General features: G+C 61.8%; 47 protein-coding genes, 1 tRNA gene and 4 pseudogenes (1 of these 52 running past the window's edge). 30 read left to right on the forward strand and 22 right to left on the reverse strand.

The window, feature by feature from the left end; genetic code table 11:
• Positions 1 to 61: 61 nt before the first annotated feature.
• The 4 genes from rpoN to lptC all read right to left on the reverse strand — a co-directional run bounded on the left by rpoN (position 62) and on the right by lptC (position 3,761).
• Positions 62 to 1,516, reverse strand: a complete 1,455-nt coding sequence (rpoN, locus tag LC343_RS21110; protein WP_223479168.1) for an RNA polymerase factor sigma-54 — start codon at positions 1,514 to 1,516, stop codon at positions 62 to 64.
• A 90-nt stretch (positions 1,517 to 1,606) separates the two neighbouring features.
• Positions 1,607 to 2,383: an LPS export ABC transporter ATP-binding protein gene (gene lptB, locus LC343_RS21115; RefSeq protein WP_223479248.1), complete on the reverse strand. Its 777-nt coding sequence runs from the start codon at positions 2,381 to 2,383 to the stop codon at positions 1,607 to 1,609.
• Between the two features lie 89 nt (positions 2,384 to 2,472).
• Positions 2,473 to 3,039: an LptA/OstA family protein gene (locus LC343_RS21120; RefSeq protein WP_223479169.1), complete on the reverse strand. Its 567-nt coding sequence runs from the start codon at positions 3,037 to 3,039 to the stop codon at positions 2,473 to 2,475.
• A gap of 2 nt (positions 3,040 to 3,041) precedes the next feature.
• Positions 3,042 to 3,761, reverse strand: a complete 720-nt coding sequence (lptC, locus tag LC343_RS21125; RefSeq protein WP_223479170.1) for an LPS export ABC transporter periplasmic protein LptC — start codon at positions 3,759 to 3,761, stop codon at positions 3,042 to 3,044.
• Positions 3,762 to 3,892: 131 nt separating this feature from the next.
• Between lptC and sppA the strand changes: the two genes are divergently transcribed.
• The 10 genes from sppA to olsB all read left to right on the forward strand — a co-directional run bounded on the left by sppA (position 3,893) and on the right by olsB (position 12,834).
• A complete protein-coding gene (sppA, locus tag LC343_RS21130) occupies positions 3,893 to 4,846 on the forward strand; it encodes a signal peptide peptidase SppA (protein ID WP_223479249.1) in 954 nt (317 codons plus the stop codon).
• Positions 4,847 to 4,879: 33 nt separating this feature from the next.
• Positions 4,880 to 5,158 (forward strand): integration host factor subunit beta, encoded by a 279-nt coding sequence (locus tag LC343_RS21135; protein ID WP_223479171.1) that lies wholly within the window; start codon positions 4,880 to 4,882, stop codon positions 5,156 to 5,158.
• A gap of 54 nt (positions 5,159 to 5,212) precedes the next feature.
• The gene (locus tag LC343_RS21140) at positions 5,213 to 5,557 is read left to right on the forward strand and encodes a LapA family protein (RefSeq protein ID WP_223479172.1); all 345 of its coding nucleotides are present in this window, start codon (positions 5,213 to 5,215) and stop codon (positions 5,555 to 5,557) included.
• A gap of 10 nt (positions 5,558 to 5,567) precedes the next feature.
• The gene (gene lhpI, locus LC343_RS21145; RefSeq protein WP_223479173.1) at positions 5,568 to 6,515 is read left to right on the forward strand and encodes a bifunctional Delta(1)-pyrroline-2-carboxylate/Delta(1)-piperideine-2-carboxylate reductase; all 948 of its coding nucleotides are present in this window, start codon (positions 5,568 to 5,570) and stop codon (positions 6,513 to 6,515) included.
• A gap of 94 nt (positions 6,516 to 6,609) precedes the next feature.
• Positions 6,610 to 7,707 carry an RsmD family RNA methyltransferase gene (locus tag LC343_RS21150; RefSeq protein WP_223479174.1) on the forward strand — a complete coding sequence of 366 codons (1,098 nt, stop codon included), beginning with the start codon at positions 6,610 to 6,612 and terminating at the stop codon, positions 7,705 to 7,707.
• Positions 7,704 to 8,552, forward strand: coding sequence for a TrmH family RNA methyltransferase (locus LC343_RS21155; RefSeq protein WP_223479175.1), 849 nt, complete (start codon positions 7,704 to 7,706; stop codon positions 8,550 to 8,552). Before LC343_RS21150 ends, LC343_RS21155 begins: the two co-directional genes overlap by 4 nt.
• Complete coding sequence (gene lspA, locus LC343_RS21160; RefSeq protein ID WP_223479176.1) at positions 8,549 to 9,034, forward strand: signal peptidase II; 486 nt, start codon at positions 8,549 to 8,551, stop codon at positions 9,032 to 9,034. The genes LC343_RS21155 and lspA overlap by 4 nt, the downstream gene beginning before the upstream one ends.
• A 32-nt stretch (positions 9,035 to 9,066) precedes the next feature.
• Positions 9,067 to 10,062: an acrylyl-CoA reductase (NADPH) gene (acuI, locus tag LC343_RS21165; RefSeq protein WP_223479177.1), complete on the forward strand. Its 996-nt coding sequence runs from the start codon at positions 9,067 to 9,069 to the stop codon at positions 10,060 to 10,062.
• 89 nt (positions 10,063 to 10,151) lie between these two features.
• Entirely contained in the window at positions 10,152 to 11,816 is a 1,665-nt protein-coding gene (locus LC343_RS21170; RefSeq protein WP_223479178.1) for a response regulator, read from the forward strand.
• Positions 11,817 to 11,946: 130 nt separating this feature from the next.
• Positions 11,947 to 12,834, forward strand: coding sequence for a l-ornithine N(alpha)-acyltransferase (gene olsB, locus LC343_RS21175; RefSeq protein ID WP_223479179.1), 888 nt, complete (start codon positions 11,947 to 11,949; stop codon positions 12,832 to 12,834).
• A gap of 6 nt (positions 12,835 to 12,840) precedes the next feature.
• Here olsB and LC343_RS21180 read toward each other — a convergent pair whose 3' ends face one another.
• Positions 12,841 to 15,141 (reverse strand): NADP-dependent malic enzyme, encoded by a 2,301-nt coding sequence (locus LC343_RS21180; RefSeq protein WP_223479180.1) that lies wholly within the window; start codon positions 15,139 to 15,141, stop codon positions 12,841 to 12,843.
• A 119-nt stretch (positions 15,142 to 15,260) separates the two neighbouring features.
• Here LC343_RS21180 and mutS point away from each other — a divergent pair, with 119 nt between their 5' ends.
• The 6 genes from mutS (at position 15,261) to LC343_RS21210 (ending at position 24,857) form a co-directional block, all read left to right on the forward strand.
• Positions 15,261 to 17,954, forward strand: a complete 2,694-nt coding sequence (gene mutS, locus LC343_RS21185; protein ID WP_223479181.1) for a DNA mismatch repair protein MutS — start codon at positions 15,261 to 15,263, stop codon at positions 17,952 to 17,954.
• A 61-nt stretch (positions 17,955 to 18,015) separates the two neighbouring features.
• Positions 18,016 to 20,850 (forward strand): [protein-PII] uridylyltransferase, encoded by a 2,835-nt coding sequence (locus LC343_RS21190; protein ID WP_223479182.1) that lies wholly within the window; start codon positions 18,016 to 18,018, stop codon positions 20,848 to 20,850.
• A 3-nt stretch (positions 20,851 to 20,853) separates the two neighbouring features.
• A complete protein-coding gene (murJ, locus tag LC343_RS21195; RefSeq protein ID WP_223479183.1) occupies positions 20,854 to 22,431 on the forward strand; it encodes a murein biosynthesis integral membrane protein MurJ in 1,578 nt (525 codons plus the stop codon).
• A gap of 108 nt (positions 22,432 to 22,539) precedes the next feature.
• Positions 22,540 to 23,604, forward strand: coding sequence for a tryptophan--tRNA ligase (trpS, locus tag LC343_RS21200; protein WP_223479184.1), 1,065 nt, complete (start codon positions 22,540 to 22,542; stop codon positions 23,602 to 23,604).
• A gap of 86 nt (positions 23,605 to 23,690) precedes the next feature.
• A complete protein-coding gene (locus tag LC343_RS21205; RefSeq protein ID WP_223479185.1) occupies positions 23,691 to 24,182 on the forward strand; it encodes a universal stress protein in 492 nt (163 codons plus the stop codon).
• A 105-nt stretch (positions 24,183 to 24,287) separates the two neighbouring features.
• Entirely contained in the window at positions 24,288 to 24,857 is a 570-nt protein-coding gene (locus LC343_RS21210; protein WP_223479186.1) for a NifU family protein, read from the forward strand.
• A gap of 73 nt (positions 24,858 to 24,930) precedes the next feature.
• Here LC343_RS21210 and LC343_RS21215 read toward each other — a convergent pair whose 3' ends face one another.
• Positions 24,931 to 25,557 (reverse strand): L,D-transpeptidase, encoded by a 627-nt coding sequence (locus tag LC343_RS21215; RefSeq protein WP_223479187.1) that lies wholly within the window; start codon positions 25,555 to 25,557, stop codon positions 24,931 to 24,933.
• A 197-nt stretch (positions 25,558 to 25,754) separates the two neighbouring features.
• On the opposite strand from LC343_RS21215, the gene LC343_RS21220 reads away from it, so the two are divergent.
• A complete protein-coding gene (locus LC343_RS21220; protein ID WP_223479188.1) occupies positions 25,755 to 26,237 on the forward strand; it encodes an MmcB family DNA repair protein in 483 nt (160 codons plus the stop codon).
• 10 nt (positions 26,238 to 26,247) lie between these two features.
• On the opposite strand, the gene LC343_RS21225 is transcribed toward LC343_RS21220, so the two are convergent.
• The 7 genes from LC343_RS21225 to LC343_RS21255 form a co-directional block, all read right to left on the reverse strand.
• The gene (locus LC343_RS21225; RefSeq protein WP_223479189.1) at positions 26,248 to 26,796 is read right to left on the reverse strand and encodes an ActR/PrrA/RegA family redox response regulator transcription factor; all 549 of its coding nucleotides are present in this window, start codon (positions 26,794 to 26,796) and stop codon (positions 26,248 to 26,250) included.
• 46 nt (positions 26,797 to 26,842) lie between these two features.
• On the reverse strand, positions 26,843 to 28,150 hold the full coding sequence (locus tag LC343_RS21230; RefSeq protein WP_223479190.1) for an ActS/PrrB/RegB family redox-sensitive histidine kinase: 1,308 nt from the start codon (positions 28,148 to 28,150) through the stop codon (positions 26,843 to 26,845).
• Between the two features lie 56 nt (positions 28,151 to 28,206).
• A complete protein-coding gene (gene hrpB, locus LC343_RS21235; protein WP_223479191.1) occupies positions 28,207 to 30,678 on the reverse strand; it encodes an ATP-dependent helicase HrpB in 2,472 nt (823 codons plus the stop codon).
• A gap of 5 nt (positions 30,679 to 30,683) precedes the next feature.
• On the reverse strand, positions 30,684 to 31,331 hold the full coding sequence (locus tag LC343_RS21240; RefSeq protein WP_223479192.1) for an ATP-binding cassette domain-containing protein: 648 nt from the start codon (positions 31,329 to 31,331) through the stop codon (positions 30,684 to 30,686).
• A gap of 18 nt (positions 31,332 to 31,349) precedes the next feature.
• Positions 31,350 to 33,029 (reverse strand): ABC transporter permease, encoded by a 1,680-nt coding sequence (locus tag LC343_RS21245; RefSeq protein WP_223479193.1) that lies wholly within the window; start codon positions 33,027 to 33,029, stop codon positions 31,350 to 31,352.
• A gap of 26 nt (positions 33,030 to 33,055) precedes the next feature.
• Positions 33,056 to 34,276 carry an ABC transporter substrate-binding protein gene (locus LC343_RS21250; RefSeq protein WP_223479194.1) on the reverse strand — a complete coding sequence of 407 codons (1,221 nt, stop codon included), beginning with the start codon at positions 34,274 to 34,276 and terminating at the stop codon, positions 33,056 to 33,058.
• A 115-nt stretch (positions 34,277 to 34,391) separates the two neighbouring features.
• On the reverse strand, positions 34,392 to 34,811 hold the full coding sequence (locus LC343_RS21255; protein ID WP_223479195.1) for an Hsp20 family protein: 420 nt from the start codon (positions 34,809 to 34,811) through the stop codon (positions 34,392 to 34,394).
• 114 nt (positions 34,812 to 34,925) lie between these two features.
• Here LC343_RS21255 and LC343_RS21260 point away from each other — a divergent pair, with 114 nt between their 5' ends.
• The 3 genes from LC343_RS21260 to LC343_RS25280 all read left to right on the forward strand — a co-directional run bounded on the left by LC343_RS21260 (position 34,926) and on the right by LC343_RS25280 (position 37,704).
• Positions 34,926 to 35,867, forward strand: a complete 942-nt coding sequence (locus tag LC343_RS21260) for a nucleoside hydrolase (RefSeq protein WP_223479250.1) — start codon at positions 34,926 to 34,928, stop codon at positions 35,865 to 35,867.
• Between the two features lie 124 nt (positions 35,868 to 35,991).
• Positions 35,992 to 36,076, forward strand: a tRNA-Leu gene (locus LC343_RS21265).
• A gap of 257 nt (positions 36,077 to 36,333) precedes the next feature.
• A complete protein-coding gene (locus LC343_RS25280) occupies positions 36,334 to 37,704 on the forward strand; it encodes a tyrosine-type recombinase/integrase (protein ID WP_223479251.1) in 1,371 nt (456 codons plus the stop codon).
• A gap of 76 nt (positions 37,705 to 37,780) precedes the next feature.
• Here the strand turns inward: LC343_RS25280 and LC343_RS21275 are convergent.
• Together LC343_RS21275 and LC343_RS21280 are read right to left on the reverse strand one after the other, a co-directional pair.
• Positions 37,781 to 38,305 (reverse strand): annotated as a pseudogene (locus tag LC343_RS21275) (IS3 family transposase); the annotation flags it as partial.
• Complete coding sequence (locus LC343_RS21280) at positions 38,302 to 38,613, reverse strand: transposase (RefSeq protein WP_223479196.1); 312 nt, start codon at positions 38,611 to 38,613, stop codon at positions 38,302 to 38,304. The pseudogene LC343_RS21275 and the gene LC343_RS21280, both read right to left, overlap by 4 nt.
• Positions 38,614 to 38,662: 49 nt before the next feature.
• On the opposite strand from LC343_RS21280, the pseudogene LC343_RS21285 reads away from it, so the two are divergent.
• The 8 genes and pseudogenes from LC343_RS21285 to LC343_RS21320 all read left to right on the forward strand — a co-directional run.
• Positions 38,663 to 39,145 (forward strand): annotated as a pseudogene (locus LC343_RS21285) (IS3 family transposase); the annotation flags it as partial.
• Between the two features lie 202 nt (positions 39,146 to 39,347).
• A complete protein-coding gene (locus tag LC343_RS21290) occupies positions 39,348 to 41,408 on the forward strand; it encodes a hypothetical protein (RefSeq protein ID WP_223479197.1) in 2,061 nt (686 codons plus the stop codon).
• Between the two features lie 23 nt (positions 41,409 to 41,431).
• A complete protein-coding gene (locus LC343_RS21295; RefSeq protein WP_223479198.1) occupies positions 41,432 to 43,645 on the forward strand; it encodes a biotin/lipoyl-containing protein in 2,214 nt (737 codons plus the stop codon).
• A gap of 42 nt (positions 43,646 to 43,687) precedes the next feature.
• Positions 43,688 to 44,500 (forward strand): coiled-coil domain-containing protein, encoded by an 813-nt coding sequence (locus LC343_RS21300; protein WP_223479199.1) that lies wholly within the window; start codon positions 43,688 to 43,690, stop codon positions 44,498 to 44,500.
• A gap of 10 nt (positions 44,501 to 44,510) precedes the next feature.
• Positions 44,511 to 45,392: an apolipoprotein A1/A4/E family protein gene (locus LC343_RS21305; RefSeq protein ID WP_223479200.1), complete on the forward strand. Its 882-nt coding sequence runs from the start codon at positions 44,511 to 44,513 to the stop codon at positions 45,390 to 45,392.
• Positions 45,393 to 45,406: 14 nt separating this feature from the next.
• Entirely contained in the window at positions 45,407 to 46,333 is a 927-nt protein-coding gene (locus tag LC343_RS21310; protein ID WP_223479201.1) for a hypothetical protein, read from the forward strand.
• A 1-nt stretch (position 46,334) separates the two neighbouring features.
• Positions 46,335 to 47,186, forward strand: coding sequence for a coiled-coil domain-containing protein (locus tag LC343_RS21315; RefSeq protein WP_223479202.1), 852 nt, complete (start codon positions 46,335 to 46,337; stop codon positions 47,184 to 47,186).
• An 84-nt stretch (positions 47,187 to 47,270) separates the two neighbouring features.
• Entirely contained in the window at positions 47,271 to 48,134 is an 864-nt protein-coding gene (locus LC343_RS21320) for a hypothetical protein (protein ID WP_223479203.1), read from the forward strand.
• A gap of 143 nt (positions 48,135 to 48,277) precedes the next feature.
• On the opposite strand, the pseudogene LC343_RS21325 reads toward LC343_RS21320, so the two are convergent.
• Positions 48,278 to 48,939, reverse strand: a pseudogene (locus LC343_RS21325) (IS3 family transposase); the annotation flags it as partial.
• 58 nt (positions 48,940 to 48,997) lie between these two features.
• On the opposite strand from LC343_RS21325, the pseudogene LC343_RS21330 reads away from it, so the two are divergent.
• Positions 48,998 to 49,126 (forward strand): annotated as a pseudogene (locus LC343_RS21330) (IS3 family transposase); the annotation flags it as partial.
• A 208-nt stretch (positions 49,127 to 49,334) separates the two neighbouring features.
• Here the strand turns inward: LC343_RS21330 and LC343_RS21335 are convergent.
• From LC343_RS21335 to LC343_RS21350, 4 genes are all read right to left on the reverse strand, one after another.
• Positions 49,335 to 50,243, reverse strand: a complete 909-nt coding sequence (locus LC343_RS21335; protein ID WP_223479204.1) for an alpha/beta hydrolase — start codon at positions 50,241 to 50,243, stop codon at positions 49,335 to 49,337.
• Positions 50,244 to 50,314: 71 nt separating this feature from the next.
• Positions 50,315 to 51,670 carry an acyl-CoA dehydrogenase family protein gene (locus LC343_RS21340; protein WP_223479205.1) on the reverse strand — a complete coding sequence of 452 codons (1,356 nt, stop codon included), beginning with the start codon at positions 51,668 to 51,670 and terminating at the stop codon, positions 50,315 to 50,317.
• 535 nt (positions 51,671 to 52,205) lie between these two features.
• Positions 52,206 to 53,612: a tetratricopeptide repeat protein gene (locus tag LC343_RS21345; RefSeq protein ID WP_223479206.1), complete on the reverse strand. Its 1,407-nt coding sequence runs from the start codon at positions 53,610 to 53,612 to the stop codon at positions 52,206 to 52,208.
• Between the two features lie 20 nt (positions 53,613 to 53,632).
• Positions 53,633 to 54,874, reverse strand: a complete 1,242-nt coding sequence (locus tag LC343_RS21350; protein WP_223479207.1) for an acyl-CoA dehydrogenase — start codon at positions 54,872 to 54,874, stop codon at positions 53,633 to 53,635.
• Positions 54,875 to 55,139: 265 nt separating this feature from the next.
• Here LC343_RS21350 and gcvA point away from each other — a divergent pair, with 265 nt between their 5' ends.
• Positions 55,140 to 56,075, forward strand: coding sequence for a transcriptional regulator GcvA (gcvA, locus tag LC343_RS21355; RefSeq protein ID WP_223479208.1), 936 nt, complete (start codon positions 55,140 to 55,142; stop codon positions 56,073 to 56,075).
• An 82-nt stretch (positions 56,076 to 56,157) separates the two neighbouring features.
• On the opposite strand, the gene LC343_RS21360 is transcribed toward gcvA, so the two are convergent.
• Together LC343_RS21360 and LC343_RS21365 are read right to left on the reverse strand one after the other, a co-directional pair.
• On the reverse strand, positions 56,158 to 56,787 hold the full coding sequence (locus LC343_RS21360) for a sulfotransferase family 2 domain-containing protein (RefSeq protein ID WP_223479209.1): 630 nt from the start codon (positions 56,785 to 56,787) through the stop codon (positions 56,158 to 56,160).
• Between the two features lie 336 nt (positions 56,788 to 57,123).
• Positions 57,124 to 57,671: the 3' end of a polysaccharide pyruvyl transferase family protein gene (locus tag LC343_RS21365; RefSeq protein ID WP_223479210.1), read on the reverse strand. The gene runs 610 nt beyond the window's last position; 548 of the gene's 1,158 nt are visible here — the last part of the coding sequence; its start codon lies beyond the right edge, outside the window; its stop codon occupies positions 57,124 to 57,126.

The raw sequence follows: 57,671 nt of genomic DNA on the forward strand, positions 1-57,671 counted from the left end.
CAGGCGCGGCATTGTTGGTGGAGTTCTCATAATGATCGCCTATCCTCACGCAAAGCCGTAATCAACTTGGCAATCCCATGTCGACCCCCTCCTTCTTGAGCATGGTCACCAGCGTATCATCCGACAGGACCGCGTCCGCGGTCTCGCGGTCGATCAGCGCGCGAATGCGCTGGCGCACGGATTCGGACGAATGACCGTCCTCGCCGCCATTGCTGGCGGCGATCGCGACTGTGAAGAAGTAGCGGAATTCCAGCATGCCGCGCGGCGTCAGCATGAACTTGTTGGCGCTGACGCGGCTGACGGTGGATTCGTGCATGCCGATCGCATCGGCGACCATTTTCATCGTCATCGGCTTCAGCGCGCTGACCCCATGGACGAAGAACCCGTCCTGCTGGCGCACGATTTCGGTCGCGACCTTGAGGATGGTGGTGGCGCGCTGGTCCAGGCTGCGTTCGAGCCATGTCGCATTCTGGAGGCATTCGCTCATGAAGAGCTTTTCGTCCGGAGAAAGGCTGGAGCGGGAAACCTTCGAATAATAGTCCCGATCGACGAGCACGCGCGGCAACGCGTCGGGATTGAGTTCGATGTGCCAGCTCTGGTCGGCGCCTTCGCGGACTTCGACGTCATAGATGATCGCCTCCATGCCCGAGGAATCGTAGGCGAGACCGGGACGCGGATCGAGCGTGCGGATTTCGGCCAGCATGTCGATCAGGTCGCCCTCGTCGACGCCGCAAATGCGCGACAGCGCCTTGAAATCGCGCCGGGCGAGCAGCGGCAGATGCTCGAGCAGGGCCGCCATGGCCGGATCGAGGCGGTCCATCCGGCGCAGTTGCAGCGCCAGGCACTCGGCGAGATCGCGGGCGAAAACGCCGGGAGGATCCATCTCCTGCAACGCGCCGAGAACGGCATCGGCGTCCTCGCGCTCGCAGCCGATGCGCGCCGAAAGTTCGTCGAGATCGGTGTCAAGATAGCCGTTCGGATCGAGCGCATCGACCAGTTCGTGGGCGATGAGGCGGTCGGGGGCGGTGCGCAAGGTCATGCTGATCTGTTCGATCAGGTGATCGCGCAACGTCAAATCCCCGGCGACGATCGCCTCAAGATCGAAATCTGTGTCCGGTCGCCCGATAACATCCGATCCCGAGCGGCCGGGCATCGCGCCGGACGGCGACTGTTTGTTTTCGGCGTGTCCGGGATCATCTGGAAAAACGTTGTCGAGCGAGGTGTCGAGCTTGTCGGCAATCGCGGTCGCGCTGACCTCCAACTGATCCATCGACCAGTCCTGCGACTGCGCATTCTCCGTCTCGACGCCGTTTTCGCGCGCCGGCGCGGGCTCCAGGTCCGGGCCGGACTCGTCGTTGCGATTGCGTTCCAGCAACGGATTGATCTCGATCTGCTCCTGCACGAAGCGGTCGAGTTCAAGTTGCGTGAATTGCAACAGCCTGATCGACTGAAGAAGCTGCGGCGTCATCACCATCGACTGGCTTTGCCGCAGATTGAGTTTGGCCGATAACGCCATCCCCGATTACCTGACCTTCCAACGCGTCACTCAACTGGCCCGAAAATTGCTTATCGCGAGCCCGCTGTCAAATGCCTAATGTGAAATGCGTTAAAGGGAGAAGCTTTCGCCGAGATACAGACGCCGCACGTCCGGGTTTGCGATGATCTCGTCCGGCGTGCCCTGGGTAAGCACCTTGCCGGCATGGATGATATAGGCGCGATCGATGAGACCGAGGGTTTCACGGACGTTGTGGTCGGTAATGAGTACCCCGATCCCGCGCTGGGTCAAGTGGCGCACAAGCTCCTGAATGTCCGAGACGGCAATCGGATCGACACCTGCGAAGGGTTCGTCGAGCAGCATGAAGGCCGGGTCGGACGCCAGGGCGCGCGCGATTTCGCAACGCCGCCGCTCGCCGCCCGAAAGGGCGATGGAGGGCGCCTTGCGCAGATGCGCGATGGAGAATTCGTCAAGCAGTTCATCCAGCTTGCGCCGGCGCTCCGCGGCGCTCTTCTCGACGACCTCGAGGACGCCCATGATATTCTTCTCGACCGTCAGGCCGCGAAAGATCGAGGCTTCCTGCGGCAGGTAGCCGATGCCGAGGCGCGCCCGCTGATACATGGGCATGCCGGTGACGTCGTTGCCGTCGATCAGGATCTGGCCGGAATCGACCGGGACGAGGCCGGTCACCATGTAGAAGCAGGTCGTCTTGCCGGCGCCGTTGGGGCCGAGCAGGCCGACCGATTCGCCGGCGCGCACGCCCATCGTCGCGCCATCCACGACCCTGCGGCCGCGATAGCTCTTCGACAGACCGCGCGCGACGAGCGTGCCCAGCATGCGGTCGGATCCGGCCGGCACGTCTTCGACGTCGAGCGGCTTGTCCGACATGCCAGCGACCGATTGCACGCCGTCACCGCGGGAACGCCCCTTGGCATCGCGCCTGCGGAAAAGATCGAGCACTGACACCGGCGGCGCCCCTAGTTGCCCTGGAGCGAACGCGGCTGGAGCAGGATGGTTGGCCGGCTACCGGCGTCGCCACAACCCTGCAGGGTCGCACGGCCCGACTGCATCGCGACAGTCAGCTTGCAGCCCGTCGCGACATTGCCGCTGTCCGACAGGGTGACCTGCTTTCCGGACAGGACGAGGACCTGGCTCGCCATGTCGAACACGCCGGAATCACCGGTGGCGACCTGCGTGCCGGACTGGATGTTGACGCCGCCCGACGCCTCTAGCTTCTCGATCTGCGAGCCGCCGGCGGTCAGCGATCCGCCCGACGCGCCTGCCGCGTAATGGATGACGAGCCTGCCCGTGCGCAGGACGGTGTCGTCCTGGGCGACGCGGACATTGCCGCTGAACACGGCGCGGCCCTGGTCTTCCAGCACCTCCAGCTTGTCGCCCTCGATCTGAACGGGACGGCTGCTGTCGATGCGCAGGCCCGTGGCACTGCTGGATTGGCTCCATGCGGCATTCGGCAGGCCGAGCGATGCTGCGAGCAGCGACGCGGCCAAGACGGCTGCCCGGCGCAAGGAGGGCTTGGTTATCATGGTCATTCCCCTGTCTGTGCGCCGGCATTGCCGGACGACTGCCCAAGCCTGCCCGCAGGCTGGAACTCGTCCGGCTGTATCACAAGTTTGACGCGGCTTTCAAAGACCAAACGCTTGCCATTGTTCTCCACGGTGAGGCGGTCCGCCTCTATGGAGGCGCCCTGCGTGGTGATGCGCACGGGATCGGGCGTGGTAAGACTGCCCGAGGCGATGTCGATATCGGCGGTGTCCATTTCGACCGTCGTGCCGTCGGTCGTCACGACGGTGATCGAATCGCGCATGGTTATCCGGTTCGCTTCGGAATCGTAGGTTCCGGCATTGGCGGAGATTCGCGCGCTCACCGTATCGTCGATCGGCACGCTGGCCTGCAGGCGCTCGAGATCGATCACGTCGCTGCCGGTGAGGTCCTGGATGGCGCGTGCGGCGCTGACCGAATAGGGCCGGTTCTCCGATGTCCGTCCGTCGAGCTTGGGATTGCTCATGACGAGCTTGCCGCCGCGAATCGCCGTCGAGGCGACATCGATGCCGGCGCCCGGCGCAATCCTGGAAATCCAGATCGCACCGATCACCACGACGAGTACGACACCCCCGATGATCGGCAGGGCGCGCTTCGCCTTGCGCACGCGACCGGAATGGGACCGGGCGACGCGATAGGCGCGCTGACGCGCCGCGTTCGGCGCGACGGCCGCGTCGCGGCTTCCCGATTTCCCGTCATGATACATCAAATGATCTCGCCAAGCCGCGCATGCGCGCTTATGTTGATTCCCGGATCGGCCCAAGAAGTGGCGATCCGATGGCAAAACGCAAGCCCGCGGCCCTTTATCGCCGCCACGAGCAGATTTCCGGGAGTATCATGTCCGACCTTTCCGCCGATGACATCATCGACCGCAGGCGTTTGCGGCGAAAACTGACATTCTGGCGTGTCGCTGCGGTCATCGTCGCGATCGCCGCCCTGTTCGCCATCGCATGGTCGTCGATGCCCGACGAGCGTTTCGGGGCGAAATCGCGCCCGCATATCGCGAAAATCAGCATTGCCGGCACGATCCTGGAGGACGAGGACCTGCTCGACCTGATCGAGAAAGCCGGCGAAAGCGAAGCGGTGAAGGGCGTGATCCTGGCCGTCGATTCGCCCGGCGGCACGACGGCGGGCGGCGAAGCGATTTTCGAAGCGGTGCGCAAGCTCGCGGCGGAGAAACCGGTCGTCAGCCAGGTCGGAACGCTCGCGGCTTCCGCCGGATACATGATCGCCTCGGCCGGCGACCATATCGTCGCGCGCAAGACCTCCATCATCGGGTCGATCGGCGTTCTCGTGCAATATCCGAACTTCGCCGAGATGCTGGACAATCTCGGTATCGACGTGCGCACCATCAAGTCGAGCCCGCTGAAAGCCGAACCGGGCATGTTCGACACCCCTCCACCGGGCGCGGAGGAGATGATGCGGCGGATGGTGCTCGACAGCTATGAGTGGTTCAAAGACCTTGTAAAAGACCGCCGGGGACTAACCGAATCCGAAATCACGGCGCTTGCCGACGGGTCCGTCTTCACGGGACGCCAGGCGCTGGAGCGCAAGCTCGTGGACGGTCTCGGCGGCGAGGAAACAGCCCAGGAATGGCTGGAATCCAAGGGGGTCGCCGAGAATCTCGACATCATCGAATGGCAGAAAGGTCAGCCGGCGACCGATCTCTTCTGGGCGCGCGCCGCGATGGAATGGATCGGATTCGACTTCACAAAAAAATCTGCCGTCGATGCGATCGCCGACCGGGTACTGCTTGACGGTCTTGTCTCCGTTTGGCACGTTGGCTCGTGAATGCCGGCATGTCCACCGGACGGAGGGGCCGCCTTGATAAAATCCGAACTCGTACAGATCATCGCCAACAGGAACCCACACCTGTTCCAGCGCGACGTGGAAAATATCGTCAATGCGGTGTTCGACGAGATCACCGACAGCCTGTCGCAGGGCAATCGCGTGGAACTGCGCGGATTTGGCGCATTCTCGGTCAAGAACCGGCCGGCGCGCGAAGGCCGCAACCCGAGAACCGGGGAAAAAGTCTCCGTCGAGGAAAAATGGGTACCCTTTTTCAAGACGGGCAAGGAACTGCGCGAGCGTCTCAACAAGTAACCGAAGCGTCGCCGGGCTTGACAGTAAGCCTCGCGTGCTGGAGTTGATGGACTCATGATCCGGCGGCTGATTTCGATCTTCATCACCATTCCGCTGGCGGTCGTGCTGATTGCGCTCGCCGTCGCCAATCGCGGCTCCGCGCCGCTGCGTTTCGATGTCTTCAATCCCGACAATCCGGCCCTGACCGTGAACGCTCCGATGTTCATCTGGCTGTTCGGGGCGGTCGCCATCGGCGTGATCGCGGGCGGCATCGGCGCCTGGTTCGCCCAGGGCAAGCACCGCAAGATGGAGCGGCGCTACAAGAAGGAAGCCGACAGCCTGCGTTACGAGGTCGAAGGCCAGAAACGCCAATCCGACACCGAGACCGCGACCGGGCGGTCTCTCGTGATGTCCCGCTAACGAGCATTTCATGCATTTCATTTCCGCCGACGATCTCGACCGGCTCTATACGTTTCCCGCCGTCATCGACGCGCTGGGCGAGGCGTTCGCGGCCGGTGTGAACGCACCGCTTCGCCATCACCACACGATCGAACACGAGGGCGGCTTGGACCAGACCCTCCTGCTGATGCCGGCCTGGAGCAAGGCCGTCACGGAAGGCCATATCGGCGTCAAGATCGCGACGGTCACGCCCGACAACGGCAAACTGTCCCTGCCCGCCGTGATGGCGTCCTACATTCTCATGGACGGCAAGACCGGAGCGCCGCAGGCTCTGATCGACGGCACGCGGCTGACCTTGTGGCGCACCTCCTGCGCCTCGGGTCTCGCTGCGCGGTATCTCGCCCCGTCCTCGCCGGAGACGCTGCTGGTCGTCGGCGCGGGCGAACTGGCGCCGTTTCTGGCGCGCGCCCATGCAAGCGTGCGCGATTACAAGCGGATCGTCGTGTGGAACCGCTCCGCCGGCAATGCCGAGAAACTTGCCGCATCGCTCATCGAGGACGGGTTCGACGCCAGCGCGACAACCGATCTCGACGATGCCGTCAGCAAGGCTGACACGATCACCGCCGCGACGCTTTCCCCGGTTCCGCTGATCAAGGGCGAATTGCTGAAGCCCGGAACCCATGTCGATCTCGTCGGTGCGTTCACGCCCAAGATGCGAGAGAGCGACGATGACTGCATTCGCCGCGCTTCCGTTTTCGTCGATACGATCGAGGGCGCGAGCAAGGAGGGCGGGGACATCGTCCAGCCGCTCGCCGCCGGGGTGATGACGGTCGACGATATCCGCGCCGATCTCCACGCGCTGACCACCGGGGCGCATTCCGGCCGGGCCTCCGACGATGAGATCACGCTGTTCAAATCGACCGGCGCGGCACTGGAAGACCTCGCCGCCGCGATCCTCGCGGCGGAACTGGCGGCGTAACAGGCCCGACAAGGCGCGTGCATGGCGTTCCCGCATCTTGGAATTGCGCCACGATTGCGCCATAGACTGCGCCATTGACGCGAGAGCCCTATCCTTGGCGAAGAACGATCCGAAGAAAAAGAACAAGTCCAGGCCACGGCCCGGTTCAGCCGCGCCCGCGCAGCGCCGGGACGGCGACGGCCGCCAAGGCGGTTTCCGGCCCCGCCCGAAACACGCCCAGCCGACCGCGAAGACCGAAGCCGCGCCGCCGCGCCCGGCGAGGACGCAGCGCAGCGGCGCTGTTCCGCGCGGCGAAGCGCCGGTGATCCTGGAGACGATGCCGGATGCGGACTACGCCCTGATCGACTGCGGCGACGGCGAAAAGCTGGAGCGCTACGGCCCCTACCGCATCGTGCGCCCGGAGGCGCAGGCGATCTGGGCGAAGAAACTGCCGCGCGCGGAATGGGACAAGGCGGACGCCGTCTTCACCGGCGATACGGACGAGGAAGGGCTTGGACGCTGGCGCTTTCCGGGTCAGCAACTCGGCGAGACATGGGAAATGGCGTTCGACGGCATTCCCTATTTCGGCCGCTTCACCTCGTTTCGCCATGTCGGGGTGTTTCCCGAGCAGGCGGCGCACTGGCGCGACATGGCGGATCGGATCGCCGCAGCGGACCGGCAGCTCAAGGTGCTCAACCTGTTCGGCTATACCGGGGTGGCCTCGCTGGTCGCGGCGAAGGCCGGCGCGCATGTGACCCATGTCGATGCGTCGAAGAAGGCGATCACCTGGGCGCGCGAAAACCAGGACCTCGCCAAGCTTTCCGACCGGCCGATCCGCTGGATCTGCGAGGACGCGCTGAAATTCGTGCAGCGCGAGGCACGGCGCGGCAATTCCTACGACATCATCCTGCTCGATCCGCCCGCCTATGGGCGCGGACCGGCTGGCGAAGTCTGGCAGTTGTTCGACAATTTGCCGGAGATGCTCGACACATGCCGCGACATTCTTTCGAAAGATGCGGTGATGATGACGCTGACGGCCTATGCCATCCGCGCATCCTTCTTCGCCATGCACGAGATGATGCGCGACGTCTTCACCGGTTATGGCCGGGCGGGGCTGATCCAGTCAGGCGAACTCATCCTGCGCGAGGACGCTGGCGACAGGGCCCTGTCGACATCGCTTTACAGCCGCTGGATCGCCGGAGACGCCCCATGAGTTCGTCCGTGCGCGCACCGGGCCGGGTGAAGGAGATCACCAGCCTCGCCAACCCGATCATCAAGGATATCCGGCTGCTGGAAAAGAAGCGGTACCGCGACGAAACCGGGCTTTTCCTCGCCGAGGGCATGAAGCTCGTCATCGACGCCATCGAATCGGCTTGGGCAATCCGCACGCTGATCTATGCGAAGGCCGGCAAAGGGTCGGACACCGTCGAGGCGCTCGCCGCGCGCTGCCTGGCGCATGGCGCGGATGTGCTGATCGTTTCCGAAAAGGTGCTCGGCGCGATCGCGCGGCGCGACAATCCGCAAATGGTCATGGGCGTCTTCGAGCAGCGCTGGACCGCGCCGGCGGCGATCAGGCCGGGCGGTAACGACACATGGATCGCGCTCGACCGGGTTCGCGATCCGGGAAATCTCGGCACGATCATCCGCACCGCCGACGCGGCCGGCGCGAAGGGCGTCATCCTTGTTGGCCAGACGACCGACCCCTTCGCCACCGAGACCGTGCGGGCGACGATGGGGTCCGTGTTCGCGATGCCGCTTTGCCGGATGAGCGAGGCCGATTTCATCGCCTTCGCAAAGTCATGGCCGGGCATGGTCGCCGGCACGCATCTGAAGGGCGCGGTCGACTACCGCAAGCCCGACTATGCAAGCGATCCGGTCCTCCTCGTCATGGGCAACGAGCAGGCGGGCATGACCGCCGAACTGGCGGATGCCTGCACGCAACTGATCAAGATCCCGCAGGCCGGACGGGCCGATTCGCTCAACCTGGCGATCGCGACCGGTGTCGCGCTGTTCGAGATCCGCCGGCACGCGCTGACCTTCGACGGAGACGACGCATGAAGAGCCTTCTGCCGGCCGCGACCGCGATCGGGCTGGTCGCCGCCGCCGACCGCATATCCAAGCTGCTCGTCGAGCAGAACATGGCCTATCAGGAAAAGATCGACCTGCTGCCGTTCTTCGCGCTCTACCGGACACACAATGAGGGCATCGCCTTCTCGCTGCTGTGGGGTCTGGGGGCGCTGCCCCTGATCGCGATCAGCCTTTTCGTGATCGCCTTCGTGCTGTGGCTGTGGCGCTCCAGCCCGGCCGACCGCATCCTGTCGCATATCGGCTTCGCGCTCGTCATCGGCGGGGCGATCGGGAACCTGATCGACCGTGCGATGTTCGGCTATGTGATCGACTATTTCCTGTTTCACACCTCGTTCTGGTCGTTTGCGGTCTTCAATCTGGCCGATGCGGCGATTACGGTGGGCGCGGGCCTGATCATCCTTGACGAGATCCTGGCCTGGCGGAACGAGAAAGCGGACGGCAAGGCCGACTGAACAGCAAGACCAACCCTGACACGGAGGACGACATGACCGACAGTTTCAAGGCGATCATGATTTCGCGCGACGAGGACAAGAAACAGTCCGTCGGCGTCGAGACCCTGACGATCGACGACCTGATGGACGGCGATGTCGTCGTCAAGGTCGAGGCGACAACGGTCAACTACAAGGACGGGCTGGCAATCACCGGCAAGTCGCCGGTCGTTCGCCACTGGCCGATGATCCCCGGCGTCGATTTTGCCGGCACGGTCGAACATTCCGACAATCCCGACTGGAAGCCGGGCGACAAGGTGATCCTGAACGGCTGGGGCACCGGCGAGACGCATTACGGCGCCTATGCGGGCAAATCGCGCGTCAAGGGCGACTGGCTGATCGCGCGGCCGGACAGCATTTCGGCGCTGGACGCGATGGCCGTCGGCACGGCGGGCTATACGGCGATGCTGTCAGTCATGGCGCTGGAACGCCACGGCATCACACCGGATCGCGGCCCCGTCGCGGTGACCGGCGCCAATGGCGGCGTTGGATCGGTCGCGATCTCGATTCTCGCCAAGCTCGGCTATCACGTCATCGCCTCGACAGGGCGGATGTCAGAGGAAGGATTCCTGAAGGATCTCGGCGCGGCCGAAGTGATCGACCGGGCGGAGCTCTCCGAACCGGGACGGCCGCTCGGCAAGGAAAGATGGGCGGCGGCGATCGATTCCGTCGGCTCGCACACGCTCGCCAACCTGCTCGCGCAGACGCAATATGGCGGCGCCGTCGCGGCCTGCGGGCTGGCACAGGGCTTCGACCTGCCGACGACCGTGATGCCTTTCATCCTGCGCGGCGTGTCGCTGCTCGGCATCGATTCGGTGATGGCGCCGAAGGCGCTGCGCGAGGAGGCGTGGGCCCGCATCGCGACCGATCTCGACGCCTCGAAGCTTGCCAGCTTGTCGACGACCATCGGCTTCGACGACGTTATCGACACCGCCCATGCGATCCTCGACGGCAAGGTTCGCGGCCGTGTGGTGATCGACATGGCGCGCTGACGAGCGAATCTGGCCATTTCGGCACGGTTCGCGAAAGTTTTAGCAATGTGGGAAACCACGTTCTAACCGCCCAGTGATATTCGGAGCCCATGGAAAAGGGCTCCACTCTGGATAAACTCAAACGGGCCGGACAACGGCTCGCCCGCTGGCTTGTGCCAACCGCGCGGACGGCCGACGCGCAGGCACGCCTGCAGGAGGATTTGCGCGCCATGCGCGCCGCACGCGAGGAGGCGGAGCGCGCGAGCCGCGCCAAGTCGCGATTCCTGGCGATGACCAGCCACGAAATCCGAACGCCGCTCAACGGGATCATCGGCATGGGCAAGCTGCTCGCCGATACCGAACTGACGCCCGAACAGCAGAATTATGTCGAGGCCGTCACCGATTCGAGTGAAGCGCTGCTGACGCTCGTCAACGACCTGATGGAGTTCGCCCGCGTCGAATCCGGCGATCTCGAACTGCATCCCCAGCAGACGGCGATCGCCCCGCTCGTCAGCGGCGTCGCCGAGTTGCTGTGCGGACGGGCCTACGCCAAGGGCATCGATTTCGGCTACTACCTCGCGCCGGACCTGCCCGTCAGCGCCACTTTCGATCCCGGGCGGTTGCGCCAGGTTCTCACCAACATCATTGGCAATGCGGTCAAGTTCACCGAGATCGGCGGCGTGTCGGTCACGGCCGGCCATCACGAGGGCATGCTGGAAATCGCCGTCGCGGATACCGGCCCCGGCATCGCGGGCGCGGACCAGGCGCGGATATTCAAGGAATTCGAGCAGGCTGCGATCGGGTTCGACCGACCCCATGAGGGCATCGGCCTCGGTCTCGCCATCTCGCGCAAGATCGTCGAAGCCGCCGGCGGCTCGATTACGCTGGACAGCCGGATTGGCGAGGGATCGCGCTTCGTTATCCGTTTTCCGGTGGGCGATCCGGAAGCCGCTTCACCCGCCCGGACGGATTTGTCCGGACGCGAGGTGGCGATCCTCAGTCCGAACACGGTGGAAGCCGGCCTGCTGCGGCAAGCGCTGCGCGATGCCGGTGCGCGGGTGACGCTGCATTCGACCCGCGACGAGGCGATCGCCGCGTGCCGCGAGAGCGGCGGCGACACGATCCTGATCGCCGACAACAGGATCGATGACGGCGCCGGCACATTTCTCGATTTCGACGGTTTTCCCGCAAGACTGATCGCGCTTATCGAGGCGGATGACCGCGGGTCGACCGGCGCTGAATTCAAGGAGGCGGGACATGCCTTCCTGACCCGTCCGGTGCGTCCGAGCACGCTGCTGCGTGTCGTTTCGAGCCAGGCCGACGCGCCGGCGGATCGGGCGCCGTCCAGGAAAAGCCCTGCCAAACCGGCGCGCCCCCCTTCCGGCCTCAACGTGCTGGTCGCTGAGGACAATCCCGTCAATGCGCTGCTGACGCTTCGGATGCTGGAGAAACTCGGGCACCGCGTGCACCACGTCGAGAACGGCAAGGCCGCTGTCGAGGCCGTACGCTCCAATCGCCAGGCTTCGCCCTTCGACATCGTATTGATGGACCTGCACATGCCCGTGATGGACGGTATCGAGGCGATCGCGGCGCTGCGGCGCGAGGAAGACGAAGGCGGCATGACGCCGGTTGGAATTATCGCTCTGACGGCGGACGTCCTGCCCGAGACGCATGTGGCTGTCATCAATGCCGGCGCCGACGGCATCCTGACGAAACCCGTCGATCCGGACGAATTCGGTGCGCGGCTCGCCCGTCTCAACAGCAAAGCGGCCTGACGCCCGCTCCTGCCGGCATCTTGTCACCGTCATTCAGTTGTCGCATTAGCTGTCTAGCGAAAACGCAATCGCCGGCCCGACGATTCGGCGCTGCCGGCGCAATTACCCTTCGTCCAGAAAAGGGTTCGGGATGACTATCGCCAATCAGCCATCTGCCACGAAACTTGCAGCGACCCCGCTCGCCGACGGTGCATCTGTCGATGCATCCCTGCTCGGGGAGATCGGTTCCCTCCAGGCGCGACTGGTGCGCGATGCGAAGGAACTGGACGCCGCGCAAAGGCTGCGGTTCCGCGTCTTTCGCGAAGAAATGGGGCCGGCCGTTTCATCCGATTGCGCCACCGCCGACCGCGACGAGGACTGTTTCGACGCCATTTGCGACCACCTGATCGTCGTGGACACGAGCCTGCCCGGCGACACGACGGACCGTATCGTCGGCACCTACCGGCTGCTGCGCGACCAGGTCGCGGAGCGCGCCGGCGGCTTCTATTCGGCCGGGGAATACGCGATCGACGCCCTGATCGCCCGTCATCGGGGAAAGCGTTTCCTCGAACTGGGCCGCTCCTGTGTGATGCCCGCCTATCGTTCGAAGCGCACGATCGAATTGTTGTGGCAGGGCATCTGGGCCTATTGCCTGCGCCACGAGATCGACGTGATGGTCGGATGCGCCTCGTTTCCGGGCGCGGATACGCAATCGCATGCGCTGCCGCTCTCCTTCCTGCACCAGCACGCCCGTGCGTCCGGTGAATGGGCTGTCGATCCGGCGACACAAGACGCCGTTGCGATGGACATTGTTCCCGAGGACGCGATCGACATGAAAGCGGCGCTTGCCGCCATGCCGCCGCTCATCAAGGGCTATCTCCGGCTCGGCGCCAAATTCGCCGACATGGCCGTGCCGGACCATGCGTTCGGAACGACCGACGTGATGGTGATCCTGCCGGTCGCAGCGATCAGCGACCGCTATGTGCGCTACTACGGCGCGGATGCAGGCCGCTTCGCGCCGGGCGCGAAGACAGCCTGACCGGCCTCAGGCGTTCGCGTTGTAGGCCGCGATTGCCGCCATGTTGACGATGTCGGCGTCCTTGGCGCCCAGCGAGACGATCTGCACCGGCTTGTTGAGCCCGACCAGCAGCGGCCCGATCACGGTCGAGCCGCCCAGTTCCTGAAGCATCTTCGTGGAAATCGACGCCGAGTGGAACGCCGGCATGACGAGCACGTTGGCCGGGGCCGAAAGCCGGCAGAACGGGTATTGCGCCATGACGTCGGCATTGAGCGCCACATCGGCCGCCATCTCACCGTCATACTCGAAATCGACGCGGCGCTTGTCGAGGATACGAACGGCCTGCTTGACCTGTTCGGAACGCTCGCTGGGCGGGTCGCCGAAGGTGGAGAAGGCGAGCAGCGCGACGCGGGGCTCGTAGCCCATGCGCCGCGCCTGGCCGGCGGCTTCCTCGGCGATATCGGCAAGCTGCTCCGCCGAGGGCATGTCATGGACGGCAGTGTCCGCGACGAGCACGGTGCGTCCGCGACACAGCGCCAGCGACATGCCGATAACCCGGTGCCCCGGACGAGCGTCGATAACCCGGCGAACGTCGGCCAGCGCCGTCGAGTAGTTGCGCGTAACGCCCGTCACCATTCCGTCGGCATCGCCGAGCGCCACCATGGCGGCAGCGAAATGGTTGCGATCATTGTTGATCAGGCGCTGGCAGTCGCGGAAGAGATAGCCCTGTCGCTGGAGCTTTTCGTACAGATAGTCGGCATAGACGCCGTTGCGCTTCGATAACCGCGCATTGATGATCTCGATATTCGGACGGTCGAGTTCGACACCGGCCTCCTTCGCCGTGTTGCGCACGAGGTCCTCGCGGCCGAGCAGGATGGCGGTGCCGAGCTGCTGGTTCACGTAGGACACGGCGGCGCGCATCATCTGCTCCTCCTCGCCTTCCGTGAACACGATGCTCTTGGGATGACGGCGGACGCGCTCGTAGATGCGCTGCAGCGTGGATGCGATCGGATCGCGCCGCGCCGACAGTTGGTTGGCATAGGCGTCGAAATCGGTGATCTCGCGCCGGGCAACGCCGGTATCCATCGCCGCTTTGGCGACGGCGACGGGGATCGCCGAGATCAGGCGAGGATCGAAGGGAACGGGAATGATGTAGCCGGGACCGAATTTCGGCCGGTTGCCGGCATAGGCCGCAGCGACATCATCCGGGACGTCTTCGCGGGCGAGGTCGGCAAGCGCCTGCGCGGCGGCGGCCTTCATCGCCTCGTTGATCTCTGTCGCGCGCACATCGAGCGCGCCGCGGAAGATATAGGGAAAGCCGAGGACGTTGTTGACCTGGTTGGGATAGTCCGACCGGCCGGTCGCCACGATGGCGTCGGACCGGATCGCGGCAACCTCTTCCGGCGTGATCTCGGGATCGGGATTGGCCATGGCGAAGATGATCGGATTGTCGGCCATGGAGCGCACCATGTCCTCGGTCAGCGCGCCCTTGACCGACAGGCCGAGAACCACATCCGCACCCTCCAGCGCGTCGGCGAGCGATCGCCGGTCCGTCCTGACCGCGTGCGCCGATTTCCACTGGTTCAGCCCTGTCGAGCGGCCCTGGTAGATGACGCCCTTGGTGTCGCACAGGATGACGTTCTCATGCGGTACGCCCATGGACTTGATGAGCTCGATACAGGCAATGGCCGCCGCGCCGGCGCCGTTGCAGACGATCTTCGCCGTCTTGAGATCGCGCCCGGTGAGATGCAGCGCATTGATCAGGCCGGCGGCCGCGATGATGGCCGTGCCGTGCTGGTCGTCATGGAAGACGGGGATATCCATCTCCTCGCGCAGGCGCTGCTCGATGATGAAACAGTCGGGCGCCTTGATGTCCTCGAGGTTGATACCGCCGAAGGACGGTCCGAGGAGACGCACGCAATTGACGAATTCGTCGATGTCCTTGGTGTCGACCTCGAGATCGATGGAGTCCACGTCGGCGAAGCGCTTGAACAGCACCGCCTTGCCTTCCATCACCGGCTTGGAAGCCAGCGCGCCGAGATCGCCGAGACCAAGGATCGCCGTGCCGTTGGAAATCACGGCGACCATGTTGCCGCGCGCCGTATAGTCGAACGCCTTGACTGGATCCTCGGCGATCGCTTTCACGGGAACGGCGACGCCCGGCGAATAGGCCAGCGACAGATCGCGCTGGGTCGCCATCGGCTTCGTGGGGGTGATCTCAAGCTTGCCGGGCCGGCCCCGCGCGTGAAAATCCAGCGCTTCCTGCTCGATGACCCGGGGGCGCGCGTCGCCACCTCCGCCTGCCGCGGATTTCGGAGATTTCGCCATGGACGTTTCCAACCGTTTTTATCGTTGTCCCAAACAAGATGGGGAGCTTGTCCTAAGGCTATTTGCCCTGCCTGTAAACGCGACTATGACTCGGAAAACCCCGGGTCACTGTTCCTGAAATGCTGACAAAGACCGCACAGACCGCCGCACCAACGCCGATGATGGCGCAATATCTGGAGATCAAGGACGCGAATCCGGATTCGCTCCTGTTCTACCGGATGGGCGATTTTTACGAGCTGTTTTTCGAGGACGCCGAGATCGCCTCGCAGGCGCTGGGCATCACGCTGACCAAGCGCGGCAAGCATCTCGATGACGACATTCCGATGTGCGGCGTGCCGGTGCATGCCGCCGACGACTACCTGCAAAAGCTGATCGGAAAAGGCTTCCGCGTCGCCGTCTGCGAACAGCTGGAGGACCCAGCCGAGGCCAAGAAGCGCGGCTCGAAGGCGGTCGTCAGACGCGACGTAACGCGGCTGGTGACGCCCGGAACGATCACCGAGGAAAAGCTGCTCGACCCGTCCGAGAGCAGCTACTTCATGGCTGTGGGGCGCACGAAATCCGGCTCCGGCCCGGAAATGGCGCTGGCCTGGATCGACATCTCGACCGGGCATTTCCGCATCGCGGCCACGGCGCCGGAGCGCCTGCTTTCCGACATTTCGCGCATCGGCCCGCGCGAGATCACGGTCGCCGACAGCGTGTTCTCCGATCCGGATTTGCGACCGGTTTTCGACCTGCTCGGTCTTGCCGTGACGCCCCTGCCCTCGGCCTTCTTCGACAGCGCGACGGCGCATGACCGTCTCGCCCGCTTCTATGGCGTGCAGACGCTCGACGGTTTCGGCGCGTTCTCGCGGGCCGAACTGGCCGCCGCGGCGGGCGCCATCGCCTATGTCGAGCGCACGCAGATTTCCGAACGGCCGGCATTGCAGCGGCCCGAGCGCGAGGATGCCGGCTCGACCCTGTTCATCGATCCGGCCACGCGGGCCAATCTGGAAATCGAACGTACATTGTCGGGGTCGCGGCAAGGCAGCCTGCTCAAGGCCATTGACCGCACCGTCACCGGGGGCGGCGCGCGACTGCTCGCCGAAAGGCTGCGCTCGCCGCTGACCGACTGCCGGGCGATCGATGCGCGACTGGATTCGGTCTCCTTCTTCCTTTCCGCCGACGACCGGCTGACCGATGGGTTGCGCGATGTCCTGAAGGGATGCCCGGACATGCCGCGCGCCCTTTCGCGGCTTTCGCTCAATCGCGGAGGCCCGCGCGACCTGCTGGCGCTCGCGCAGGGTCTGGAGGCCGCAACCGAGGCACAAAGGCTGCTGGCGTCGATCGACCTGCCGGAAGAACTGGGCGAAGCCAGCAAGTTGCTCGCGCATGCGCCGCACGCGGTCACCGAAAGTCTTTCCTCCGCGCTCGACGACGACGTGCCGCTGTTGAAGCGTGACGGCGGTTTCGTGCGTGCGGGACACAATGCGGAACTCGACGAAATGCGGGCGTTGCGCGACGAATCGCGCAAGGTGATCGCCGGACTGCAGGCACGCTATGCCGAGGAAACCGGCGTCCGGTCCCTGAAGATCAAATACAACAACGTTCTCGGCTATTTCATCGAGGTGACGGCGTTGAACGCCGATGCGCTGACCGGCACGGACGAGGCGAAAGGCCGGTTCATCCACCGGCAGACGCTCGCCAGTGCGATGCGTTTCACCACGACGGAACTCGCCGATCTCGAAAGCCGCATCGCCAACGCCGCCGACCGTGCGCTGTCGATCGAACTCGCGGTGTTCGAAAGGCTGCAAGGCGAAGTCATCGCGGCGGCCGATGCGATCCGTGGCGCGGCGCTGGCGCTGTCGGTAATCGACGTCTCGGTGGCGCTGGCGCGGCTTGCCGAAACGGAGGGCTATTGCCGTCCGAAGATTGACGACAGCCGCAATTTCGCGGTCGTCGCGGGCCGGCATCCGGTGGTCGAGCAGGCCTTGCGCAAGCAGGCCGCCAATCCTTTCGTGGCCAATGATTGCGATCTTTCGCCGAATGGCGGCGGCGAGCAGGGCGCGATCTGGCTCCTGACCGGGCCGAACATGGGCGGCAAGTCGACCTTCCTGCGCCAAAACGCGCTGATCGCGATCCTCGCCCAGACCGGCTCCTTCGTGCCGGCTGGAAGCGCGCATCTCGGCGTGGTCGACCGGCTGTTCAGCCGGGTCGGAGCATCCGACGACCTGGCGCGCGGGCGCTCAACCTTCATGGTCGAGATGGTCGAAACCGCCGCGATCCTGAACCAGGCCGGGGACCGGTCGCTGGTGATCCTCGACGAGATCGGACGCGGCACCTCGACATTCGACGGGCTTTCGATTGCCTGGGCGACGGTCGAGCACCTGCATGCGAAGAACCGCTGCCGCACGCTGTTTGCGACGCATTTCCACGAATTGACGGCGCTGGCCGAGACACTGGAAAGCCTCCACAACGTCACCATGCGGGTGAAGGAGTGGGAAGGCGACGTCGTGTTCCTGCACGAAGTGGCGAAGGGCGCCGCCGACCGGTCCTATGGCGTACAGGTCGCCAAGCTCGCCGGGCTTCCGGAAAGCGTCGTGTCACGCGCCCGCGACGTGCTCGACCAGCTGGAGGCGCAGGGCCGCGACACCAAGGCGTCGAAGCTCGTCGACGACCTGCCGCTGTTTTCAGCCGAGATCAGGCGCACCGCGCCTCAAGTGCAATCGAGCGCCGTCGAGGAGGCGCTGTGCGACCTCGTGCCCGACGAGATGACGCCGCGCGAGGCGCTCGAAACGCTCTACCGCCTCAAGGCGCTGTCGGGAAAGCGCGATTGAAGGTATGTGACAAGCGCGCGGCGTTTCGGTATGAGGCTCACAAGAGCCCCCGGACCAAGAAATGACGGCAGTCGACACCTCCCCCCAACCCGCACTCGACCTCGAAACGCTTCGATCCGACCTGATCGCGATCGCCGACCGCATGGGCGGCGACGGCGCACCGCATACGGTTCGCGCCGACGTGCTCGCGCATCTGAAAACCGTGCTGACCGCGAGCCGGCAGGAAGCGGAAAAACAACTGTTCGAGGACGGCAGCGGCATCGCCTGCGCGCAGCGCCTGTCCGACGACATGGATGTGATGATCCGCGCGATCTACGATTTCGCCATCGACAAGGTGTTCAAGGTCAACAACCTGTCGTCCGGCGAGCGGCTGGCGCTGGTCGCGGTCGGCGGTTACGGCCGCGCCACGCTGGCACCCGGCTCCGATATCGACCTGCTTTTCGTGCTGCCCTACAAGCAGACCCCGCTCGGCGAGCAGCTGGCGGAATACATTCTCTACATGCTGTGGGATCTCGGCCTGACAGTCGGGCACGCGACGCGATCGATCGACGAGTGCGTGCGCCTGTCCAAGACGGACACGACCATCTGCACCGCCATTCTCGACATGCGCTATCTCTATGGCGAGAAAGCCCTCTACGACGAGCTTAACACGCGTTTCGACACCGATGTGGTGCAGAACACGGCGTCCGGCTTCATCCAGGCGAAGCTCGCCGAACGCGACTCGCGCCACAAGCGCATGGGCGAGACACGCTACCTCGTCGAGCCGAACATCAAGGACGGCAAGGGCGGATTGCGCGACCTGCAAACGCTGTTCTGGATCGCGAAATATTTCTACCGGCTGTCCAACCGCTCCGATCTCGTCCGCAAGGGCGTGCTGAGCCGGGCCGAATACAATCTCTTCGTCAAATGCGAGGACTTCCTGTGGGCGGTGCGCTGCCACCTGCATTTCCTGACCGGCAAGGCGGAGGAACGCCTCGGCTTCGAGGTTCAGCGCAGCCTCGCGGACCGGCTCGGCTACAAGAGCCATCCGGGCCTGAAGGACGTCGAGCGCTTCATGAAGCACTACTTCCTGATCGCCAAGGATGTCGGCGACCTGACGCGCATTTTCTGCGCGGCGCTCGAGGAGGAAGAGGTCAAGAATGCACCCGGCTTCAACCGGCTGCTGCAAACGCTTCCGTTTTCCAGACGCAGCCGCAAGATCCGCGGCACCGAGGATTTCGTCGTCGAGAACAAGCGCATCAATGTCGCCGGCGACGACGTGTTCGAGAAGGATCCGGTCAACATCATCCGCATGTTCTGGTTCGCCGACCGCGACGAGCTGGATTTCCATCCCGACGCCCTGCAACTGACCCGCCGGTCGCTCAAGCTGATCCGAAAGGCGCTGCGGACAGATCCCGAAGCCAACCGGCTGTTCATGGACATCCTGACCTCGCGCCGCGATCCGGCGCTGAACCTCAGGCGCATGAACGAGGCCGGCGTTCTCGGCCGCTTCATCCCCGATTTCGGCAAGGTCGTGGCGATGATGCAGTTCAACATGTACCACCACTTCACGGTGGACGAGCACCTGATCCGCTCGGTCGACGTCTTGTCGAAGATCGAGAACGGGTCGCTCGAGGAAGATCACCCCCTCGCCTCCTCGCTGCTGCCGGACCTCGAGGATTACCGGCGCATCCTTTACACGGCGCTCTTCCTGCACGACATCGCGAAGGGGCGGCCCAAGGACCATTCGATCGCCGGCGCGGAAGTGGCGGAGAAGCTGTGCCCGAGGCTCGGCTTCACGGCGGCCGAGACCGAACTCATCGCCTGGCTGATCCGCGACCATCTGACGATGAGCACGGTCGCACAATCACGCGATCTCTCCGACCGCAAAACGATCGAGGATTTTGTCGCGACGGTGCAGACGGTGCTGCGGCTCAAGCTCCTGGTCATCCTGACGGTCTGCGACATTCGCGCGGTGGGCCCCGGTGTATGGAACGGCTGGAAAGGGCAATTGCTGCGCACGCTCTATTCGGAGACGGAACTGGCGCTGAGGGGCGGCGTTTCGGAGATCAATCGCAGGCAACGCGCGGCAATCGCGCGCGAGCACCTGCTGGAAAGCCTCTCCGACTGGCCGGAAAAGGAACGCCAGGCCTATGTCGACCAGCACTACGATAACTACCTGCTGACCGTCGATATCGAGGACCAGGTGCAGCATGCGGCGTTCATCCGCAAGGCGATGGCGGAGGACAAGAAACTCGCGACCTCGGTCTTCACGAGCCAGTTCCAGGCGATCACGGAAGTCACCGTGCTGGCACCCGACCATCCGCGCCTCCTGTCGATCATCGCGGCCGCCTGTTCGAGCGCGGGCGCGAAGATCGACGGCGCGCATGTCTTCACCACGCGCGACGGCTGGGCGCTCGACACGATCCTGATCAACCGCGAATTCACCGACGACGGCGACGAGTATCGCCGGGCCTCGCGGATCGGCAAGGTGATCGAGGACGTGCTGGCGGGCCGCGAATACGTGCCCAACATGCTGGCCCACAAGATGAAGCCGCGGCGCGGGCTGAAGGCCTTCCAGATCGAACCGGCGGTGGCGATCAAGAACACGCTGTCGAACCGTTTCTCGGTGATCGAAGTGGAGGGGCTGGACCGTCCGGGCATCCTGTCGGAGATCACCGGCGCGCTGTCCGACCTGACGCTCGATATCCGCTCGGCGCATATCACCACGTTTGGCGAGAAGGTGGTCGATACGTTCTACGTCACCGATCTGACCGGCCACAAGATCACCGACCCGGTGCGCCAGAAGCGCATCCGCAAGGTGCTGACGGACGTGCTGATGGGGCGCGGCGACGACAACCCCGTCGTGCAGGTCAGCCCCGGACTGGCGAAGTCCGGCTCCAGAAAGGCGAGCTAGGCTATGAGCCTTTTCGGCAAGTTTCTCGGCGTCGGCAGCGCGACTGCGGCGAGCCGGGTTCTGGGCTTCGCGCGCGAGGCGCTGATTGCCGCCGCACTGGGCGCTGGCCCGGTTGCCGACGCCTTCTACGCGGCGCTACGCTTTCCGAACCTGTTCCGCCGCCTGTTCGCCGAAGGAGCCTTCAACTCCGCCTTCGTTCCGATCTTCGCGAAGGAGCTGGAAACCGGCGGCAAGGACACCGCGGCGCGGTTCGCCGGCGAGGTCTTCTCCGTGCTCGCGCTCGTGTTGCTGGCATTCACGGCGGTGGCACTGGTTTTCATGCCATTCCTGACCGCGACGGTGATTGCGGCAGGCTTCCGCGACTCGCCCGACAAGTTCGACCTGACAGTGCTTTTGGCGCGCATCATGTTCCCCTATCTGGCCGCGATGTCGCTGGTCGCGATGCTGTCGGGCATCCTCAACTCGTTTCGGCGGTATTTCCTCGCGGCGCTGGCACCGGTGCTGCTCAACGTCGTTCTGATCGGCGTGCTGCTGGTGGCTCTCTACCAGGGCTGGGACGGCCCGAATATCGGCGTGGGGCTTGCCATCGGCGTCGCAATCGCCGGACTTCTGCAACTCGGACTGCTGGTCTACGGGCTCGTTCGGCTCGGTTTCCGCTTCGCGCCGCAACGGCCAAGGCTGACGCCGCAGGTGCGGCGTCTTCTCGCCCTCGCCGCGCCGGCGGCGCTGACCGGCGGGATCGTGCAGATCAACCTCGTCATCGGCCAGATCATCGCGTCGCAGCAGGACGGCGCGATCGCGCTGCTCAATTATGCCGACCGCATCTACCAGCTGCCGCTCGGGATGATCGGCATTGCTATCGGCGTGGTGTTGTTGCCGGAACTGGCGCGCGCGCTCGGCGCCGGCGAGACACGGACCGCGCTGACGTTGCAAAACCGCAGCCTGGAATTCGGGCTGGCGCTGACAGTGCCGGCGGCCGTGGCGCTGGCTCTGACGCCGGTGCCTTTCATCGCCGTCATCTACGAACGCGGCGCGTTTGCCCCCGAAACGACACAGGCCGCGGCAAGCGCACTCGCCGCCTTCGCCATCGGCCTGCCCTCCTTCGTGCTGATCAAGGTGCTGCAGCCGGCCTATTTCGCGCGCGAGGACATGAAGACGCCGATGTGGTACTCGCTCGTCTCGCTGGTGATCAATGCCGGGGGCAGCATCGCGCTGTTTCCCTCGCTCGGCCATGTCGGCATCGCCGCGGCGACAAGCCTCGCCGGCTGGGCCAATGCCGGCCTTCTCGGATGGACGCTGTGGCGGCGGGATCATTTCCGGCCCGCGCCGGAGACGCTTCGCCGCATCGGGCTCGTGCTGGTCTGCACGGCCGCGATGAGCATGGTCCTGCTCGGCTCGTGGGCGGTGATGCAGGAGCGTTTCTTCGTTTCCGGCATCCTCGTTCGCGCCGGGATCGCGGTGCTGCTGATCGCCGTCTCTATGATTGTCTATTTCGGACTGGCGATCGTGACCGGGGCGGTCGACCGCTCGATGCTGGCGCGCACGATCCGGCGGGACCGCGCGCCCGCGGCGGCCGACTGACAGCCACTTGAAGGATTGGCCGGCGCCTGCCATAAGCGCGCCGCAAGATACCCATGCAGACGGTTCTGATCTGCAACGGGGCCCTCCACCAGCTTCGGGATCACGATCATGAGCAGTTTCGAACCCCTCGTCTTTTCGGGTGTGCAGCCGACCGGCAACCTGACACTCGGCAACTATCTCGGCGCGATCCGGAAATTCGTCGCGCTGCAGGACAATTATGACTGCATCTATTGCGTCGTCGATCTTCACGCGCTGACCGTCAATCCGTCCCCGGCCGAACTGATCAACGGCACGCGGTCGATCGCGGCGGCGTATCTCGCCTCGGGCATCGACCCCGTAAAGCACATCGTGTTCAACCAGAGCCGCGTCTACCAGCACGCCGAACTGGCCTGGATCTTCAATTGCGTCGCACGCATGGGCTGGCTGAGCCGGATGACCCAGTTCAAGGAAAAGGCCGGCAAGGACCGCGAGAACGCTTCGGTCGGTCTGTTTGCCTATCCGAACCTGATGGCGGCGGACATTCTGGTCTATCGCGCGACCCATGTTCCGGTCGGCGACGACCAGAAACAGCACCTGGAACTGGCGCGCGACATCGCCCAGAAGTTCAACAACGACTATTCCGAACGGATCGGCGAACTGGGAATCGGCATACCGGTCGAGGTTGGTGACGAAACCGTCAATGGCTACCTGCCGATCACCGAACCGCTGATCGAGGGGCCGGCGACGCGCATCATGAGCCTGCGCGACGGCACCAAGAAAATGTCGAAATCCGACCCCTCCGACCTGTCGCGCATCAATTTGACCGACACGTCCGACGATATCGCCAAGAAGATTCGCAAGGCCAAGACGGACCCCGAGGCGCTGCCGAGCGACAGTGGCGGTTTCGAAGGCCGGCCCGAGGCGGAGAATCTGGTCAATATCTACGCGGCGTTGACCGGGACGAGCATGGACGCGGTTCTGAAGGATTTCGGCGGCCAGCAATTCTCGGCCTTCAAGCCGGCGCTTGCCGATCTGGCGGTCGAAAAGCTGAGCCCGATCGCCGATGAAATGCGCCGCCTGCTGGCCGATCCCGGACATATCGACGCGGTTCTGGCCGATGGCGGGGAACGCGCCTCCGTGCTCGCGGAAAAGACCATGGTGGATATCAGGCGGATCGTCGGGCTTTCCGCCTGAGGTTACGCGGCGGGCTTTCGTGCACCGCATGACGCGCCAATATCTCGGCGCTTGAAGCGGTCGCGGCGGCGTGCCATTTATCGGCCATGGTAACAAGACGACTGATCAACGAAACCGGCCATCACCGCAAGTTCATGGCGGTGATCGACGACACGCCCGAATGCGAGCGGGCGGTCCTCTATGCCGCGCGGCGCGCGCTCAAGACCAATGGTGGCGTGATCCTGCTCTATGTCATCGAGCCGGGCGACTTCCAGCACTGGCTGGGCGTCGAACAGGTCATGCGCGCCGAGGCGCTGGAAAGGGCGGAAGCGACACTTGCCAAGCACGCCGCCTTCGCGCGCGAGAAGGCGGGTATCGAGGCGGAGAACGTCATTCGCGAGGGCGTTCCGGTGGAGCAGATCCACGCATTGATCGAGGAAGACCAGGATATCGGCATTCTCGTGCTCGCCGCCGGCGAAGCCAAGGAAGGCCCCGGCCCGCTGGTCTCGTCGATCGCGGGGCGCAACGCGGCATTCCCCATTCCCGTGACCGTCGTTCCGCACAGTCTCAGCGACGAGGATATCGAGAGCCTTTCCTGACCGCGTCTGGCGCGCGTCGTGAAAAAGGCGCATGTCACTTGCTTGATATAGCCGACCATTCGGCCTATTTTAGAAACATTCCAAACTGATCGCCGGAGCGACACGATGTTCATCCAGACCGAAGCGACCCCCAATCCCGCCACGCTGAAATTCCTGCCGGGCAAGGTCGTGCTCGAAAGCGGGACCGCTGATTTCCGGGACGCGGACGAGGCATCGGCGCAATCGCCGCTGGCCGGCGTGCTGTTTTCGATCGACGGCGTCACGGGCGTCTTCTTCGGCTACGACTTCGTCACCGTCACGAAGGATGACGGGTTCGAGTGGCATCATCTGAAGCCCGCGATCCTCGCCGGGATCATGGAGCATTTCATGTCCGATGCGCCGGTCATGATGACGGACAATACCGGCATCGAAACCGCGCCGGGAGAGGAATTCTACGAAACGGACGACGAGCCGATCGTGGCCACGATCAAGGAACTGCTGGATACCCGCGTTCGCCCGGCTGTCGCCCAGGACGGTGGCGACATCACCTTCAAGGGATATCGCAAGGGCACGGTTTTCCTTCACATGAAAGGCGCCTGCGCCGGCTGTCCGTCCTCGACGGCGACGCTCAAACACGGCATCCAGAACCTGCTGCATCACTTCATTCCCGAAGTGCAGGGTGTCGAAGCCGTCTGACGAAACACAGCATCCGACAAAGAAAAAGCCGGGTTTCGAACCCGGCTTTTTTATTTCGTATCGGCCTTGCCGATCAGAGAACGATCACCTTCGCGCCCGGTTCGGCACGGTTGTAGAGATCGATAACGTCCTGGTTGATCATGCGGATGCAGCCGGACGACACATTCTTGCCGATCGACCACCATTCCGGCGAGCCGTGCAGGCGATACCCGGTATCGCCGCCCTTGTTATAGAGATAGAGCGCACGCGCACCGAGCGGGTTCATCAGGCCCGGCTCCATGCCGCCACGGTACTTGGCGAGTTCGGGCTGGCGCTTGATCATCGCGGCCGGCGGAGTCCAGGTCGGCCATGCGCGCTTGTATGCAACGCGCGCCGTGCCGGACCACGTAAAGCCCTCGCGACCGACGCCGATGCCGTAGCGCACCGCACGGTCGTCCTCGAGGATGAAATAGAGATGCTTCGCATTGGTATCGACGATGATGGTGCCGGGCTTTTCATTGCTCGGATAACGCACGATCTGGCGGCGATACTTGCGCGAAATCTTGCTCGTCGGGATCGCCGGCAGCTTGTAGGCGCCGTCAGCCTTCGACGTGTAAGCGTTGATCATCAGGTTCGAACCAGCGTCGCTGATGGTACTGCAACCAGCCAGTGCCGCACTTGCAGCCACCGCGATGGCAATGAGAATGCGTGACCCCCGCATGTCTTTCTCCCTCAAAAAGCCGCTACCGGCGTTCCAGCTTCCGCTCCGGCAACCTTGTTAGTACAGACTCACGAGCCTGTCATCTAGGACTCAATTATTGATTAACCATGAACATAAAGATGTGACATTCATCACACACCTGTAAAGCCAAAATACACGCGGATGCGCCGCTTGGCGAATCATGGCAGGTTGGCGCAATGCCCCTTATCGACCTGCATTCGAAGAACCCGCTCGAGGATGGCCGCCAGTCGGCCCGCGCCATGCGAATCCGGCGCGGCGTGCAGTTGCTGCTCGCGGAAATGGGGGCCGCGCATTTGCCGGAACTGACGCTCGCCAGCGGCCGGCGCGCCGACATCATCGCCCTGTTCAGGGACGGCTCGATCTGGATCGTGGAGATCAAGTCCTCGATCGAGGACATGAAGGCCGACAGCAAATGGCCGGACTACCGGGACTATTGCGACCGGCTGTTCTTCGCGACGCTGGAAGACGTGCCCGAGGCGATATTCCCACCCGATTGCGGCTTCATTCGCGCGGACACGCACGGCGCGGCGCTTCTCAGGGATGCGCCCGAAAACCGGCTCGCCGCCGCGCGCCGCAAGGCGGTGACGCTGCGCATCGCCCAGGCCGCGTCGCAGCGCCTCTACGCCGCTGAACTCGCGGGAATCGATCTGCCGGAATAGAAACGCGACGTCAGCGCGGCGCGCGTTTGGCCAGGATGCGCTGCAGCGTGCGGCGGTGCATGTTCAGGCGGCGCGCCGTTTCCGACACGTTGCGGTCGCACATCTCGAAGACGCGCTGGATATGTTCCCATCGCACCCGGTCCGCCGACATCGGGTTTTCCGGCGGCGCCACCTTCTCGCCCGGGCTGGCCGTCAGCGCCGCATAGACATCGTCGGCGTCGGCCGGTTTGGCAAGGTAGTCGACAGCGCCCAGCTTGACCGCGTTGACCGCCGTCGCGATGTTGCCGTAGCCGGTCAGTACGATGGCGCGCGCGTCCGGGCGTTTCGTGCGGATCGCCTCGATCACGTCGAGGCCGTTTCCGTCCTCGAGACGCATATCGACGACCGCATAGGCCGGCGGAGATTTTCTCACTTCGGCGAGGCCGCCCGAGACCGTTTCGGAGGTCGCAACAGAGAAACCGCGGCTCTCCATCGCACGGGCGAGCCGTTGCAGGAACAACCGGTCGTCATCGACGATCAGCAGGCTTGTATCCGGGCCGAGTTCGCTTGTTTCTTCCATACCCATCACCTGTCCGTTTTCCTGTTCATATAAGGTTTTTGCCGCCTTAAGCCGAGTCCTGCATTGAAGAACGCGGCCACTCCACGACGACTTCCGCGCCTTTTCCTCCGGAAAACGCATTGGAGAAGCGAATTTTCGCGCCGGAACGCTCCAAAAGCGTCTTGGCGATGAAGATGCCGAGACCGAGACCGCCGCCACCGTTGCGCGGCCGATTCGGCACCCGCGACAACCGCAGATCCGGCTCGCCGATATTATCCAGAACCTCCGGCGGAAAGCCCGGCCCGTCATCAAGGATGCGGACGCGGACCGTCTGCTCGTCCCAGGACAAGCGGATTTCGACGACTTCCTTTGCGAAGTCGACGGCGTTTTCGACCAGATTGCCGAGACCGTAGATGATACCCGGGTTGCGGCGGCAGACGGGTTCCGTGCCGGCCTTGCTCTCGATGGGCGTGGTGATCTCGATACCGAATTCACGATGCGGCGCGACGACTTCCTCGATCATGGTGCGCAGCGCCATGCGCGACAGATGCTCCTCGTCGCCGGCGCCCAGCGTGCTCAGCCGCCGAAGGATCTCGCGGCAGCGATCCGCCTGGGTGCGCAGCAGGGCAATGTCCTCGCGCAGATTTTCCAGATCGAAGGGTTCGCGCCCCATCTCCTTGGCGACCAGCGAAATGGTCGCAAGCGGTGTGCCCAGTTCATGCGCGGCGGCGGCGGCCATGCCGTCGAGCGCCGAGATGTGCTGCTCGCGCTGCAGGACGAGTTCGGTCGCCGCCAGCGCATCGGCAAGGCGCCGCGCCTCCTCGGCGACCCGATAGACATAGAAGGCCGTGAACACCAGCGCCGAGACCACGGCGACCCACATGCCGGCGACGAAGACCAGCGGAATCTGGAGTTCCGTGCCGGGATACCAAGGCAACGGCAGATGAACGAAGGCCAACGCCGTCGCAAACGCGATGGTGACCGCGGCCAGGATCGCAGTGAAACGGGGCGGCAGCGTCGTCGCCGAGATGATGACCGGAACGACAAGCAGGATGCAGAACGGGTTGGTCAGACCGCCGGTCAGCGCCAGCAGGCCCGTCAGCTGCGCGACATCGAAGACGAGCACCGCGAAGACACCGACCGGACGCAAGCGCTTGTTGGCCGGAAACAGCCGCGTCAGGGCGAGATTCAATATCGCCGCGAGCGCGATCAGGAATACGCAGGCGATCATCGGCAACTGGAACTGCAGGACGATGGCGACGAAGGTCACGGCAGCGAGCTGGCCGAATGTCGCCAGCCAGCGCGTGTTGGTTATCGTCGACAGGCGCAACCGGCGGTTGCCGTAGCCCATCCCGGTGCCGAGATCATATTCCATTTGGTGAATATACGATGCGCATTTGCGTTTTTAAATGATGGTACGAGGCGAAAGGCTCATCCGCGCGGCTTGGCGCGACGGGTCGGTTCGGCGGTGGCGGGATCCTCGGGCCAGACATGTTTCGGATAGCGCCCGCGCAGGTCGGCGCGCACGGCGGCCCATGTCCCGGTCCAGAAGCCCGGCAGGTCCTGGGTGCGCTGGATCGGCCTGTGGGCCGGCGACAGGAGTTCGAAGGTCAGCGGCACCTCGCCGCCGGCAATCGACGGGTGGGTTTTCAAGCCGAAAAGCTCCTGCACGCGGATCGCGACGACGGGCGCCGATCCGTCGGCGGGATAGTCGAGCATGATATGGCTGCCGGTCGGCGCCTCGAAGCGCGGCGGCGCGAGGTCGTTGACCCGACGCTGCATATCCGGCGGCACGCGCAGCATCAGGGCATCGCGCAGCATGCCGGCGTCGAGACCGGACAGAGACACCGCACCCTGCAGAAAAGGCGCGAGCCAGTTTTCCAGATCGTCCAGCAGCGCCGCATCGTCCATCGCCGGCCATGGCGCGCCGAGGCGCGCATGAAGCCAGGCAAGCCGGGCGCGCAATTGGGCGACATCCTTCGACCACGGCAGAAGCACCAGTCCGTGCGCACGGACGCCATCCAGAAGCGCGGCGGTCGCGGCTTCGCCGGGCTCCACCTTGCGGGTTGAGCGAGACAGGACGACCGCGCCAAGACGCTCCACCCGGCGTGCGGTCAGCCCACCCTTCTGACGGTCGAATTCGACCTGCGCGGCGGTTTCGATCCGGTCTCCCATCACGGCGCGGACCTCATCCTCGTCGACCGCGGCGGCCGCCGTGATGCGGCCTTCGCGCGCGACACCCGTCACATCGGCGACGACGACATAATCCGCGCCCGCCAGCGGCTCGGTCTCGTCCATGGCGACGCCGCGTCCGTTCGCCATGACAAAGGCTCCGTGGCGGCCGCCGCCGCGCGATTTGGCGAGCCTATCCGGATAAGCGTCCAGCAGCATCTCGCCGGCTGTCGCGGCGACATCGTTTTCCGGCAGGCCGAGCGGTACGACCGCGCGGCGCGCCATGTCGCGCAGGCGCGACATCTGCGGGGCCTTGGCGCGGATCGCAACATCGAGGCGGTGGCCGATATCAACGCCGGGCCCACCCGCGCCGCGCTCTGTAACAAGAAGAGCAAGCAGCATGCGCCGCCATGCATCGCGCGAACCGGATGCCGACGCGACCATCGCGGCAAGACGGGCGGGAAGCGCCAGTTCGCGCATGGATTGGCCTTTCGCGGTCATTCCGCCCCGTTCGTCCAGCGCGCCGAGCATCGTCAGCAGCGTCCGTGCCTCGGACAGGGCAGGAGACGGCGGGGGATCGAGGAAGCGAAGATCGGCCGGGTCGGCGACGCCCCAGGAAAGGCAGTCGAGCAGCAGGGACGTCAGGTCGGCATTGAGGATTTCGGGCGGATCGAACGCGGCGAGCGCGCGCGTTTGCTCTTCGCGCCACAGGCGGATGGCGATACCGGGCTCCGTGCGGCCGGCGCGACCGGCCCTCTGCGCGGCCCCCGCCTGGCTGACGCGCCCGGTCTCCAGCCGCGTCAGGCCCGAGCCCGGATCGAAGACCGGGCGGCGGGCAAGACCGGAGTCGATGACGACGCGCACGCCGTCGATGGTGATGGATGTTTCGGCGATGGCGGTTGCGAGCACGACCTTGCGCGTTCCGGCCTCCGGCGGGCGGATCGCGCGGTCCTGATCGGCGATATCCATCATGCCATAGAGCGGCGCGACGAAGACGTCTGCGGGAAGCCGACCGTCCAGCGCCTCGGCGACGCGGCGGATCTCGCCCTGCCCCGGCAGAAAGACCAGCAGGCTGCCGGTATCCCCGGCAATCGTCGCGCGCACGATCCGGGCGACCGCCTGCTCCACACGCTCGGTGCCCGGCCGGTCTTCATGGCGGATCTCGACGGGATAGGCGCGGCCCTGGCTTTCGATAACGGGCGCATTACCCAGCAGGCCGGCAACCCGCGCGCCGTCCAGCGTCGCCGACATGACGAGGACGCGCAGATCCTCGCGCAGCCCCTCCTGCACATCGAGGGCGAGCGCGAGGCCGAAATCGGCATCGAGGCTGCGCTCGTGGAACTCGTCGAACAGGATCGCGCCGATCCCGTCGAGCTCCGGATCGCCCGTGATGATGCGCTGAAAGACGCCCTCGGTGACGACTTCGATGCGGGTCTTCGGGCCGACACGCGTATCGAGCCGCATGCGGTATCCGACGGTCTCGCCGACCTTCTCGCCAAGGAGCTGGGCCATGCGCCGCGCGGCGGCGCGGGCGGCAAGACGGCGCGGTTCGAGGACGACGATCTTGCGCCCGGCAAGCCAGTCCTCGTCGAGCAGGGCGAGCGGCACAAGCGTCGTCTTGCCCGCACCAGGCGGCGCGACAAGAACCGCGTTGGGCGTTTTCGCCAGCGCCGATTTCAGCGAGGCAAGAACCTCGGCAACCGGCAGATCCGGAAGGTCGGGGCGCGGCATGCGGCCTATCCGATCTCGATGACGTCGCCGCCCGCCGCCGCCGCATCCGCGGCGTCATGGGTGACGAGGATCACCGGCAGGCGGGAACTTTTCGCGCGCTCGAAAACGAGGGCCCTGATCTGGTCGCGCAATTGCATATCGAGCTTGGAGAACGGCTCGTCCAGAAGCAGGAAATTCGGTTCGGCAAGCAGAACGCGGGCGAGCGCCACGCGCGCCTTCTGCCCGCCGGACAACGTGTCGGGATCGCGCTCGAAGAAGCCGTCGAGGCCGATATCGGCCAGCGCGGCTTCGGCAAGTTCGCGGCGCGCGGTCCGGCCCGTCACCGCCTCGGGGATGGCGAACACCAGATTGCCGCCGACGGACATGTGCGGGAACAGGAGCGGGTCCTGGAACAGGATGCCGGCATGGCGTTCCTGCGCGGGCAGTCGCGAGATGTCGCGCCCGCCGCAGAGGACGCGTCCGCCTCCCTTGAAAACCGGATCGAGGAAGCCACCGACAAAGGCCAGCAGGGTCGACTTTCCGGAGCCTGACGGGCCCATGACCGTCAGCGTCTCGCCCGGCATGACGTGCCGGTCGATGGACAGCAATTCGCGCTCGCCGAGGACGATGCGAACGCCTTCCAGGCGAAGGCCGGCTGTTGACGGATCCTGCAAGAAAAACTCCGGGTCGATTCAGGCGACCTTCATGGCGCGGCGATTGCGGAAAAGCAACGCCGGCACAAGCGCCGCGAGGGCAAAGCCGAGGAAGGGCAGAAGCATCTGCAGAAAGGCATAGATGCCGATGACGCGGCGGTTTCCGCCCGCGCCGAGCGCGACAGCCTCGGTCGTGATCGTCACAAGCCGTCCGGCGCCGATCAGCACCGTGGGCAGATACTGGCCGACCGAGACCGCGAAGCCGATCGCCATGGCGACAAAAACCGCGCGCGCCAGCATCGGCAGGCGAATGGCGAAGAATGTCGCGCGGCGCGACTTGCCGAGCCCGGCGGCAATCGCCTCGTAGCGGGTGTCGAAGGCGCGCCAGGGGGCGGAGAGCGACAGGAACACATATGGCAGCACAAAGACGAGATGGACGAGGACAAGCGCCGTCCATGTCGCGCCGACGCCGCCATGCGCCAGGAACAGCTTGAGCCCGAACACGAAACCCGCCTGCGGGACAAGGAGCGGCAAATAGAGAAAGAACAGCGTCCGGTTGCCGCCGGTTCGCCCGGTTTCTGCTTCGCGCGCTAGGCTGGCGACGACGATCAGCGTGGAGAGGACCGTTGCGGCGAGCCCGACCGTAATCGTCGTCATGAGCGGCCCGCCGACACGGGGCAGCGTTTTCTCCCATCCTCGCAACGACAGCATATCGGGCAAGACGTTCGGGAATTGCCAAAGGCCGGAGACGGACCAGAGCGCAAGGACGCCGAGCCCGCCGAACACGATTGCGGCCGTCAGGCCCATCAGCGCGAGCGCCACGCGCCGCACGCTTGCGTCACGGCGCAGACGCCTCCCCCGCGCGGCGAGCCGCATCAGCATGAGGCCGCCGAGCTTTTCGACGACCAGCCAGATGAGCAACGCGCCGAGCGTCACGCCGAGCTGCAGCACCGCGCCGGCAGACGCCATGAAGCGCGCCGAAAGATCGGGGTCATTCATCCATTCGACGAGACGGACCGGCAGAGGCGCGGGCGTGGTGGGACCGAGAATGACCGCCACGTCGACCGCGGAGCTGGCGAAGGCGATGACTGCGAAGACCGCGAGGCGGATCTGCCGGTAGATCGCCGGCCATGTGGCGAAGAGGAAACCCGAGACCCGGCCGTAGCCCAGCGTCGCCGACAATTGTCTCGAGGCGGTTACCGGAACCTGCGGCAGCGCCGCCAGCACCATCAGCAGCAGGAAGGGAACTTCCTTCACGATCAGCCCGGCCATCAGAGAAAGCCCGAACGTGTCGTTGACGATCAGCCAGTCCGGCGGGCGCGTCCATCCGGTCGCCCAGGGCGAGACGAGACGGGCGAGAAAGCCGGAGGGCGCAATCATGAAGGCAAGGCCAAACGCGGCGGCGGCGTGCGGCACCGCGAGGAGCGGCGAGACCAGCGACTGCATGAAGCGGAAGGTGCGTGTCTGCGACCAGCCGCCGACGAAGACGGCGACAAGCGCTGTCGAAACCGCCGCCGTCACGACACCGCATGAAAGCGCGATCAGACAGGAGCGCAGCAATCCCGGCTGGCCGAGCACGACGCGGAACGGATCGAGCGTCAGCGCGGTTCCGCCAAGCGCCGGCAGATAGCCGAAGGCAGGGATGACCGTGCCGGCCAGGCCGGCAAGGACCGGCAGTGACAGGATGGCGACGGCCAGCGCGGGCGCGAAGCGAAGCATGGCGCGCCGACCCTTTCGTCAGGCGATCAGTTGGCGACGCCGTAGCGGGCCGCCCATTCTTCCTCGATCATTGCCATCCAGGAGGGATGCGGCTCGGGCAATGCCGGGCCGAGTTCCTCGGGGCGGAGCGTCGCGATGCCGAGATCGAGCGTCTCGAAGCGGGCGCGGTCTTCGTCGTCGAGCTTGCCGATGGCAAGTACCGTCGGGTCACCCCAGACATCGGGATCCTGCTTGCGGGCCTGTGCTTGCGGCGAGAGCAGGAAATCGGCGGTGACCAGCGCGCCGCCCTTGGCGGCGGCGTTATAGGGGATCGCCACGAAATGGGTGTTCGACAGCGTGCCGCCGGAGAAGGTGAAGGACCGCACCGTGTCAGGCAGAAGATCGTTTGCAATGGCACTGGAGGCTTCGGCCGGATTGAAGGCGAAGGTGATGTCGAGTTCGCCATCGGCGAGCAACTGGCTCATCGACGGATAATCCTTCGGAAACGCCTTGGCCGAGCGCCAGAGATTGGGATGGAGCGCATCGAGATAATCGAAGAGCGGCTTGGTCAGGTCAGCGAATTCGGCCGGGTCCACGGGGTCGAGCAGTTTCGACGGATCGGCGATCTTTTCCGAAAGGACCTGCTTCAGGAAACTCGATCCAATGAAGTCCGGCGGCTGCGGATAGGAGAAGCGACCGGGATTTTCCTTTGTCCAGGCCAGCAATTCGTCGGCGGAATCGGGCAAGTCCGCCGTGTCGGTGCGGGCGCTGTCGTAGAAGAAGACCAGCTTGGCCATGCCCCAGGGCGATTCCATGCCGTCGGTCGGGATAGTGAAATCCGTTGTGATGGTCGGCTTGGTCTCGATATCGACATAGGACCAGTTCGGCAGCTGTTCCGCCCAACCCGGCCCGTAGAGCAGGCCCTGGCGCTTCATGGAGGCGAAGTTCTCGCCGTTGATCCAGATGAGATCGATCGTGCCGTCCTCGTCCTTGCCGGCGGCCTTCTCGGTGACGACCGTCGCCACGGCATTGGCGGTGTCGTCGAGCTTCACATGGACGAGCCTGACGCCGAAGCGCTCCTGCAACTCCCCGCCGACCCAGTCGATATAGGCGTTGATTGATTCCGAGCCGCCCCAGGCGTTGAAGTAGACCGTCTCTCCGCGCGCGTCGTCGAGCACGGCGCTCCAATCGGCGGCATCTATCTCGGCGGCGGCGGTCAGTCCTGTGGATGCGATCAGCGCGGCAAGCGCCGCGAGCACGGTCTTCATGTGGTCAGCCCCTCGGTGGCATTGCTCTGTGCGGCAAACCATAAGAAGAGGCGCGCCGAGGTCAATCGGCGGCACCCTACACGCTTTGTCACATTCAGGTGAGACGCGGTCTCGCTCAGTCGCGCTGGGAGATGGCGATCCTCTTGACCTGCCGTTCGGGTTGCGGGCGATCGAGATCGATGGCGAGCAGGCCGTTCTTGAGTTCAGCGCCGAGCACGCGCATGCCGTCGGCGAGCAGGAATGCCTTCTGGAACTGGCGGGAAGCGATGCCGCGATGCAGGAAATCGCGCGGTGCGTCGTCGATCTGCTTGCCGCGCACGACAAGTTGGGATTCCTCGATCGAAATTTCGAGATCGTCGATCGAGAAGCCGGCCACCGCCAGCGTGATGCGCAGCACTTCCGTGTCGTCGCGCAGGCAGCGCTCGATATTGTAGGGCGGATAGCCGTCGGAATTCTTGGCGATACGTTCGAGCGACTTCTCGATGGTTTCGAAGCCGACGAGCAGCGGGCTCGAAAACGGCGGAACGCGCGACATGGCATGTCCTTTCATACAAAGCGACACTCACGGCGAACCCGAGATGGCATTCGCCGCCGCTCCTGATATGGTCCGGCGAAATCCGGAATGCAAGCAAGCCACGACAGGACCACCATGCCCGACCGCCGCGCCATCATCATCGACACCGATCCGGGCCAGGACGACGCGCTGGCGATCCTCCTGGCGCTGGCGAGCGACGAATTCGATATACTGGGCATCACCGCCGTCGCCGGCAACGTGCCGCTGGCGCTGACCGAGACGAACACGCGCAAGATCTGCGAACTCGCCGGCAAGCCGGAAACCAGGGTTTTCGCCGGCTCCTCCCGGCCGCTGCTGCGCGATCTCGTCACGGCGGAATATGTCCACGGCAAGACCGGCCTCGACGGGCCTGACCTGCCCGAGCCGGTGATGGCGCTTCAGGCGCAGCACGGCGTCGATTTCATCGTCGAGACGCTGCGCGAACGGGCCTCGGGCGAAGTGACGCTGTGCACGCTCGGACCGCTCACCAATATCGCGCTGGCGCTGATCCGCGCGCCGGACATAGCGCCGAAGATCCGCGAGATCGTGATGATGGGCGGCGGCTTCTTCGAGGGCGGCAACGTGACGCCGACCGCCGAGTTCAACATCTATGTCGATCCGCATGCCGCCGCGACGGTGTTTGCGTCCGGCGTGCCGATCGTGATGATCCCGCTCGACTGCACCCACAAGGCGCTGACGACGCAGGCGCGTGTCGCCGCTATGCGCGCGCACGATACGCCGGTGACGCAGGCGGCGGCCGACCTGATCGATTTCTTCGAGCGATTCGACGAGGACAAATACGGCACCGACGGCGGACCGCTGCACGACCCCTGCGTCATCGCCTGGCTTCTCGCGCCGGAGCTTTTTTCCGGCCGCGACTGCAATGTCGAGATCGAGACCGGCTCCGAACTGACCATGGGCATGACGGTGGTCGACTGGTGGGGCGTGGCGGGCCGGACGAAGAACGCGCATGTGATCCGGGACATCGACGCGGACGGCTTTTTCGCGCTTCTGACCGAGCGCATCGCGCGGCTTTGACCGGGCCTGAGGCCCATCGCGTCATCCGGCCTGAAAAATCAGCCTGAATTCCGCTTTCCTGCCGCGCAAGGCCGTTGACTTGCCCCGCGGCGCACCTTAAACGGTGCGGCCTAGCCAAACCCGTGCCCAGATGGCGGAATTGGTAGACGCGCACGGTTCAGGTCCGTGTGCCGCAAGGCGTGGAGGTTCGAGTCCTCTTCTGGGCACCAATTTTTTGTTCCGGATCGTCCCGGAAAATCCAAAAAGCCCCGCGAAAGCGGGGTTTTTTGTTGGAAATTGCAGGTTTAACGTCCTTCGATGTCCAACGACGTGTGATGGCATCCGGGAAGTTTGATGGCATTCTGGAGCCATGCCATCACCCTCTCGAGTCGGATGCCATCACATGCCACTTAATGACGCTCGTATTCGCGCCTTCAAATCGGGCGACAGGCCAACCAAACACGGAGACGGCGGCGGCTTGTAGCTCATCGTCAATCCGAACGGCAGCAAGCTTTGGCGAATGGTCTATCGCTACGTAGGCAAGCAAAAGCAGCTCTCGTTCGGTGCGTGGCCGGATGTCTCGCTCGCTCAAGCTCGTGCGCAGCGGGAGGAAGCGAGAAAGCTACTCGCCGACGACATAGACCCATCCCAGAAGAAGAAGCAGGACAGGATCGCCAAAGCGGAGGCCGCCACCAACACGTTTGCGGCTTTGGCCGATGAGTTCCTCCAAAAGAATACCCGCGAGGGGAAATCTGAAGCGACGCTCAGCAAGAAGCGCTGGCTGATCGGACTGGCGCTCAAGGATCTGCAAACCAAGCCGATTGGCGAGATCAACGCTGCAGATATTCTTGTGCCACTACGTCGGGTTGAAGCGCTTGGAAACTATGAGACCGCCCGCCGGCTTCGTGCGGTGATCAGTCAGGTTTTCCGCTATGGAATTGCGACGGCCCGGGTCAGCAACGACCCCACTTTTGGACTGAGAGGTGCCATCATCGCGCCGAAGGTCATTCATCGAGCTGCGCTGACCGAGTGGGACCCGTTTGCCAAAATGATCAAGAGCATCTGGGCTTACACCGGTTCCATCGAAACAGGGACGGCGATGAAACTGATGGCATTGCTGTATCCGCGGCCGGGGGGATTGCGGCAAGCGGAATGGACAGAGTTCGATCTGGACAAGGCGACCTGGACGATCCCCGAAGAGCGAGCGAAGATGCGCCGGATTCACCGGAAGCCACTACCGCCCATGCTAATAAACATACTTTACGAACAACAACGGCATACCTGCAACCTTCGGCTCGTGTTCCCGTCGAGCACATCGCTTAAACGGCCGATAAGTGAGAACACGCTGAACCAAGCCCTGCGGCGAATGGGCTTCGAGAAACACCAAGCGACCTCCCACGGCTTTCGCGCGACCGCGTCCACGCTTCTAAACGAAAGCGGGCTATGGAACGCCGATGCAATTGAGGCCGAGCTTGCCCATGTCAGTGGCAATGAGGTCCGGCGCGCATACCACCGCGCCGTATATTGGGGGGAGCGTGTCAGGATGGCCAATTGGTGGGCAGAGAGAATAGAAGATGTATTGGACCAAATAATCTCTAATTTCTTGAATTTTCTTAATAATTTTCTATTTTTGAGTAGCTGTATCCATCATCGCTTCGGAGTTATCCACGTGTCCGGAACCGCGAAGTTTCCGATAAGCTTCCGAGGCAAGCCATTCCGTTACGACTCTCTGGAACGCCTTGTCGTTCATGAATCTCGAGAACAGCTCTTCATTCTGGTCCATGCGCTCGATGAAAAGTGCTTCGAGCAAATTTTTGAATATCAACTCAAACTTGTCGCCTGGATTGACCGTCGCTGAGACTGATCGATCCCTCGCTGATTTTCTGAAGCCGATAGTACTGCAAGCGGACCTGATCGTCGAATTGGTAAGATGGCCCGATCGCCATGTTCATCGCATCGATGACCAACTGGGCCTTGAGATTATGTCCCATGGCCCAGCCGACGATCCTGCGACAGAAGGCATCAAGAACAACTGCCAGATAGAGGAAGCCTGCCCAGGTCGGCACATAGGTGATGTCGGCGCCCCAGAACACATTCGGCTCATGCGCATAGAAGTTCCGGTCGACCAGATCGTTGGCCGGCCGCAATCGTTCGTCACGGATCGTGGTTCGAGCGGACCTGCGACGGCTGACGCCTTTCAAGCCTGCGGCTTTCATCAATCGCTCGACCCGCTTGCGACTGACAAGGACGCCGGCATCAGCCAGTTCAGCGTGCACGCGTGGAGCGCCATAGCTTTGCCTGGAGGCTTGATGGATGGTCTTGATGCGTCCGGTCAAATCACCATCGGCCACTAAACGGGCCGATGGTGATCGGCTGTTCCACGCATAGAACCCGCTGCGTGACACGCCCAAGGTCATTGCCATCGTCTCGATCGGATACACTGCCTGGTTCGCGGTCATGAATTCGAAGACCGGAACGACTTCACGTCGTTCGCTGCAAACCAGGCCGCGGCCTTTGAGAGGATGTCGCGCTCCGTTCGAAGCCGGCGGTTCTCCTTGCGCAGTCGCCGCAGTTCGTCACGCTCGGCGCTGGTCAAGCCGTCATCACACAATCCGCCATCGATCTCGGCCTGCTTGACCCAGCCATGGATCATGGCGACATACGGCTCGAACTCTCGGGCAAGGCTTTCAACACTGTGACCGGCCTTGGCCAGCGCGATGATCTGTTCCCTGAATTCCGCAGGGTGCGGGTTCCTGGTTCTCGGCATGAAAAACACTCTCTTTCACAATCGAAAAAGTGTCCATCAAACCAGGGGAACTCCAATCACCTACATCAAAACACTAGGAGGCTTCGCCTATCTGGCCGTCATCATCGATCTCTATTCCAGGCGCGTCGTCGGATGGGCAATGCAGAGCCGTCAGACGACGGACGTGGTCCTGCAGGCATTGCTGATGGCGGTATGGAGACGGAAGCAGAATAGCCGGGTGCTGATCCACTCGGATCAGGGTTCCCAGTTCACCAGCATGGACTGGGCGTCATTCCTCAGGGCTCACAACCTGGAGCACTCTATGAGCCGGCGCGGAAACCGCCATGATAACGCGGTTGCCGAGAGCTTCTTCAACCTGCTCAAGCGGGAGCGGATACTGCGCCGGACATACAAGACCCGCGTCGAGGCCAGGCAGGATGTGCTCGGCTACATCGAGATGTTCTACAACCCGAAGCGCAAGCACGTCAGGAACGGGATGCTGTCGCCCGTCGAGAACGAACGGCAGCAGACAATGAGAACCGAGGGTGTATAGAAAACTCGGGGCGATTCATAATGCCTCCGTTTAGTATTATTCCGGCACCCTGGATGGATTGCGATTTAAGGATAACGTTTCGGATTCCGCTTGACTATTATGTTGAGCAAAGGGAGTATTCTATAGCGTATGCAGCCCGTGGGAGAGGCAAGGAGACTTGGGATCGGGGACGATCTCTTACTTCATTGTCAATTGTTGCCAGATGTTCAAGAAACAATCAATAGTTTCGACCCTCTTGTCATTAGGTCTCGTGGAAGACGCTAAGCGCGTCAAAGACCATGACATCAATGAACACATCGAAGACCTGAAGGCGAAGTTGTCGAAACTCAGCGAGGGTAAAGAGGCGGCCCTTATAAAGAATGAGGTTGGGGATTCCCAGTACGACAGAATAAGGAACGACTTGGAGGCGGATTACGACAAGGCCCTGCAGCGTGCGGGCGGATTGCCGACGGGGGACGAGGCGTCTGGAGCAGGCGAAGCCGTTAAAAAGCCGGATCCGGAGAAGGCCGCCGATGAGGCCTTAGCAGTGGCTGCTAAGGGATACGAACTGAGAGCGGTTGCCGAACCGGAGAGAATTCTCGACCAGATCGATGACTATCGGAGGCGGTTTTACCCCGATGAGGATGAGAATACCTTCGAGGCCGATTTCAAGCTTCTGGAGGATTTGCCAGTTGGAGGCAATCGCGGCAAGGTCTCAGTGCAAGCTGAAATCATCGACATTCACTCCGACGGTGAGCGGCTTTCGTTCAATCTGACCAATACAGGAAGCGTTACCTCGACTCCTTTGGGGGATTTTGAAATTCCGGGACGGCTGCGACCTGCGGCCGTCAAGATACACCTGAGCGGCGACAGCGACCTCGACTACGGCGTCTATCCCGTTGCCCAGAGGGAGTTGCTGACCCTTCTTCGCGGTGTTGCGTTTGTCGAGATTGAAGCCGACAGGAACGTTGAACGCACCGCGCAAAAAATTGGCCGTTGGCTGGACGACGCGAAGATCCACGTCCTCGAGAAGCCTCTGCAGAACAAGAAGCTGGCTAATAAGGCCTGGTTTGCAGCCGCCGGATGCGTTCGCACATCCCTGCTGCTGTTGCGGCATTGGCGTACACGATTGATGAGTGAGTTGAAGGCGACCGAGACATGGCAGAGCTTCTTGGCCAGACGCGACATGGATATAGCAGAGAAAGAGCCAGACAATCTGACGGCGACGATCAAGGATATACAGGCCGATTTGGAAGCTGAAATGTCTCTCTATCAATCGGCGCTAAATATTCGATTCGATCAACGCTTCAAGGCCCTTAAAATTAGGGCCGGCAGAAAGATTTCCAACCTTGGACCGGCTCACATCGAAGAAGGAGAGATCGACGGCGACACGAAGAAAAAATCGCTCAGCATTGTCGACAGCCAGCTGAAATATATCTTCTTGGAGCAGGACATCGACAGCCTCAAAAGTTTCGGCAATGACCTTGAGGCGCGCTTTCAATCCCTATGGGATAAGTTTCTGTATCCTCGCCTCATCGAACGGCGGCTGAACGCATCGTTAGGTCAAGAATTAGATAGAAACGCGGTGGAGCGGATCGTCAATCCGGTTTCAGTCGGCCAGTTCGAGGAGATTACGCGCCGGCATCTGAACGAGTCGAAAGAGGCGGTCAGCAAAGAGCGATACTTCGGAACAACGATTAAACGACCAACCATGCTGCAGGCATTGGCCGCGACGGCGCGTGTGCCGAGCCGGCTTCTTGCGCCTTTTGCAGGGATCTTCGCCCTGACTATGATGCTTGGACTCGGTTCGTTTCGATCAGCGGTTGGCGCTGGTATGGATGGCTTGGACCTAACAACTCAGGCACTAATCTGGATCATAGCCGCGTTGATCGTGGCGTTTCTTGTGTTCGTTTACATGGACGCGAACAATCAGCGCAGTCAAGATTCTACGAAGTTTTTAGTCGATGCGAAAAAGAAGATTTCGTTAGCTCACGAGAGCGCACTTGAGGCAATTCGCAAGGAATATCACTCGGCGTTCCAGTCAAAACTTAAGAGCAGCTTGACGGACGTGCTTCGGAGGATCCGCGCGGATGTGGATATTAAAGCGCAGGAAACGAGGGCGGAATGGACAAAGCGACGCCATAGTATCCGCGAAGTCGACCAAGAGCTTCAAACGCAGCGAACGGAACTTGCTCGAATCGCGGCATCGATCGAAAAATCGGAAGAGAAACTTGGCAAATATCTCAATAATCTCAAGGCCCTCGCGGACCTGAAATCCGCGTAAGCACAGCGTCGGAGCATTCGGTGATGAAACTCGGGATCAGTGTGGATGATCTTTTTTGCATGGCCGCTTGTGACCGTGGGGGCAGCAGCACGCAGGAAGTGCCCACCAGGCGGACAGTGTTCGGACTCGGATTGAAAATGCTCCATGCCGACGGGACATATATACTGGAGAAGAAAAGCCCAGGTTTCGGGTTTGGTAATCTAGCACGCGAATTCGATGCGCTGTCCGATAATCCCAATATCCGCGAAGTTCCGAAACCGCTCGGTCTCGCTGAGGGGCTGAGATCACCCGATAGCCATGCCGACGCGGATGATATCCGTGATCCGCATACGGGATTGCCTTATCTTTCGGTCCTATTCGATGCAATCGGCAAAGAGGCAGGGCGGTTCGGTGTAGGTCCCGACCTTGATCTAGCAGTGGCAGTTCCCGGCATTGCGGCGTGCCTAACGATAGCAGAAGAGGAAAAACGAAAACCGAGGATACGCGGGTGTCACGACGCGCTCTCGCAGTGCGTCTCCTTTATGATGGATTCCAGCCCGGTTCTAACCGACTTTGAAGATGCGGGGCTGTGCGCAGGTTTCCGTAGCGTGTCTTGCGCCTGGACGGCCCACCTCCTAGGGGGCGATATACTGCGAACCGACATCGACGTCCGAGAAAGGTTGGGGGAGGAGAGAAAGAGTTTCGTCATTGTCGAGGTGCAGAACGACGGATTGCTTTTGACACCGATTTCGAGAGCACGACAAGGCAAAGACGCGGTCCTATCCCGGCCCTCGCTTTGGGTACCATTCGCATTCGCGGAATGGCTGAAAGTTAATCTGAGTGCCACCGATGAGACCGGATTCGGAGAACTAAGCGACGAGTACAAAGCCACCTATCTGGAGCGTTTCCTAGGCGGCGTTGGATTCGCGGCCGGCCCGGGAAACGGCTTCATTGAGGGGAATGAAGAAGGCTACGGTGATAAAGATGGTCCACATCCCAGGTGGCAGGAACCCGGCGTGAAATGCGAAACCGTCGGATTATTCCGCGACGGTGCTTTCACGTCGGACATCGCGAACTACCACCTCGTCGAAGATGATCTGGCTTTTCATCTGGCGCTTCAACTTCTACGAAAAATCTACGGCGATGACGAGGTTGACGAAGCTGCCATTGGGAAGGGGCTGGAACAGAGTCCAGGGATCGAGCCAGATCATTTCAAAGGCTTCATGAAGGTGTTCGATCGATGGGATGATGAAAGCACGGGCGTTAATGTCATGGATGTGGTCGGATATCGACTCACCGGCTCGTTGGCTGCTCATCCCATCCTGGGGCCGGTGATCAACAAGGCCGTTCGGATGATGCTATGGCTCCCCGAGGTGCAGCCAGATTTTGCAATTCGGAACCACGAGACTGCGACCATCGGAGAGGCTGCCGTCCTGGCGTTGAAGGCCGACCCATTGGGCAATCCGAAGGCGCCATTTTCACTGCCAAAGTCGGCAGCTCTCTGGAGTAGCGTATTGATCGAATTCTATGAAGGAGACGAACCGGGTGCAAACCTAACATACGAAGTCAAAGTCCCCGAGCTGACAGAAGAGGCGCCTTGGGCTACGGTGACAAAGTGGTTCAAGGATGTCGGCGACACGGTCGCCGCGGAAGAGCCGCTTGTGGAAATTGAAACGGACGACACGAAGTTAAATGTGTCGGCTCCTGCAGGCGGTAGGATCGAGAGTATCAATAATCCAGCCAAAGAGATCGTTCAGTCCGGTGCGTTACTCTGCGTGATCGATGGCAACATCAGTTCGAAAGTCGCCGCACCTGTGAACGCTCCCGACACTGAAGCGACGGAGAACCTTGCACTGACGCGTCGCATGATTGCCGGCAACAGGTCACTTAACCTGGGCTGTAGGATAACATTGGGCCGCCGTAGCGGTTCCGAGCCGCTGGTATGCGAGCTCGACTTCGATCTTGAAGAGCATCATGTCGACCGTACGGTAGAAGTAGAAGTTAGGATCGACCGGACCGAAAAGGCTCTCGTTGCCGGTTTGATTGATGGCCGGCCTTTTCCCGCGAAAAGTCTCGAACGGATAGGTGGCCCGGACAGCACGATCATACGGCCCGCGGCTTTTGGTGCCTTCGAGGTGTTCGTCGATGCGCGCCATGAACGTTTCGCCAGGACTAAGAGCCGCCTCAACGGTAGTGCCGACAAACCGTGGTCCGTTTTATCTGACGACACCGCCAGTGGCCAAGGCGCTCAACGCTGAATTCGCGTCCGAGCTCGGTGCCAGGCAAGGATAGTGTTACGAATGCCCGAGAACATCACAATTCCTACTGCGGATCTGATCAGCGACACGGGTGATACGCTGTTGGAGAGCGCTCGCGACGGGATCAAGAGGATTCGTGACCTGACCGCAGCCGCAAACGCTTGCCACAATACGCTGCGTTCCAAATTGGATTCGGTTCAGTCCCTAGTCGGCGGTATCGACAGTATCCTGAACCACGAAAGTGCTGATGAGGGAGGGGGGTCGGATAGTGAATTTGGCGAGATGTCGGACTTACTCAACACACTGACGGCATATTCGAATGAGGTTTTGGATGAGGAGTATCGCAAAATAATCGAGAAGGCACGTGAAGCGCCCGACCGCTTTGACGAAGCCATCGAGACTGTCGACAACCGGTCAGAGGCAGGTTTCCAGGCGATCGAGGAATTGCTGACCGAACGCAGCGAAGCGCTTCTGGCAGCTTCCGTAGAGGTCCGCGAGCGCGCCAACGAGATCGCAGCCGCGTTGGACGAAGCTGGAACGGCGCTTGTGCAAAAAATGGATGACGTTTCCGAGAAGCTTGAAGAGTTATTCGATGCTTACGAAAGCACGTCGACCGATGGAACGGCAGAAGTTGTCAACTCCATCAGCGATCGGATCGGAGACGAGATCGAATTGAGTATCGACGAGGCGGGCGGTGAAGTCTTGAAGAGCCTCGACAACGTGAATGACACGATGGAAGCAATGTTCGGCGAAGCCACGGCAGCACTTGAGGATATAAATAGCGTTTTCGAAGACGTGGTCGACATTGTCGAACCTTTAATGCCGGTTCTAGATGAAATCTCGGCGCTGACCTAAGGGAATCGTCATGGCGTTGAAAGATCAGATCGCGCGCATACAGTATGCCGAAACCGACCTTCGAGATTCGGTGGTGTCCGTGAAACAATCGCTTATTCAGCGCGTCGATCGCTATGCGGATGCAGCCCAACTCCTAAACGACGCAAATCAGCGTTTTGCGCATGGCGCATTCGTCGCGATCGAAGCGTTTGCGGAGGATGCCGCAGAGCGGCCCTTTGCTTTCAGTGACGGCGTGAGCGACCAGGTTGTAGCGCTAAATGAAACGATCACGGCTCTGGAAGGTGCTATTGATACAGCGCAAGAACAATTGGAATCCGTGGAGGAGGCTTCCGAAGCGTTCATTGAAGTTCTTGAGTCCGGCCTCGAGTCTCTCGACGATTCGCTCACCGCCGCCGGCGAAAGAACAGAGGCCGCGTTCGATCAATTCGCAACCGTATTGTTCGACGAAATGAGGGGCCTCGACGAGCGATGCCATAGCGCGATTGAATCAATAGTCAATGACGTTCAGGAGATGGTCAGCGACGAGTTGGAGGGAGTAGTCGCCTCCATCCTTTCGGGCATTCGCGAGCGGCTTGAGACTGCGCTTTCAGTCAACAGGGATGCCGTGGACTCCATCGTCGATTCTCTGCGCGAGCATATGGAAACTTCAGTGCGCGACCTCGTCGATCATGCTGACAGCACGGCAAAACAGGAGATCAAGTCGCTGGAGGGTGAGGTTCTAAAAATGCTGGAGGATCGGCTTAAGACCGAGGCCATGGCCAGCGTGACGACGACTCAGCTTAACGTACAAATCACGACGGCGCTGCAGCCTTATCTGCCGCAACTCATGGCTGCGAATGCCGTAGCTCCGGTGGTTCAGAATGCCCTCAACGTCATGCGCATGGGAATCTGAGGAATTTGGCTACGATGATGTTGAACGCTGCCATTTTAACCGTCGAAGAAGAGGCCGAACTCGGGAACCTCGCCGAGCAGGTTGCTGTCGAGTTGGAGGGTCTACGCAATACGATCTTGGAATTGAACGGTCATCTCGACGGGCTTCCGGATGATGCTGCGATCGAACAATTACACGCGGACTTGGAGACCATATACGAGGAGGGACAGGCAGCGTTCGAGGTGGCACTAGAGCAGATCAACGCCAGCATCGACAAAGTGCAGACCGCATGGAAGGCGGAATATGCTCCGCTCGCAGATTCAGTTCGTGAAGTACTGGTCGATGCTAATGATGGCTTGCAGGCGCTAGTTACCCGATTAGACGACCTAAACGAGCATGCGGATGACATGCGGGCCACCATCGATCAGTTGTCAACTGAACGCACAGAGGCATTTTCCGAGGCCAGTGAAGTAATAGAAGCCGCAACCTCTGAAGCCGAGACGGTCATTGATGATGTTTCGACAACCGCCACCGGAGTCATTGAAGAAGCCGACGAACTCCTGAGCGCGGTGAAGGAAGAAGTCGCGGAACGGTTGTCCGATATGGTGGCCTTTCTCCAAAGCGAGGCCGCAGAACCTCTTGAAACTCTGGCCGATGCGCTTGATGAGCAGTTGCTCGAACTCCGTGAAAGGATGACAGAAGCTGTTCTCATCAACGCAACCGAAGTCATCGACGAAGAATTCGTGCAAGTTTTACATAATAGAATCAAAGCGCTGGCCGAAGAAGTCATAGAGGTCGTGCGCTTACATCTCGCTGAACTCATTGAAGGTGGTGAGGAAAACAAGGCCCAGCGCGAGCAGATGGAAACGGCGATGGAGGCACTCGAAGCGGTCACCGAACCGGTTTTCTCTGCGCTGGAACATTTGCGAAGCCTAGCGGGTACGGTGGGGATAAGTATCTAATATGTCGTTCAACGATGCAAAATCCCAGTTGGAAGAAACGCTGGAAGCAATTCGTGCCCAGCGCGCGGCCGTAGATGACGTAAACAAGGAATTCGTCGAGTCTCGCGACGAGCTCAAGGCTTCGGCGCAGAACCTCATTGAGTTCTCGAATGAGGTAGGCGGTCAGCTGACTGCGGCGATCGAAAGGCTACGGAACCTTTCAGCCGATATCAATGCAGCGGACGATATCACTTCGGCAATAGCCGGTCGTATTGCCGATTGGGCCGATGACTTCCGCTCAAAACTCGACTCAATTGCCGGATCGACCGAACGGCTTGTGCCTGACTTCGAAGTCGATTCGGATCAGATCAAGGCTAATGTCGAAGAATTCGGTGCCGAACTCGCTACGCGTCGAGACAGATTCGAGACGCGCATGACGGAACAGTTGCGCGAAACAATCGGAGAGATCGAAGAAAACCTGAGCGAAGCCGCAAGCACTCTTGAGAAGAGCTATCGCGCTCTTGCCGAAGTTGTCAGCCAGATCATGGATGAAACGGGCGAACGTTTGAAGGAAGTGCTTGCGAGCAAAAAGGAAGCCATTGAGACAAACGATAAGGCGCTTGCTGACCACGCGGAACAAGTGCAGCAAGCGATGCTTGATGCGCTGCGGCGTACGATCGAAGAAACCACATCCCGCTTGACCGGTCTGTATAACCGCTCAGTAGATTTGATAGCTGACCTTAGCGCTACGGTCTCGAGATTCAAACGCATACAAACGCTTGCCCAGCAAGCAATGGATACATCGGGGATTGGTATGCGGGCCGGCACGAAGTCACTAGAAGTAGTGACAGAAACGCTGAATGCTGTCGTGTAAACACAACACCGTATACCGGTCCCGTACTCATTCGGGGAAAATCGCGGAGTGAAATGAGAAACAGTAATTAAGGGAGTACGGAAGATGAAACCGAAGAAACATTTCTTGATAATACAGGAGTTTTTACGTATCAGCGGAAGAAAGATGCAGGCACCAGCAAATAGGAAGGGATGCTCGAAACATATAACTAAACATTACAGAGCAAGTATGATGACCACATTACTTTTCTACGTATCCGCCCTGCTGCTAGTCACGACCGCAGTTCCCGCCCACGCCCAAGTTGTAATCACAGGACACGGGATCTTCTCCAACTGCACGGAAGCCTTTGAGTACCGCGATGGCCCGCTCTTCGACATGTTTGACGCCGCTTTCGCGGACTACGACAATGAGGTGGAAAACCGAATTCAAGCGACGATCAGAATGTTCGAGCAACATCGTAAGGACGCCGAATCGGCCTACGCAGCTGCCGATGCGGACCAGAAAAAGCGCATTGCTTTTACGGTTGGCAAATGGCTCTTCTTCGAAACTGTGGGCGGGATGGACGTCTCCAAGCTACCCAAATCCATCACCGATGGCTATTCGAAAGCGCAACTGAAAGTTTTCGAGGAAACGATCAACGCGAGCAACAACCTCAAGGCCGATATCGCTGCTTCCATCGCGACGGGGAATCCCCCCGACGACATACTCGCTGACCAAGCCACCAGTATTACGCTCAGCATCCTCGGGAAATACTTCGGCCCCGTTGGCGCCTTTCTTACTGGTCTTGGCGAGACGAGCGTGAATGTAGCGATCGACTATTGGCAGACTCAGCCGATCAAGGAGGTCGCCCAACAGGAGGTAGAGATCTTCGCAAAGGCGATCGAGAAAATGCATGCAAAATCGAAGGCAGAGAAGATCTCTGAGATCAACACGGTGAAGAACCAGATCGATGCGATCTGCGGAAATTAGACTAAGCCGTGTAGACAGATTCAATCAATTTGAATGCGAAAGCGAGACGAAATTTCGCCTTCCCCGTCGCCGGGCGGCCAGTTTCATTTTGGTCAAATCCTTTATGAACCGCCCCGGGTTTGCCGGAAGCTGGTCGATATAAGCTACGCGGCTATTCCTGACGTTTCCATAGCCGCATACAAGTTTGCTTCGGTCTCTGCTGGCGGCACGTTTCCGATGGGTTCCAGCAGACGGCGGTTGTTGAACCAGTCGACCCATGCGAGTGCGGCATATTCCACGACGTCGAAGCTGCGCCATGACCCACGGCGATGAATGACCTCTGCCTTGAATAGACCGTTGATCGTCTCGGCGAGCGCGTTGTTATAACCGTCGCCGACGCTGCCGACCGACGGTTCGATGCCGGCCTCGACCGGTCGCTCGGTGTATTTGATCGATAGGTATTGCGATCCGCGATCCCAGTGATGCACCAATCCCGCTCCCGGCCGTCGTTGATGAACGGCCTGTTCCAGGGCATCCAGGACGAACCCGGCGTAGGCCGTGCGGCTCACTCGCCATCCGACAATGCGGCGCGAAGGCGTCGATGACAAAGGCGACGTAGACGAAGCCCTGCCAAGTCGCGACATAGGTGAAATCACTCACCTGTTACCCGATAGGCGACGCTTGCACCGCCGTTAGGGCAAAGCATGTCCGGCGCCGGCACGCGGAACTGGCAATTCACTTTGTCCAACGGACATGGCTGGGCCTTGTCGGGAAGCGTGATCCTGGTCCTTTTGCCACGAATGACGCCTTCGAGGCCCATGTCCTTCTGAGCCTACCCAACTGAATTGATCCACCCTTATGTTTAGGAAAACGGAGGACCAACGATGGCGAACAAGCGACACAAGCCGGAAGAGATTGTCACGAAGCTACGGCAGGTTGACGTACTCGTGGGGCAAGGAATGGCCCGGATTGATGCGATCCGGGAAGTGCGCATTATGGAACAGACCTATTACCGCCCCCTCTCGGCATTTGCTGTGCAATTGCCTGCCGGGCAACGGGACGCAAGCAGTATGGCGGTATCAGACACTCCGCACTCCGATCACGTCGCTGTGGCCCATGAAAGCCAAAGGACGGCCAGAAGCGGTGAGCCTCTGGCCGTCCAAGTCACTTGAGGAACGTCACCTACGAGGCGACGATATTCCCGCGCATTTCCGGTTCAGCTTAAAGGCCGAGTTTCGGCTTGATCCAGGCCGCCTGATCGGCGATCGCCTTGTCCGCTTCGGGCGCTGTTCCGGCGAGGAAATGGAAGACGTGCTGCATTTCCGGGTAGACGTCAAACTTGATCTCGCCGCCCGCAGCTTCGACCTTGGCCACGAAGTTGCGGCTGTCATCGAGCAGCGTCTCGTCTCCGCCCACCTGGACATAGAAGGGCGGCAGACCCGAGAGATCCGCATAAAGCGGCGTCGCCAGCGGATCCTTGCGGTCGCCGTTCTCGCCGAGGAAGGTGGCCGACATGTGCTCGATCACGGCACGCTTTACGAAGTGATCCTTTTCCTCATTGGTCGTCACGGTTCCACCCGTGATTTCCATGTCGGTCCAGGGCGAAATGGGCATCGAGGCGACGGGCAGCGGCAGCCCCCGATCGCGGGCGCAAAGCAATGTGGTGATGGCCAGCGCGCCACCCGCACTGTCGCCCGTGAAGGCGATGTGCTCGGGCTTCAACCCCTGATCCAGCAGCCAGGCATAGGCGTCCGTGCAGTCGTTCACCTGACGCGGGTGCAGGCTTTCGGGCGAGCGGGTGTAATCCACGATCAGCGCCGGGCATCCGACCGCCTTCGCAATGTGGCCGAACATTTTCCGATGCGAATACATGGAGCCGACCATATAACCGCCGCCATGCGTGCAAAGCAGCGCGCGGCTCTCGTCACCGCCCTTCGGCTTTGCCCACATGCAGGGCACGCCATTCGCGACGACCTCGATATAGTCGATGCCACCGGGCTCTCCCGTCACATCGCCCCAGTGTTCGAACATCGCCCGCGTTTCCTCGAGCGTCATATCCGGGTTGTCGGCCATCGCCGAAACCCACTTCTTGTATTGTTCGCCGAGTACGACGCTTTCCTTGCTAGCCATTGAATGCCTCCTCCTGGTCAAGCCATTGGAAATGAATGGAAATATTACCGAGGCCGCGCCTCGGAACCGGTCTAGTTGTCACCCGCCCATGTGAAGGGTCCAAAGAGACCCTGCGCCATGTCCATACGGTCGCGCTCAGCGCCGCCAAGCCACATCTGCACGATCTTGTAGTCGCGCATGTATTTCTCGATGTGGCTCTCATACGCATAGCCAGCGGAACCCATCAACTGCATGGCCCGGTTGGTCACCATCATCGCCGTGTCCCCGGCAAAGGAGCGCGCGGCCGAGAACTTGGCCTTCATCTGCGCTTCCCAGGGCATGCCATACATTTCGGGACGGGTGACCTGCGCGGTGACGGAGAGGTAATACTGGCGGCTCATCTCTATCGAGCGCCACATCTCCGCCAGCGTGGCGGCAAAAAGCGAGCGTTCGCGCATCGGCTTGCCGGCGATGATGCGGTTCTGCGTCCAGTCCATGCAGGTCTCGAGTACAGCTTCGGACAGGCCCGTCAACCGCGCGGCGCCCGCGAGCCGGCCAAGCCCGATCACATAACCCTTGATGAGCTTGGAGCCCTGCCCCGGCTCGGTGTCGATCCGGTAGCGTTTGGGGATACGGACATCGCGGAACCAGATGTCTGTATTCGCCTCAGAAAAGCAGAAGCCCATCTTCTCGTAGGGCTGCGAGAACTCCAGCCCCTCGGCATCGGCGGGTACGTGGAAAATGCCCACATTGTCCTCGCCGCCGCCGGATTTGGTGATGGCGCAGACCCAGTATCCCATATGGCCCTTGAGGTGCTCGGACTGGAAATTCTCGGCCGGCCCCGCCGGACCCGGCCACAGCTTGTGGCCGTTAATCACGTAATGGTCGCCGTCCTCGCGAGCGTTGGTGTTCATCGTCTTGTAGGCCAGCGCCGGATCCTCGACATTCGCCCCGCCTGCCGGCTCCGTGATGGCGAAACAAGCGGTCCATGCATCAGGACCGGTGATCTTCGGTGCAAATTCCTCAAGCAGGTCATCGCGGCCTGCCGCAACCATGACCGAAATCGCCCAGTGCAGCTTGCCCACCTTGGTGGCGAGCCCGATGTCGGCGCGCGAGAGTTCCTCGTTGATCATCTGGCGCACAACCGGGGAGAGACCCGGCCCGCCATGCTTTTCCGGCAGGATCGCCTTGGTCACGCCGAAATCGTGCAGCTTGGCGTAAAGCCGGTGGATCGTCGCCTTGGCAAGCTTTGGATCGCGATGCCAGCCACCCTCGATATCGTGACGGTGGGGCATCAGCTCTGCGTCGACGAATTCGCGGAAATGCTCGGCAATCGCGATCTCGTCTTCGGTGCAGAATGCAAGATTGTATTTCTGGCGCGGCTCGAGAAGCTTGTAGCCTCCCGTTCCGCTCGCGCCCGGATTATGCATGCGTTCAAGCATGTTCATGATCGAACTCCTCCTCAAGCCTCAGGCAATGCGTCGTCTTTCGATCGGATGACAGCAGCGCCATCACGAATTCCGTCGACATGGTTTTCCTCACGCACCACACGCCAAGTGACCCGTTGCGTTGTGTTTTCGGTTCTTGTTTGAAAGTGTTGAATGCCGACCTGAGGTCGACCGATATATTTAAATATCCATTTATTCTTAGTGCTTCCGCTTCGGAATTTGGTCTCGCAAATATTTTATTTTACAATACATAACTTCATGACTCTCGATCAAAATCATCATGCGTTTTTCGGCTCTTGTATTGACTGTCCGAAAGTATCGCGCCCCAAGCCCTGCTTGCAACTGATTTTTCGGCGCTCTCGATTGAGTTTTGCTCACACGAACAAAGCGCCCACCTCGATTCGGATCCCCCTTGCAGCCACTCATGCGAAGCTCGTTTCACAACGATGAGCGCTCGGCGAAATCGGCACCGCGATTGTCGCCGGGCAGCACAGGACCGTAAGCCAATACTATCAGAAACAGCGTGCGTTCGCCGTCAGTGGGATCCGCCGGCGGCGGCCTGAAACCGGGTGCGCGCGGAGCGCAGCGCGCTGTCGTGGCCACCGCGCTCCAGTGCCGACAAATACCGGTCCCAGTTGCGCTGGTCGCCTTTGCGCATCCGCGAGCGGGTTCCGTAGAAGGCGATCGCATCCGCGCCGCCGGGCTCCGCATTCCACAAGGCATCGCCGGCAATCTCCCGGAACAGATCCCGTTGCGCGTGGCTGCCGCCAATCGCCTGGATCCTGTCCAGGATCTCGCTCATAACGCTCCACGTATCGGCATATTTATTTTCCCGGTAGCTGACGATGGCCTGCGCCAGCGCCCCGCCAACGTCGCGGTAGGTGGCCGCGTTGTCGTCCGGGCTCGACGCCCCGTATTTGTTCATGGCATCCGCCAGCGATCGCGCGCGTGCGCGATGGTCCGGATCCTCGCTGCTGGCCAGGGCAAGCACGAAATGGACATCGACGAAGGGCAGCATCAGCTCCTCCTCGCGCTTTGCGGCCTTGGCGCCAATCTTCTGCCAGCGATCACCGACATCGACGCCTCCGAGTTCTATCCTCAAGAGCAGCGACGCATCATTGCAGACATCCAGATCCTCGGTCGCCGCCTCGTTGAAAACATCGGCATCGAAAGCGGCCAATGCCGCTTCCGCGTCATTGTTTTCATAGTGGAACAGGGCCCGGTGCCAGGCGACATGGTAGCGAAAATTGTTCGCGGGCTTCCAGTTACCCTCCATCTCGGTGATGGCGCGTACGCCCTCGCCGAACCGGTCGGTGGCCTCGAAGACATGCGCCATGGCGTGAATGCCCCACGGGTCGTTCGGATTCCGGTCGAGCGCATCGCGCACGACACGCTCTGCCTTGTCGTACTCGCCGCTTTCCTCCAGTCCGAAGGCGTACATGCTGCCCAGGAACGAATATTCCGGGTCGGCCGGGCTCCAGAAGTCCAGCGCTCTGGCCACGCCGTCGCGGATCATCGTCGAGCGACCGGTGTAGAAATACCCGAAATGCGCCATCTTAAGCGCGAGCATGTCGCGCGGATACATCCGCGCGATCTCGTCCCAGATCGATGTCGCGCGGTCGAGTGAGCCGTTTGCCCAGGCGAGCAGTGCATTCAGATGCATGACCTCGCGTTCTTCGAGATCGGCCTTCCGCTCCAGGCCTGTCCGCGCTTCCTGCAGCGCCCGTGGAACAAGCGCGCGCGCGCCCATCAGCATCATGAAATAGCCGCGCAGGCAGTGCGCCATGGGCATTTCTGGATCGGACTTCAGGAGGTCCTTCAGATGGCCACCGGTCTTGTTGTCAAACGCGAGATACGCCAGCACCGTCCTGTCAAAGCCGCCAGCGGCATCCGGATCGGCACAGGTGAACAGCAAACCGTGATTGTTTTGCGCCTTGATCATGTTTCTCTTCCCGCTGGTGCTCAGTTGGCAAACGCCTGCATGCCGGTTATGGCCCTGCCGAGGATGAGTGCATGCATGTCGTGTGTCCCTTCATAGGTGTTTACGGATTCCAGATTCATCATGTGCCGTATGACATGATACTCGTCCGAAATTCCATTCGCGCCGAGCATGTCCCGCGCCACCCGGGCGATATCCAGCGCCTTGCCGCAATTGTTGCGCTTGACGATTGAAATGGCCTCCGGCGCGGCTTCGCCGGAATCCATCATGCGCCCGACCCGCAACGTCGCCTGCAGCCCCAGCGAGATTTCGGTCTGCATGTCGGCGAGCTTCTTCTGCACAAGCTGATTGGCGGCAAGGGGTCGACCGAATTGCTTCCGGCCCACCACATAATCACGCGCGTAATGCAAGCAAGCCTCCGCGGCGCCCATCGCACCCCATGAGATGCCATAGCGAGCCTTGTTCAGGCAGCCGAAGGGGCCGCGAAGGCCGCGTACACCGGCGAGCATGCGGTCAGAGGGCACCCTCACATTATCGAGCGCGATCATCCCTGTCAGGGAAGCGCGCAGGGAGAACTTGCCGGAGATCGTCGACGTCGTGAGGCCCGTCATGCCGCGGTCGAGAATGAAGCCGCGAATGACGTCGTCCTCGTCCTTGGCCCAGATGATGAACACATCGGCGATCGGCGCGTTGGTGATCCAGTTCTTCGCTCCACTCAAGACGTAGTCGTCGCCATCGCGAACCGCGCGGGTGCGCATCGAACCGGGATCGGAACCGTGGTCGGGTTCCGTCAATCCGAAACAGCCGACCCACTCGCCACTGGCGAGCTTCGGAAGAAACGCCTCGCGCTGAGATTCCGAGCCATATTCGTAGATCGGAAACATCACGAGACTGGACTGAACCGACACCGCCGAGCGAAATGCGCTGTCGGCCCATTCGGTCTCGCGGCCGATCAAGCCGTAGCAGACATGGTTCACGCCGGCGCAGCCGTAACCCTGCAATGTCGGACCGAGGAAGCCCAGCTCGCCAAGCTCGCGAAAGACACTGCGGTCGAACGTCTCGTGCCGGTTGGCCTCGACCACCATCGGCAGCAGGCGTTCACGGGCAAACCGGCGGGCGGCGTCCTGGATCAGCCGTTCTTCCTCGGAGAGCTGGCGTGACAGGAGAAACGGATCGTCCCACTGAAAAGGCCCGTATGTGCTCTTCCCCAAATTGCCATCTGCGTCTTTCGCGCTGTTGGGCTCGATCGTCTGTTTCTCGTGCATGCTCCTATCTTCCTCCATTCCGGCAACCGCAAGCGCCGGACCAAACCCGGCGGGCCTCCTCGGGCGACCTTGTGATTTGCAGTGCCGACCATGCGGCAGGTGACTGCCGGCCAAAGCAACAATCGGCGATTGTCCGGTTTCGTTGCGCTTGACGTCAAACGACTTTTGTCGATGCTTGATTGAGTTTTTATCAGTATAAACCGCGAAGCGGGTAGGTACGGAACCCGGTCGCGACTGCTCTTACAGGCAACGGAGACGGATCATCATGCGCGGCCGCCGCCTACCGCCACTCAACGCCATTCGGACTTTCGAGGCCGCTGCCCGTCACGGCAGTTTCCTGAAAGCCGCAAGCGAGCTCCACGTGACGCCCGGTGCGGTGAGCCGCCTGGTCAAAAGCCTTGAGGAACACCTCGATGTCGAATTGTTCACGCGTTCCCACCGCACGGTGAAACTGACGGAAGACGGCGAGACTTATGCCGCCAGCATCACACAGGCACTGGATACGATCAGCCTGGCGACGGACCGCCTCGTCCTCGGCAACCAGGCCAATGTTCTCAGCGTATGCTGCCATCCGACCGTCGCGGTACACTGGTTGCTTCCGCGCTGGGCGAATTTTCATTCCACCCATCCCGACATCCAAATCGACCTGAAAACGACGCTGATGCCGGAGTCCGTCACCATGGACGCATTCGACGTCGTAATCCGCATCGACCGGAACAGCGAACCGGAAGAAGAACAGGGCTATGTGAGCGAGCGGCTGCTCGATGTGGAATCGTTTCCAGTCTGCGCGCCCAGGACCACCGAAAAGGCGGCATTGGACACGCCCGAGGACCTGAAGAATCATGTCCTGATCCACGCCGCGCTCCGGCCTCATGACTGGAGCAGGTGGCTGGAATCCGCGGGAGTGGAGAACGTGGCGTCGGACAGGGGCCCGACCTTCGAAAGCCTTACCCTGGCCTACAATGCGGCGATTTCCGGCGCGGGTATCGCCATCGCCATTCGAACCTTCGTCGCCAATGATCTTGCGACCGGCCGCCTGATCAAGCCGTTCGACCATGTCCGCAAGTCGACAAGCGGATTCAACATGGTCTACAGCGCCGAGCGCCTTCAGAAATTCAATAAGATAAAAGCCTTCCGCGCATGGCTTCTCGAGGAACGGGCGCGGGAGATTGCGGATGAGTTGGCGCCCGGAGGGACCTGAAAGCCCGCACCGCCGGCGACTGTGCGAACATGTATCTGACACTCCGCACCCCGATCAAGCTCTCCGGAGCCTGTCAGATCTGCTAGAGCATCGAATATCCGAGGCTGTGGAAGTCAGAGGCGCAGGCACGGTTTATTACCTGGACGTTTTCCTCCGTCAGATAATGATCCAGGGGCTTCTTTTCGGAACTGTTAAGCCGCCCGCCCGTGGGCAGCGCGACATTTGCACCAACCTCGGACAGGAGACCGTTCAGATCGTCATGCAACGCTTCGAAGCGGATGATCCGATCGACCATGATGCCGCTTCCGTCCGGTGCCTCTATGAAGCCCATCTGGGACATCCGTTTGGTGTTGCTGCGCAAATAGCTGTTGAAATCCAGGCGCTGCGCTTTCTCGTGGCGATGATGCTTCGGGTTCTGACGAACATATTCATACTCCGAGACAAGCCGTTCGTATGGATTTCGGACAACGGCGAAACTCGTCGCATTGCCGTAAACATCGGCTCCGAGCGTCCGCCTGTGCCAGGCCGCCGTGGAGTGACCGGGAATATAGGCACGCATCGGATCCTGTCGCACCGGAAAATGGCGCAGCAGCCGGCGTAGCGGTGTCTTGTTACCGGGCGCCCTGTAAGGCCGCAGCAGTTCCTCGATCGCTCCACCCGCCGGTTTGGGAATATGGATAAAAATGAGATTGAGTTCGGGATAATAGGGCAAGGCTCCAATTACCTTCTGTTTGATCCAGGCGAGACCCGCAAGCCGCCGCCACCGGGCGACTGGTCACCGACTGGCTTTCGCATGCGGCGTATGGCGAACAGCCAAACCGCATTTCTGTCACTTGCCCGACTCTGCGCTGAAATCCGAAACCGCGATGGAGAAGCCGGGTGGCGTAGCAGTACGGCGACGAGAGCGCATTCGTCGCCATCCGGGATCGATATCGCCCGAATTCCAAAGCCGCAACGGTACAGATGTCCGGCAGAGTTTTCGTCGCGACATGCTGACGGACCTCACTATTAAGCCAAGGCGAGCTTCGGCCCGGCTCCCTTTCGGTGATCAGCGTGCTTCTGTCGCGCTGATAAGGAAATCTCGCGAGATATCGCGCCATTTCTGCAGCTTCGGTCTGACTTCGTCCCAGTCGGTTCCGGCCATTAGGCGGTCCGCCAAGGCATCGAAATCGCCGGAATAAAAAAGGTCCATCCCGATCGCCCTGTCCTCGAGCCCAAGGAAGCGGAGCATGTTGGTGATGCGTTCGTTTTTACCAACTCTTTTCCCGTCCTTGAGCAGTACAGCGAATGGCCTTTCCATCAGAATGGCGAATGCCATGCCATGAAAGGAGTTCGTGAGAACGAATTTCGATTTGTCGATCGCGTTCAGCCATTGTGTGGGCGTGGGATTCATCAGCCGGTTTCGCGGCATGTGCTGCGCGGCATTCGAGATGAAATCCGCTTGAAGATCCCATCCTTGTCGCGCCGAAAATCGCTCCAGAAATGCGACCGGCAGTTCCTTTGGGTTCTCCAGGCTAACGAAATAAGCCATCAGGAAAGGGCTATCATACGGCGTGTCGTCGCCTTCATCCCGCACAAGATCGATGTAATGGGTCT

The organism is Oricola indica (assembly GCF_019966595.1).
GTDB lineage: Bacteria > Pseudomonadota > Alphaproteobacteria > Rhizobiales > Rhizobiaceae > Oricola > Oricola indica.

Coding starts and splice junctions, on each gene's coding strand:
- rpoN (WP_223479168.1), bottom strand. CDS start 1,516: ATGGCGTTATCGGCCAAACTCAATCTGCGGCAAAGCCAGTCGATGGTG.
- lptB (WP_223479248.1), bottom strand. CDS start 2,383: ATGTCGGACAAGCCGCTCGACGTCGAAGACGTGCCGGCCGGATCCGAC.
- LC343_RS21120 (WP_223479169.1), bottom strand. CDS start 3,039: ATGATAACCAAGCCCTCCTTGCGCCGGGCAGCCGTCTTGGCCGCGTCG.
- lptC (WP_223479170.1), bottom strand. CDS start 3,761: ATGTATCATGACGGGAAATCGGGAAGCCGCGACGCGGCCGTCGCGCCG.
- sppA (WP_223479249.1), top strand. CDS start 3,893: ATGTCCGACCTTTCCGCCGATGACATCATCGACCGCAGGCGTTTGCGG.
- LC343_RS21140 (WP_223479172.1), top strand. CDS start 5,213: ATGATCCGGCGGCTGATTTCGATCTTCATCACCATTCCGCTGGCGGTC.
- lhpI (WP_223479173.1), top strand. CDS start 5,568: ATGCATTTCATTTCCGCCGACGATCTCGACCGGCTCTATACGTTTCCC.
- LC343_RS21155 (WP_223479175.1), top strand. CDS start 7,704: ATGAGTTCGTCCGTGCGCGCACCGGGCCGGGTGAAGGAGATCACCAGC.
- lspA (WP_223479176.1), top strand. CDS start 8,549: ATGAAGAGCCTTCTGCCGGCCGCGACCGCGATCGGGCTGGTCGCCGCC.
- acuI (WP_223479177.1), top strand. CDS start 9,067: ATGACCGACAGTTTCAAGGCGATCATGATTTCGCGCGACGAGGACAAG.
- LC343_RS21170 (WP_223479178.1), top strand. CDS start 10,152: ATGGAAAAGGGCTCCACTCTGGATAAACTCAAACGGGCCGGACAACGG.
- olsB (WP_223479179.1), top strand. CDS start 11,947: ATGACTATCGCCAATCAGCCATCTGCCACGAAACTTGCAGCGACCCCG.
- LC343_RS21180 (WP_223479180.1), bottom strand. CDS start 15,141: ATGGCGAAATCTCCGAAATCCGCGGCAGGCGGAGGTGGCGACGCGCGC.
- mutS (WP_223479181.1), top strand. CDS start 15,261: ATGCTGACAAAGACCGCACAGACCGCCGCACCAACGCCGATGATGGCG.
- LC343_RS21190 (WP_223479182.1), top strand. CDS start 18,016: ATGACGGCAGTCGACACCTCCCCCCAACCCGCACTCGACCTCGAAACG.
- murJ (WP_223479183.1), top strand. CDS start 20,854: ATGAGCCTTTTCGGCAAGTTTCTCGGCGTCGGCAGCGCGACTGCGGCG.
- trpS (WP_223479184.1), top strand. CDS start 22,540: ATGAGCAGTTTCGAACCCCTCGTCTTTTCGGGTGTGCAGCCGACCGGC.
- LC343_RS21205 (WP_223479185.1), top strand. CDS start 23,691: ATGGTAACAAGACGACTGATCAACGAAACCGGCCATCACCGCAAGTTC.
- LC343_RS21210 (WP_223479186.1), top strand. CDS start 24,288: ATGTTCATCCAGACCGAAGCGACCCCCAATCCCGCCACGCTGAAATTC.
- LC343_RS21215 (WP_223479187.1), bottom strand. CDS start 25,557: ATGCGGGGGTCACGCATTCTCATTGCCATCGCGGTGGCTGCAAGTGCG.
- LC343_RS21220 (WP_223479188.1), top strand. CDS start 25,755: ATGCCCCTTATCGACCTGCATTCGAAGAACCCGCTCGAGGATGGCCGC.
- LC343_RS21225 (WP_223479189.1), bottom strand. CDS start 26,796: ATGGAAGAAACAAGCGAACTCGGCCCGGATACAAGCCTGCTGATCGTC.
- LC343_RS21230 (WP_223479190.1), bottom strand. CDS start 28,150: ATGGAATATGATCTCGGCACCGGGATGGGCTACGGCAACCGCCGGTTG.
- hrpB (WP_223479191.1), bottom strand. CDS start 30,678: ATGCCGCGCCCCGACCTTCCGGATCTGCCGGTTGCCGAGGTTCTTGCC.
- LC343_RS21245 (WP_223479193.1), bottom strand. CDS start 33,029: ATGCTTCGCTTCGCGCCCGCGCTGGCCGTCGCCATCCTGTCACTGCCG.
- LC343_RS21250 (WP_223479194.1), bottom strand. CDS start 34,276: ATGAAGACCGTGCTCGCGGCGCTTGCCGCGCTGATCGCATCCACAGGA.
- LC343_RS21255 (WP_223479195.1), bottom strand. CDS start 34,811: ATGTCGCGCGTTCCGCCGTTTTCGAGCCCGCTGCTCGTCGGCTTCGAA.
- LC343_RS21260 (WP_223479250.1), top strand. CDS start 34,926: ATGCCCGACCGCCGCGCCATCATCATCGACACCGATCCGGGCCAGGAC.
- LC343_RS21280 (WP_223479196.1), bottom strand. CDS start 38,613: ATGCCGAGAACCAGGAACCCGCACCCTGCGGAATTCAGGGAACAGATC.
- LC343_RS21290 (WP_223479197.1), top strand. CDS start 39,348: ATGTTCAAGAAACAATCAATAGTTTCGACCCTCTTGTCATTAGGTCTC.
- LC343_RS21295 (WP_223479198.1), top strand. CDS start 41,432: ATGAAACTCGGGATCAGTGTGGATGATCTTTTTTGCATGGCCGCTTGT.
- LC343_RS21300 (WP_223479199.1), top strand. CDS start 43,688: ATGCCCGAGAACATCACAATTCCTACTGCGGATCTGATCAGCGACACG.
- LC343_RS21305 (WP_223479200.1), top strand. CDS start 44,511: ATGGCGTTGAAAGATCAGATCGCGCGCATACAGTATGCCGAAACCGAC.
- LC343_RS21310 (WP_223479201.1), top strand. CDS start 45,407: ATGATGTTGAACGCTGCCATTTTAACCGTCGAAGAAGAGGCCGAACTC.
- LC343_RS21315 (WP_223479202.1), top strand. CDS start 46,335: ATGTCGTTCAACGATGCAAAATCCCAGTTGGAAGAAACGCTGGAAGCA.
- LC343_RS21320 (WP_223479203.1), top strand. CDS start 47,271: ATGAAACCGAAGAAACATTTCTTGATAATACAGGAGTTTTTACGTATC.
- LC343_RS21335 (WP_223479204.1), bottom strand. CDS start 50,243: ATGGCTAGCAAGGAAAGCGTCGTACTCGGCGAACAATACAAGAAGTGG.
- LC343_RS21340 (WP_223479205.1), bottom strand. CDS start 51,670: ATGAACATGCTTGAACGCATGCATAATCCGGGCGCGAGCGGAACGGGA.
- LC343_RS21345 (WP_223479206.1), bottom strand. CDS start 53,612: ATGATCAAGGCGCAAAACAATCACGGTTTGCTGTTCACCTGTGCCGAT.
- LC343_RS21350 (WP_223479207.1), bottom strand. CDS start 54,874: ATGCACGAGAAACAGACGATCGAGCCCAACAGCGCGAAAGACGCAGAT.
- gcvA (WP_223479208.1), top strand. CDS start 55,140: ATGCGCGGCCGCCGCCTACCGCCACTCAACGCCATTCGGACTTTCGAG.